We start from the raw sequence: 56909 nt of genomic DNA, 5'->3' as shown, positions 1-56909 counted from the left end.
TGGCCGGCGGCGAAGTCGACGTCGACGCCGTCGAGAGCGCACACGGTGCCTTCGCCCGTGCCGTAGCTCTTCGTCAGGGCCCGGGCGCGCACGGCGGGGCTCGACGAGGCCAGGGGAGCGGGGGACGGGCTCTGGTAGACGGTGGTGTCCATGCGGGATCTCCAAGCGGGTGCTCTGGTGGCCGGCCGTCGCGCGGTGCGCTCGGCTGACCCAGGTCGTGCGCCCGGACGGGGAAGGGTCGTCCTGGGGGCGCAGCATCCACGCTAGAGAGATCGTCGGTGCGTGACGTCGGGCGGGAGGGGGGTCCGGTTCGCGGGGTGTCATCCCCCGGGGGGAGCACGCCCGCGAGGGGTCACTCCCCTGGGCGGACGAGGCCCGTCTCGTACGCGGTGACCACGGCCTGGACACGGTCGCGTGCCCCGAGCTTGGACAGGATGCGGCCGACGTGCGTCTTCACCGTGGCCTCGGCGACGAAGAGGTCGCTCGCGATCTCCTGGTTCGCGCGACCGCGGGCCATGAGGACGAGCACCTCTCGTTCGCGCTCGGTGAGGCTGTCCACCGCGCTCGCCTGCCCGGAGTCCGCGAGCTGCTCGGCGGGCAGGGGTGTGACGAGACGGTCGAGCAGGCGGCGGGTCGTCGACGGTGCGATGACCGCGTCGCCGGAGTGCACGGTGCGGATCGCCCCGAGCATCTCCTCCGGTGGTGCGTCCTTGAGCAGGAATCCGCTCGCGCCCGCCCGGATGGCCTCGAGCGCGTACTCGTCGAGGTCGAACGTCGTGAGCACGATGACGTGCGGGACGACGTCCGACGAGCTGTCCGCCCAGGCGGCCGTGAGCTGTGCGGTGGCCGCCAGCCCGTCGAGGTGGGGCATCCGGATGTCCATGAGCACGACGTCGACGGGGTGGTCGGTGAGCAGCCGGACAGCCTGCGCGCCGTCGCCCGCCTCGAGGACGACCTCGAGGTCCGGCTGGGAGTCGATGACCATCCGGAACCCGGCCCGCAGCAGCTGCTGGTCGTCGACGATCGCCACCCGGATGTGCGGGGACGCACCGTCCTCGGTCGTGGCGAAGGACGTGGGACCGGGCATGGGACAGCTCCTAGGGACGGGGTTCGGGCAGCGGGAGGACAAGCATCACACGGAAGCCGCCACCGGGACGGGGCCCCGCGGTCACGGTCCCGGCGAACATCGCGGCGCGTTCCTGCATCCCCAGCAGCCCCTGTCCGGCGCCGTCGCCGCCCGCCGCGGCGCCGCGGCCGTCGTCGTCGACCTGGAGCGTCACGCTCGTCCGCTCCCACGTGAGCAGGACCGTGACGTGGGGGTCAGGGCCTGCGTGCTTGAGGACGTTCGTCAGTGCTTCCTGGCAGATGCGGTAGAGCGTGAGGCCCGTACCGGGCGGGAGGGTGCGCGCGGTCCCCATGCGGACGAGGGAGACGTTGACGTTCGACGCGCGGACCTGCGCGACGAGGGTCTCGATGTCGGCGGCGGCGGGCTGCGGGGTGAGGTCGGCCACGACAGGCACGGAGCCCGTCGCCGTAGGCTCCGACGAGCCGGCCTCCGGATCGGTCCGCAGCACGCCGAGGAGGCGCCGCATGTCGCCGAGGGCGGCGCGGCCGGTCTCGGCGATCGTTCCCAGGGTCCTCGCGGCCGCCTCCGGCTCGCTCGTCGCGATGTACCGCCCACCGTCGGCCTGGGCGATCATCACCGAGAGCGAGTGCGCGACGATGTCATGCATCTCGCGGGCGATGCGGGCGCGTTCCGCCGCGGTCGCGATCTTCGCCTGCTGGTCACGCTCGACCTCGAGCCGCTGCGCGCGGTCGCGCAGCGCATGGATCGTCTGCCGGCGTGCGCGGAGCACGAGCCCGAACGCCCAGGCCGCCAGCATGACCGGCCCCACGAGGAACAGCGTGAAGACCGACAGGGCGATCGTGTCGATCGCGCTGACGGGGTCGGTCATCGCGATGAAGGCTCCGAGCGTCGCGCACCCGAGGAGTCCGGTGACGACCGCGGTCCGGTGCGCCCAGGCGGGCCCGTGGACGGTGACCGAGAACAGGGCGACGACGACGAGGAGGTCTGCGGGAAGGATGATCGGCACGCCGAGGAGCTGGTGGAGCAGGACGGCGGAGTACACGAGTGCCACGGACAGCACCGGCCGGGACCGGCGGAGCGCGAGGGGGAGCGCGACGAGCAGCGAGGCGCCGAGGACCCACTCCGAGCTGACGCGGGGGAACGAGTAGGACTGAGAGAGGACGTCCTGCACGAACACGGAGATCGGGACGACGACGAGCACGACGAGCGCGGTGCCCACGCGGTCGACGAGCGCCCGGTGGTCGTCGAACCACCGCGCCAGCCTGTCGTACCAGTTCATGGGCCCCAGCGTAGGGACCGCGCGGGTGCGCTCGCGTCAGCCCGGGGAGGGACTCGCGGGGCGGTTCGATGACCCCGTGGGGGGATCCATGACCTAGCATGAGGAAATGACCCACGTACTTCTGGCAGAAGACGACCCGGCGATTGCCGAACCTTTAGCGCGTGCGCTCTCCCGTGAGGGTTACCAGGTCGTCGTGCAAGGAACGGGTCAAGGTGCGATCGACAACGCTCCTGGCGCCGACCTTGTCGTGCTCGACCTCGGCCTCCCCGACATGGACGGGCTCGAGGTGGCGCGCGCCATCCGCGGCCTCGGCCTCACCGTGCCGGTCCTCGTCCTCACTGCGCGGGCCGACGAGGTCGACCTCGTCGTGGGGCTCGACGCCGGCGCGGACGACTACGTGACGAAGCCGTTCAGGCTCGCGGAGCTGCTCGCACGCGTCCGGGCGCTGCTGCGCCGGACGCACGGTGACCCCAACGACGTCGAGGAGCTCCACGCGCAGGACGTCACGGTCGACGTCGCGGCGCACCGCGCATTCCAGGGTGAGCGGGAGCTGCACCTGACGACCAAGGAGTTCGAGCTGCTGCGCGTGCTCGTCCAGGGTGCCGGCACGGTCGTCGTGCGTGACACGCTCATGCGCGAGGTGTGGGGCTCGGAGCCCATCGGCTCGACCAAGACGCTCGACATGCACGTGTCCTGGTTGCGCCGCAAGCTCGGTGACGACGCGAACGCCCCCCGCTACATCTCGACGGTGCGCGGGCTCGGCTTCCGGTTCGAGTCCGGGGAACACTGACGTCCCTGCCGTGCCGGCTGTGCCCCTCGTCGGGAGCACGGCAGGCCTCGGCGTGACCGCTGGGAGCTGAAACCATGCGCCGCAGAGTGCTGCTCGCGACGGTCTCGGCCGTCGCCGTCGCCGTCATCCTCCTGGGCCTCCCCCTCGGCATCCTCGGTGGCCGGTTCGTCCGCGACAACGAGGTCCGCGACCTCGAGGCGCGGACCGCCGAGCTCGGACGCACCGTCGAGTCGAGGATCGCGCGGGACGAGCCCGTCGACACCGAGGTCCTCGAGCGGTTCGTGGGCGGCGGTGGGACGCGGCTGCCCGCCTACGTCTCCGTCATCACGCCCGACGGCGAGCAGATCGTCGCGGGCAAGGAGATCGACGGACGAGCCGTGGAGCGACCGATCCGGACGCAGTCCAACGCGATCATCATCATCGCCATCTCCTACTGGGACCTCGTGATCCGCAGCGCCCAGGTCGTCGTGCTCGTCATCGCAGCAGCGATCGCCGCGTTCGGTGCGGGCATCGCGATGGCCGTGTGGCAGGCGAACCGCCTGTCAGCGCCCCTCGTCTACCTCGCGGCGTCCGCCGAGCAGCTCGGCTCGGGCCAGGTGCGCCCCCGGGTCGAGCCGTCGGGCGTCGAGGAGATCGACCTCGTCGCCGCGGAGCTCGCCCGGAGCTCGGACCGCATGGCCGCGCGGCTCGCTTCCGAGCGACAGTTCGCGTCCGACGCTTCCCACCAGCTCCGCACGCCGCTCACGGCCCTGTCCATGCGCCTCGAGGAGATCGGCCTCATGGCCGGGGACAACGAGGAGGTCCGGGAGGAAGCACGGATCTCGCTCGAGCAGGTCGAGCGGCTCGTGCACGTCGTCGACGACCTGCTGTCCCGGTCGCGGTCGTCCGGTGGGACGACCGAGGCCGTCCACCTCGTCGAGGTCGTCCTGCAGCAGGAGGAGGAGTGGGCACCCACCTTCGCCCAGGCGGAGCGCACGCTCATGATCGACGTCCCGGACGAGATCCACGTGTTCGCGACGCCCGGCGCGCTCGCGCAGGTGCTCGCGACGCTCATCGAGAACTCCCTCAAGCACGGCGACGGCACGACGACGGTGCGCGCACGCGGGTCGGGGTCCAAGGGGGCGGTCGTCGTCCAGGTGAGCGACGAGGGTCCCGGAGTGCCCGACGAGATCGCGCCGCGGATCTTCGAGCGCGAGGTGACGTCCGGCAAGGGCACCGGCCTGGGTCTCGGGCTTGCCCGGGACCTCGCGGCTGCCGACGGTGGCCGGCTCGAGCTCTCGCAACGACACCCCCCGATCTTCTCCCTGTTCCTCGCGGGGGTGCCGGCGACGATGCTGCCCGGCGCCGTCATGCCGCAGGGCACCGCAGCGCCGACCAAGGGGCGCGGCAGGTGAGGGTGGCTGCGCGAGCTCGCGTCGCCTCGGACCGAGGTCAGGCCGGTTCTCGAGGGCCACGGAACACCCACGACCGGTAGGCGACGTAGCGGAACGCCGTGCCGAGCGCGAGCCCCACGACATTGGCGGAGATGTTGTCGGCGAGCGCCGAGCGCAGGTCGAGCACGTAGTGCGAGACGGCAAGGCAGCCGACGGCGATCGCCATGCCACCGACGTTGACGAGCGCGAACCCGAGGAGTTCACGGACGCGCGTGTCGCTGCGGCGCGCGGCGAACGTCCAGTAGCGGTTGCCCAGCCACGCGACGAGGGTCGCCACGGTCACGGAGACGACCTTCGCGGTGAGCGGCTTGTCGGCGAGCAGCTCGCCCGGGCCGATCCGCAAGAGGTTGAACACCCCGGCGTCGACGACGAACGCCACAGCGCCGACCGACCCGAAGCGCAGGAGCTCGCGGACCCGCGACGCGAGGGCGCCGCGTCGGCCCGTCGCCGGTGCCGCGGGCGGGCGGTCCCCGTCGCGCTCGACGCACGTGCTGTCCATGGCACGAGGCTAGCGTGCGCGCACCGGTCGACTAGGCTGACTGACCGTGCCAGGACCCGTACGTGAACCCATCCGAGACGCCGTGCCGTCATCGGCTCCCGAGCCCGCGGCACGCCCGACGGCTGCCCTTTCCACGCCGCCTGTCGTCGCCGTCGTCGGGGGCGGTCAGCTCGCCCGGATGATGGCACCGGCGGCCAGCGCGCTCGGCGTGCGCCTGCAGGTCCTCGTGGAGAGCGCGGACTCCCCGGCGGCGCAGGTGCTCACCGGTGCGCGGGAGGGAGCGGCGTCGGACCATGAGGCGCTGCGCGCGATCAGCGAGGGAGCGGACGTCCTCACCTTCGAGCACGAGCACGTGCCGGGTGACGTCCTCGCAGGTCTCGAGCGGGACGGGCAGTCGGTGCAGCCGGGACCGGACGCCCTGCTGCACGCCCAGGACAAGATCATCATGCGACGTCGGCTCACCGAGCTGGGCGTCCCCTGCCCTCGTTGGGTGGACCTCCCGCGCGAAGGTGCATCCGCCCGGACGGTCCTCGCAGACTTCCTCGCGACGACCTCCGACGGCACTGCCGTCGTGAAGACGGCCCGGGGCGGGTACGACGGCAAGGGCGTCCGGGTCGTGCGCGAGGCCGACGACGTCGGCGACTGGATCACCGGGGCGGAGCAGGACGGCCCGGCGCTGCTCGTCGAGGAGAAGGTGCCGTTCACCCGCGAGCTCGCCGTGCTCGTCGCTCGGCGGCCGAGCGGTGAGACCCGGACGTGGCCCGTCGTCGAGTCGGTGCAGCGGGACGGTGTGTGCTCCGAGGTCGTCGCGCCGGCGCCCGGTCTGGCTCCCGAGGACGCCGCGCGTGCGACGGCGATCGCGACCCGCATCGCCGAAGGCCTTGGCGTCACCGGCGTGCTCGCGGTGGAGATGTTCGAGGTCCGTGTCCCCGGGCAGGGGAGCGTCCTGCTCGTCAACGAGCTCGCGATGCGTCCCCACAACTCAGGCCACTGGACGATCGACGGGGCCGTCACGAGCCAGTTCGAGCAGCACCTGCGTGCGGTGCTCGACCTGCCGCTCGGCGACACGGCCCCCACAGCGGCGTGGACGGTCATGGCGAACGTGCTCGGCAGCTCGCTCGACGACCTCACGGACGCGCTCCCGTCGGTCCTCGCGGCCTTCCCGGACGCGCGGGTCAACCTGTACGGCAAGGCGGTGCGGCCCGGACGCAAGCTCGGGCACGTGAACATCAGCGGGACCGACCTCGACGAGGTGCGCCGCCGCGCCCTCGCCGCGGCGGCGATCCTGCGCGGCGAGAGGGCATGAGATGAGCGAGCACGGCAGCACCACGCAGGACGCGCCCATCGTCGGGATCGTCATGGGGTCCGACTCGGACTGGCCCGTCATGCGCGCCGCGGCCGACGTCCTCGAGGAGCTCGGCGTGAGCATCGAGGTGGACGTCGTCTCGGCGCACCGCATGCCCGTCGAGATGATCGACTACGGTCGCGACGCCTCTGCTCGCGGCCTGCGGGTGATCATCGCGGGCGCGGGCGGCGCCGCTCACCTGCCCGGGATGCTCGCAGCCGTCACACCGTTGCCGGTGGTCGGGGTCCCCGTGCCGCTCGCGTACCTCGACGGGATGGACTCGCTGCTGTCGATCGTCCAGATGCCCGCGGGGGTCCCGGTCGCGACCGTGTCGATCGGCGGAGCCCGCAACGCGGGTCTGCTGGCGGCTCGGATCCTCGGCGCCGGGACGGACCCGGCCTCCCTCGCCCTCCGGGAGCGGATGGCTCGCTTCCAGGAGGGCCTCGCCGACCAGGCACGGGCGAAGGGCGCCGCGCTGCGGGCCGGCCGGGCGGTTCCACCGGTCGCGTGATGCGGTGACCCGCCCCGGACGGCGGGTGACTACTGGGGCATTCCCCCGACCGGCCCGGCGGGCAGGGAGCCGTCGGCGATGTCGGCCCAGAACTGTGGCGCGAGGTCGGGGTCGAGACGCACCGCGGAACCGACGTTGCCCGGGCGGTAGTCGGTGTCGCTGATGGGCGGCGTCCCGGTGATGCCTTCCGGGCCGTTGGCCTTGCGGAAGGCGAGCGCGAGCCTGCCGAGGTCGGTGATCCCCGAACCCTCGTCCACCAGCACCGCTCCGAGACCCGAGTCCACGAGGGCTCGCTGGGTCCCGGGGCTCGTGAGGATCGACGTGTCCTGCAGCTCGGTCGTCAGTGCACCGATGAGCTGGCGCTGCCGGTCCGCCCGGCCGATGTCCCCGGTCGGGTCGGAGTACCGCATCCGCGAGAAGGCCAGGGCGGTCGCGCCGTCTGCCGTGTGGCACCCGGCGGTCCAGGCAAGTCCGCTGCGCTCGTCCTGCACGTCGTAGTCGAGGCACAGCTCGACGCCGCCCACCGCGTCGACGATCTTCTCGACGCCACCGAAGCCGATCTCGACGTAGTGGTCCACGGTGAGGCCGCTCAGCTGCTCCACGGTCTGCACGAGCAGGGGCGCCCCGCCGAGGGTGTACGACGCGTTGAGCTTGTTGGCGGAGCCCCCGGGGATCTCCGTATAGGTGTCACGCGGCAGGCTGATGAGCGCCGTCGGCCCGGACTCCGGTACGTGCAGGAGCATGATCGTGTCCGTGCGCGCGCCCTCGGTCCCGTCGTCGCCCACCGCCCCGTCTGCCCGTGAGTCAGACCCCGCGAGGAGGTAGGTGGTGCCAGGAGTGTCAGCTGCGCCGGAGAGCGCGTCGGTGTGCTGGAGCTTCCCGTTCGCCCACAGCAGGAGCCCGACGGGCCAGGCGATGAGCGCGACGAGGACCAGGCACACCCCGAGCGCCACGTAGAGGCGCCAGCGTGGGCGCTTGCGGCGACCGGCGGGAGGTGGCGGGACCGGTCCGGGGGCCCCGGGGAGAGCGGGTGCGCCAGGACGAACCTGTGCCGGCCGCGCCTGCACGCCGGCACGGCCAGCGGGTGGGACGGCAGGGACGGCGCCCGGCTGGCGGCCCCCGCTGCCCGCGCGGTCGGGACGCCCGGTCCCACGCGGCGGCTGAGCGGGAGGCATCCCGGCGGCCGAACGCGGTGCTGCCGGTGCGATCCGGGTCGCAGGGACGTCGCGGGGCTCGTTCCTCAGGGCGCCGGCGCGCCCAGCGTCGGGCTGGCGCCCGTCGTGCGGGGGCGCAGGCCGGAAGGAGACGGGTCTGCCCGGGTGCACGGCGGGCGGGACCGAGGACGGTCGTACGGGAGGGTCCGATGCCCGACGCTGCTCGCTCCCGGGTCGACGGGGTGACTGCTGGGCCGGGCCGGCCCCGCCACGGACGGGACGGGCTTCGGGCGCCGGTGACCCGTACGGGTCACCGGTTGCGCTCGTGGAGGCCCCGTCGCCCACCTCGAGGGCAGGATCCGTGCGCCGCGGGCGCCCCGGGCGGCCGGACTGGGGCGTGAAGCTCGGCGGCGGGACGTCGGGACGTCGCGGCTGGGTGGGTGGCATGAGCGTCCGATCAGGGGGTGCAGATGGCTGTCGTGTCTGCGGACGTGAAGGCTTCCTGCCCGGCCTTCTTCGTCTCGGTCTCCGTCGGTTCGGCCGGCTCGGCCGTCCCGCCGTCGGCCTCGACCGGGGGCTGCTGTTCGGTCGACGGCGGCGGGTCGACGACCCCCGGGGTGACGAGGGGCCGGTCCGCGCGCATGTTCTCCCACACCTTGTCCGCCTCCGACGTCCACACCACACGGTTGGGGTCGGACGGGGCGTCCATGACCGGGACCGTCATGAAGGTGATGTTCTCACGGGGGATGTTGCGCAGCGAGAACCCGAGGCCGACGATGTTCGAGATGTCGGAGTACTCCGGGCTGGCGGTGAGCGACGAGGTCGCACCGTTGAGGAACTGGAACAGCGCCGGGCTGTCCATGAGGACGTTCTTGTCGAGGACGGTCCGTGCCGTCGCCGCGAGCAGCTCCTGCTGGCGACCGATGCGCGTGAGGTCGGACCCGTTCATGTTGGCGCCCTCGCCCTTGCGGGCCCGGGCGAGCCCCAGCGCCTGCTGGCCGTTGAGCTCCTGCATCCCGGCCTCGAGGTAGAGGTCCGCCTCCTTGGAGACCGTCCGCTCGGGGATGCACATCGGGATCGGTCCGATGGCGTCGATCATCGTCTGGAAACCGGCGAAGTCGATGACCATGAACCCGGAGATCGGCACGTCGGTGAGGGTCTCGACGGTGTGCATGGTGCACGCGGCCGCCGAGTCCACGTTCTGGCCCTTGTCCCACCCGTAGGCGAACGCGCTGTTGAACATCGCGTCGTTCCGGGCGCGGACCGTGCCGTTGGTCGTGTTGCACTCGGGGATGTCCACGAGCGAGTCTCGGGGGATGGAGACGACATCGATCCGTTGCCGGTCGGCCGAGATGTGCATGATGATCGTCGTGTCGGACCGCATGCCGCCGTCCTCGTCCTCGCCCCCGATGCTCGCGTTGGCCCCGCTGCGGTCGTCCGAGCCCATGAGGAGGAGGTTGATCGGCAGGCCGGCGTCGGGATCCTCGGGATCAGGGGTGGGAGGTGCAGGCCGGTCGACGTCCGACAGGAGCGACGCGGCATCCACGGAGTCGATGTTGTTCTGGAGCGTGTAGTACACGGCGCCGGCGCCGGTGGCGACGAAGGCCAGCGCGCCCGTGACGACGAGTGCGAGCGCCCGCAGGACGTGGTGCGAGCGGGAAGGCCGCAGGTGAGCCGGGTGGCGGCGCTCCCGACGGCTCTCTCGGAGCTCGCTGCGGGACTGGGCGTCGGAGGTCGTCACGATCGGCAATCCTAGGCGGCTGCGCCCCTGCAGCGGGGGAAGGCCGGGGTCAGCCCGGTGGAGAGTTTGTGGAGAGGGTTTCCGGCGACCCGCTGGTGGGAGGTGGCGTGCCGTCGAGGGCGGGCCGGGGGACGCCGTACCCCGAACGGGCCTCGGCGAGCGTCAGCTCACGCGTCAGTCGCGTGATCTGGCTCGACATGCGGTTCATCCGCCGATGGTTGGTCGAGAGGTAGCTGAGGAAGCCAATGACCAGGGCGTAGAGGAGCAGGTCCGTGCCCCGGCCGACGCCCAGGGCGTTGGCGACCTTCGTGAGCACCTGCGGGAAGATGATCGACAGCGCGGAGACCGCGACGAACCCTGCGAGCAGCAGACGACGGATCGCCTGGTGCCGAGCTCCAGCGGTCGATCGGGTCAGCAAGAGGGTGACGAGCCCGACCGCCACGAGAAGGATGATCTGGATCAGTAGCGTGCGACTGCTCACGGTCGACCTCCGGTGGGAAAGCGATGTGCGCGACGGATGCGGGCGGCGGACACTATTTGAACAGGAGGTCGACGAGGATGTTGACGGAGTTCCACGCGGATTGCCCCTTCCCCTGGGAGTACTCGGTGTAGAGCACGTGCACGGGGTGCTCCTGCCACGGGAGACCTGTGCGGCCCAGCTGGAGGACGATCTCGCTCGCGTGAGCCATCCCGTCATGCGTCAGGTGGATGTGGCGGGCCGCGTCCGTGCGGATGGCACGAAGTCCGTTGTGTGCGTCGGTGAGCCGCATCCCGGTCGACTGCTTGGTGAACCAGACGGCGAACGTCAGGACAGCCTTCTTGACGAGGCCAGGCGTGGTCCTCTTGTCCAGGAAGCGGGAGCCGAAGACGATCGCCGCCTCACCCCGCGCGACGATATCGGCCATCTCGCAGGCGTCGGAGACCTGGTGCTGGCCGTCTGCGTCGAACGTGACGAGGCACCGGGCGTCGGTCTCCTCGCACACGAAGCGGATACCGGTCTGCAACGCGGCGCCCTGACCGAGGTTCGTCGCGTGCGTCACGACGCGTGCCCCGGCCTCCCGGGCCGTACGGCCCGATCCGTCCGTGCTCCCGTCGTCGACGCACAGGATGTTCGGGAAGACGGGAAGCGCCGCCCGGATGACCTCACTGATCACGGCGCTCTCGTTGTACAGGGGGATGACCAGCCAGTCGCGGCTGTGGTCCGGCGTCGCGTGAGGCTGCGGGAGCGTCGTCGTCTCGTCAGCGGGATCGGCCATGGCGACATTCTCGCACCGCCGGTCGGAGCCGAGCGCCCGGCGTAGATTTGCTCCCATGACGTCACGGCGGAGCCCCCACGTCCTTCTCGTGAGCCGGATCTTCGCGCCTGAGCCAGCGGCAGCCTCGTTCCGCCTCCGCGCGCTGGCAGACGCACTGGACGAGGCGGGGGCGCGGGTCGTGGTCCTCACGACACGTCCTGCCGCGTCGGTCCGGGCGGAGGACACCGGGACACGTCCTGGTGTCCAGGTGCGACGAGCGCCAGTGCTGCGGGACCGGTACGGGTATGTGCGCGGCTATGTCCAGTACCTGTCGTTCGACGTCCCGCTGTTCTTCAGGATCCTCCTCGCGCGACGCGTGGGCATCGTCGTGTGCGAACCCCCGCCGACGACGGGGATCGTCGTCCGGGCAGCCTGTGCACTCAGACGCGTTCCGTACGTCTACTACGCGGCCGACGTCTGGGCAGACGCTGCTGGGACGACGGGTGCCCCTGCGCTCGTCCTGCGTGTGCTGCGTGCGATCGAAGGATGGGCGTGGAGCGGTGCCGAGAGCGTCTTGTCGGTGTCGACGGGCGTGACCCGGCGCCTGGCGCAGCTTGGCGTGACGGATGGTGTGCGCGAGGTCGGCAACGGCATCGACGTCGTCTCCTTCTCCTCGGCGGGCGAGCGTGCGAGCATCGCGGAGGCGGACGAGCCGGATCTCGGCCCGAGCGCGTCCGATGCTGCTGCCCGTGTGCAGCCCGTGCCGTACTTCGTGTACGCGGGTACCGCCTCGGAGTGGCATGGCGCCGGGATCTTTGCGGATGCCATGACCCTTGTGAACCGTGCCCGTCCCGACGCACGCCTGGTGTTCATCGGGCAGGGTGCCGAGAAGAGCGCCATCGAGCACCGGGCTCGCCACCTCCCGGACGACGTGATCACCTTTCTGCCCCAGAAGCCGCCGGCAGAGGTCGCACGTTGGCTCCGTGGGGCCGTTGCGAGCCTTGCGAGCGTCCGGCCCGGGTTCGGATACGACTTCTCCTTCCCGACGAAGGTGTACGCCTCGCTCTCGTGCGGGACCCCCGCGCTCTATGCGGGTGTCGGGCCGGCGGGGGAGCTCCTGAGCGACGACGGGCTGGGGCGGGCCGTCCCGTACGACGTCGATGCCGTGGCAGAGGCGATGCTGTCCATCCTCGAGGCGGACGACGCTGAGGATCAGCGCGCAGAGGGCAGGGCACGACGTTCCCGCTGGGCCGCCGACCATGCCTCCCTCAGCACCGTTGCCCGGTCGGCCGCGTCCGTCGTGCTCACAGCGCACCGATAGGCTCGGGCCATGTCTGCTCTGTGGCGCACGGTGCGTGAGGTCCTGCCGGTCCTCCCGCCAGGTAGTGGCAGGTTCCTCGTGCTGTTCGCTGTTCTCTCCGGGGCCTCGTCCATCCTCGACGTGGCCGCGCTGGGACTGCTGGCCCTGTGTCTCGCGCCGATGATCGCCGGGTCGTCCGTCACTCTTCCTCTGCTCGGGACGCTGTCCGAGCCGGAGGACTTCGCGATCGTCCTCCTCCTGGTCGGCATCCTCATCGTCGGGAAGTCGATCTTCCAGATCACGCTCCAGTGGTTCGCGACCCGCCGGTTCGCGACGTTCGAGCTCGCGATCAGTCGCGAGCTCCTGCGAGGGTTCTTCGCGTCCCCGTGGACGGACCGTTTGCAACGCAACTCCACGGAGCTCGTCCGGTCGACCGACGTCGGGGTCGCCACGACCGTCTCGGGGGTACTGATCCCGTTCGCGATGCTCGCTGGGGAGCTGTGCACCTTCATCGCGGTCCTTGCGGTGCTCCTCGTCGCCGCGCCCGTCATGGCGCTCGCCACCGTCGTGTACTTCGGACTCATCGGTGCCGTCCTGCTGCGCTGGATCCTGCGCAAGTCGGTCGAGGCGGGACGCGTCAACCGCAGCTATTCCACGCGCTCGGCCCGCCTGCTCAGCGAGATGGTCCAGTCCCTCAAGGAGATCACCCTGAGGGGCAAGGCCGAATCGGTCACCGAGCTCGTGCTGGCAGTCCGGCAGCGGAGCTCGCAGGCTCGGGCGAACATGTCGTTCCTCGCGGTTGTTCCGCGATACGTGCTGGAGGCGGGCCTCGTCGGAGGCTTCGTGCTCGCCGGTGGGATCGGCTACCTCACCGGGGGCGCAGCGGGCGCCCTGAGCTCAGTCGCGCTGTTCGGCGTCGCCGGTTTCCGGATCATCCCGTCACTGACGCGGTTCCAAGGAATCATGTCGCAGACGTCCGCCGCCCTGCCCTTCGCTCAGACAGCCATCAAGGACATCAAGCGCGGACGGGAATACCTGGAGGCGCGGACGACGAGGCCAGAGCAGGTCGAGGTGCCTCGCGATGCCACCTACCTCGAGCTCGACGCTGTGACGTTCACCTACCCGTCCGCCCGAGCCGCCGCGATCCGGGACGTCACGTTGCGGATCCCCTTCGGGCGCTCCGTCGCGCTCGTCGGAGCCTCCGGCTCTGGGAAGACCACGTTGGTCGACGTCATCCTCGGACTGCTCGAGCCGTCCGACGGGGAGATCCGCGTAGGAGCGGTGCCCTTGCCGCACGTCCTCGATGCGTGGCGGTCCCGGATCGGCTACGTCCCGCAGGACGTGTCGCTGTTCGACGCCACCGTCGCCCAGAACGTCGCGCTCGAATGGGACGACGCTCTCGTGGACAAGCCGAAGGTCCGCCAGGCGCTGGGGCGCGCCCAGGCGCTCGACGTCGTCGAGGAGCGCAGCAAGGGGATCGACTCGCCCGTCGGCGAACGTGGGATCGGCCTGTCCGGCGGGCAGCGCCAGCGCCTGGGCATAGCGCGGGCGCTCTACAGCGATCCTCACGTGCTGGTGATGGACGAGGCAACCAGTGCTCTCGACACGGCCACAGAGGCGGCGGTCACCCGGGCCATCGCCGAGCTCCGCGGAGAGGTGACGCTCATCGTCGTCGCTCATCGCCTCTCGACGATCCGGCACAGTGACATCGTCTGTTTCATGCGCGAGGGGGAGCTCGTAGCCCACGGCACGTTCGACGAGGTCGTGGCGGCGGTCCCGGACTTTGCGCAGCAGGCTGCGCTGGCGGGCCTCGCGCGGGAGCGGACCGCGTGACCGGGGCAGACGGCTCGACGCAGGTGCGCCTTGCTGCGGACGGAGAGAGACGACCCAGGATCGCGATCCTCGTCTACAACGACTGCCACGCAGACACGCGTGTCCTGAAGACTGCGGCCACGCTCGTCCAGGCTGGCGCGGACGTCCGGATCTTCGCGGTGGCTCGCCCCTCTGCGGGGCGTCCCGCCGAGGTGGTGCGGCTGCCGTCGGGAGCTGTCCGCGAACGCCTGCAGCTGTTCCAGGTGAGCGTCGTGCTCGAACCCGTGGCCCGGATCTACCGTCGGTGGGTCCCCGCGGTGGCCGACGTGCCGCAGCCGGCTCGCCAGGGGAGCGCCGACGGCGGTCCGGTCGGCCGCACGCCGGCGCCCGTCGGATCGCGCTCGCGCATGACGCGGGCGCTCACGTGGCTCCTCCAGCCGCTGCGCGCCGTCGTCCTCGTCTCCTACTGGCAGCGCGCCGGGGCCGCTGCTCGCCGGTGGCGACCGGACGCCGTGCACGCCAACGATGCGAACACCCTGCCACCTGCGGTGTCCGTCGCACGGGCGCTGGGAGTGCCGTTCGTGTACGACTCGCACGAGCTGTGGTTGCACCGCAACGTCGTCGGCCGCAGGCCCGTGGCTGCGGTCGTGGAACGTCTCGTCGAGCGGCACGGGATCCGGCGCGCCCGAGCAGTCATCACCGTCTCTCCCAGCATCGCCGCTCACCTCACGGAGCGGTACCGGCTCACGCAGGAACCGGCGCTCGTCCGGAACATCCCGCCCTCGACCCAGAGCACGAGCGATCCCGTCCGGGGAAGGCTCCGCAGCCTCGCGGGCCTGCCGCCCGACGTGAGAGTCCTTGTCTACGGTGGGCGGATCACCACCAACCGGGGGCTGGAAGAGACGATCGCGGCGCTCGGAGAGCTGGCCGCGGACGTCCATCTCGTGGTGCTCGGATACGGGACGCCCGCGTACGTCGCCGATCTTGTCGATCGCGCCGAGCGGGCAGGGGTAGCAGCGCGCGTGCACTTCGTCGGCAGCGTCCCCTCAGCCGAGGTGACGACGGCCCTCGCAGACGCAGACGCGGCGGTCGTCTTCGTCCGGCCGACGTGCTTGAGTTACCGGTGGTCGCTTCCCAACAAGCTGTTCGAGTCGATCCACGCAGGCCTGCCCGTCGTCGCTGCTGATCTTCCGGACACCCGAGCGATCGTGGAGCAGTACGAGGTCGGTGAGATCTTCTCCTCGGACGAGCCGGTGGTCATGGCTGCGACGATCGTGCAGGTGCTGCGCGACGCGCCGCGCTACCGGGAGGCGTCCCGGCGGGCGGCCTCCGAGCTCACGTGGGAGGTCGAGTCTTCGCGGCTGCTCGGCGTCTATCGCCGTGTGCTCGCAGGAGCCCGGCCAGGTGTCCGTCCCACCAGCGACGGGGATCGGACATGACCGGCCAGGATCCGTCGACCGTCCTGCCCACGGTCGTGGTGCTCTCCTTCTCGCCCATCGCGCGCGACCCCCGGGTGCTGCGCCAGGTCCGGCTCCTCGAGGGGCGCGCGGAGGTCGTGACGTGCGGCTACGGCCCCGCTCCGGGAGGTGTTGCCCGTCATGTGCAGGTGCCGGACGACCTCGGCCCCTGGCGCGTCGGCCGGGCGGGACGGGTGATCGCGGCCGCGCTGCTCGGTCTTCGCCGTCACGACCGGTTGTATTTCCGCTCGCCTCGCGTGCGGTTCGTCCTGGCCGCCCTGCCGCCGGGATCGATGGACGTGATCGTCGCCAACGATGCTCTCGCGGCCCCGCTCGCGGTGACCCTGCAGCCACGGCTGGGTGTCCACAGCGACCTGCACGAGTACGCGCCGCGCCAGGGGGAGGACCGGCTCCTCTGGCGACTCCTCGTGCAACCGCTCATGGTGTGGGCGTGCCGGTTCGTCCGGAGCACCGACTCGGTGACGACGGTCGCCCAAGGCATCGCCGACGAGTACGAGCGGGAGTTCGGCGTCCGCGCTCGCGTGGTCCCGAACGCGGCGCCGCACCACGAGGACATCGAGCCGACCCCCGTGGGGGCGCCGATACGTCTCGTTCATGTGGGTGTCGCCGGTCGGGGCCGTCGTCTGGAGACCATGATCGATGCGGTGGGCCTCGTCCAGCGGCAGCGTCCGGGATCGATCACGCTCGACGTCGTCCTGGCCCCGGGGGACCCCGCATACATCGCGGAGCTCGAGGCTCGCGCAGCCGCCGTGGGCCCCACTGTCCGGGTGCTCCCACCCGTGCCGTTCGAGCACATCATCCCGATGCTGAGCCGGTACGACGTCGGCGTCTTCGTCTGCCCGCCGAGCACGTTCAACCTGCTGCATGCCCTGCCCAACAAGCTGTTCGAGTACGTCCAGGCGCGCCTCGGCGTGCTCATCGGGCCGTCGCCGGAGATGGAGCGGATCGTCCGCGCGAACGGTGTCGGGGCGATCACCGACGGCTTCGAGGTGCACGACGTCGTCCGTGCGCTCGAGGCGCTCACCCCTGCCGCGGTCCGACAGTACAAGGAGGCGAGCCATGCGAGTGCCCGGAGTCTCAGCGCCGAGCAGCTGTCGGCCCCCTGGCTCCAGGCCGTGAACGCTCTGGTGGCGAGCGGACGGGGCTCAGCGGGATGACCGTCGACCCGTCGGTGCGCGCAGGCGCTCGCCGCCCACGCATCCTCGCGATCTCCCTGACTCCGATCTCCTCCGACGCGCGCGTGCTGCGGCAGGTCGGCGTTCTCGCCAGGCACGGCGACGTGACGACGGTGGGCTTCGGTCCCGCCCCGCGGGGGGCCTCCGAGCACCTCCGTGTGCCCGACGGCGCACCGACGCTCCCGCAGACCGTCCGCGGCGTCGCGTTGCTCGCTCTGCGGCGTCACGCCTCGGTCGAGCTGCTCGCGCCCGCGGTGCGCCACGCGCTGGAGGCGCTCGACGGACGCACGTTCGACCTCGTCGTCGCGAACGACGCACGGGTTCTCGGTCTGGCGCACGCGATCGCTGCACGCAACGGGGCGCGGGTGTGGGCCGACATGCACGAGTGGGCCCCCGAGGAGCGCACCCACGTGACCTCCTGGCGGGTGCTCGTCGCCCCCTTCATGACGCACCTGTGCGCCACTTACCTCCCCCGCAGCGGTGCCGTCACGACGGTCTGCGACTCGATCGCCGACCTGTACCGCGAACGGTTCGGGGTGGTGACCCAGGTGATGCGGAACTCCTCGCCCTTCCAGGACCTCGCGCCGAGCGCCGAGGTCCCGGACGTCGTCCGGCTCGTCCACAGCGGCGCCGCCGTCCACGGCCGTAACCTCGAGGCGATGCTCGACGCCGTCATCGGGCTCGGAGACGGGTACACCCTCGATCTCTACCTCATGCCAGGTGGGGACCGGGGCCGTTACCTCGCCGAGCTCCGTGAGCGTGCTGCGGGCTGCCCGAGGATCCGGTTCCGCGACCCCGTCGCGCCCGAGGCCCTGCCCAGGACGCTCAACAGCTACGACGTCGGGGTGTTCTGGGTCCCACCGGTGCACACCAACGCGCGTCTGACACTGCCGAACAAGTTCTTCGACTACGTCCAGGCGCGTCTCGCCGTGGCCGTCGGACCCAGCGTGGAGATGGCGCGGCTCGTCGAGCAGCACCGGCTCGGAGTGGTCAGCGAAGGCTTCACCGTCCCCGAGTGCATGGCGTCCCTGCGGTCGATGGACCGTGCAGCGATCCGATCGGCAAAGGCAGCGGCGGACGCCGCCAGTCCCCTGCTGTCGTTCGAGAAGGACGCCGCCGTCGGCGACGCGATCGTCGCGTCGTTGCTCAGTTGAGGGCGCGCGGGGCGGGGGCTGGGTGGCGATCGGGTGAGGGTATTGTTTCGGGCAAGCAGGCACGTGCACTGCTTCTCACGTGCTAACACGACACCAGCGGTTATCGCCGCCCAGAGAGGTGAGTCTGAATGAGCCAGGACTTCGTTCCCGCTGCCAAGCCCATCGTCGGTGACGACGAGAGGGCTGCGGTCGACCGCGTGCTCCGGAGCGGCATGATCGCCCAGGGGCCGGAGGTTGCGGCGTTCGAGAAGGAGTTCTCCGAGGTGCTGCTCGACGGCCGACTCGCGGTGGCCGTGAACTCGGGCACGGCGGGCCTCCACCTGGGCCTCCTGGCTGCTGGCATCGGCCCCGGGGACGAGGTCATCGTCCCGTCCTTCACGTTCGCGGCGACCGGGAACTCCGTCGCACTGACGGGTGCCACCCCGGTGTTCGCGGACATCGATCCGGTGACCTTCTGCCTCTCGGTCGAGAGCGTACGTGCGTCGATCACGGAGCGGACGCGCGCCATCATGCCTGTCCACCTCTACGGGCACCCTGCGGCCATGGCGGAGCTCGGCGCGCTCGCCGCCGAGCACGGTCTCATGGTCTTCGAGGACGCTGCCCAGGCGCACGGGGCGTCGCTGGACGGCCAGCCCGTAGGAACGTTCGGCACCTTCGGCATGTTCAGTCTCTACCCGACGAAGAACATGACCTCGGGCGAGGGGGGCATGGTCTCCTGCGCTGACGAGACCATCGCGCGCAACGTCCGGCTCCTGCGCAACCAGGGGATGGAGCGGCAGTATGCGAACGAGGTCATCGGCTTCAACGCACGGATGACGGACATCCACGCCGCCATCGGCCGCGTCCAGCTGGAGAAGGTCAAGGGCTGGACGGCGCAGCGCCAGGCGAATGCCGCGTTCCTCGACGAGAACCTGGAGGGAGTCGTGACGCCGTCGGTCGCCCCCGGGGCCGTCCACGTCTACCACCAGTACACGATCCGGGTCGCGGAGGACCGCGACCGCATCGTCACCGCACTCAAGGACGAGCACCAGGTGGGTTCCGGCGTCTACTACCCGATCCCCAACCACCGGCTGGAGAGCCTCGCGCCCTTCGCGCCCGGCCTGGACCTGCCGGAGACGGAGCGCGCGGCCCGCGAGGTCATCTCGCTGCCCGTGCACCCCTCCCTCACCCAGGAGCAGCTGGACCGGATCGTCGTCGGCGTCAACACCCTTGTCGGCGCAGGCGCCTGAGGCCAGACGCGCGTCGGACCTGTCGAGCTTCCCGTACCGCCAGCACGCGGCGGACGGCCCCACCTGTGTCGGAGAGCATGCTATGCGCATCGCAGTCGTAGCCCTGGGAAAGATCGGCCTCCCACTCGCCGTCCAGTTCGCGAGCCGCGGGCACGAGGTCGTGGGCGTCGATGTGAACGCGAGGGTCGTCGCCGAGGTGAACGCGGGTCGTGCGCCGTTCCCTGGTGAGCCGTTCCTGGCCGAGATGATCGGCGAGGCGGTCGGTTCCGGGTCGTTGCGAGCGACGTCGGACTATGGCGACGCGATACCTGGTGCGGACGTCGTCGTCATCGTCGTCCCGTTGTTCGTCGACGAGGCGACCGCGGATCCGGACTTCTCGCTCATGGACTCCGCGACCAGGTCGATGGCGGAGCACCTTTCACCCGACACGCTCGTCTCGTACGAGACGACGCTCCCGGTGGGAGTGACCAGAGGCCGTTGGAAGCCGATGATCGAGTCGGTCTCGGGGCTCGTGGAGGGGACGGACTTCCACGTCGTCTTCTCACCCGAGCGGGTGCTCACGGGTCGGGTCTTCGAGGACCTGCGCCGTTATCCGAAGCTCATCGGTGCCCTCAGCCCGGCGGGGGCCAGCCGCGCGACGACGTTCTACGAGGCCGTCCTCACGTTCGACGAGCGGGCGGATCTCGACCGGCCCAACGGCGTCTGGGACCTGGGGTCGGCCGAGGCCGCCGAGATGGCGAAGCTCGCCGAGACGACCTACCGCGACGTGAACATCGGTCTGGCCAACGAGTTCGGTGCCTTCGCAGAGAAGGTCGGCATCGACATCTACGCCGTCATCGACGCCTGCAACTCGCAGCCGTACAGCCACATCCACCGCCCGGGCATCGCCGTGGGTGGCCACTGCATCCCTGTGTACCCGCGGCTCTACCTCTCGGTGGACCCGGACGCCTCGATCGTCCGGACGGCTCGTGCGGTGAATGCAGCTGCGCCGGAACGCGTGGTGGCGCGCGCCGAGGAGATGCTGGGTTCAATGGACAGCCTCACTGTCGTCGTCCTGGGTGCCGCGTACCGAGGCGGGGTCAAGGAGACGGCCTTCTCCGGCGTGTTCTCCACCGTCGCGGCCCTCGAGGCTCGTGGCGCGAGCGTGCGTGTCCATGACCCCATGTTCTCGGACGAGGAGCTCGCGGGGTTCGGGTTCGTCAGCCACCGGCTCGGAGACCGCGTCGACGTCGTCCTGATCCAGACCGACCACGCGGAGTACCGCGAGCTCGGGCCCGCGGACTTCCCAGACGTCAAGCTGCTCGTCGACGGTCGCCGGCTCAGCGACCGGGCTGCCTGGGCGGGCGTGCCCCGGTATGTCGTCGGTGAGGGGGGTGCCGCGTGAGCCTGGCCCCTGCGCCACGCGTCGCTGCGGTCATCGTCGCCTACAACCGTCGCGACCTCCTCCGCCACGCCCTGGATGCCGTGCAGGCTCAGACCGTGCCGGTCGACCGCGTGCTCGTCGTCGACAACTTCTCGGAGGACGACTCGGCGGAGGTCGCCGCCGACCACCCGGTCGGCGCGCGTGTGGTGCGGCTCCCGCGCAACACGGGTGGAGCAGGTGGCTTCGCCGTGGGGATGGCCGTGGCCCTCGAGAGCGACGGCGAGGCCAGCCGGCCCGCGCCCGACTGGCTCTGGCTCATGGATGACGACACGATCCCGAACCCCACCGCGCTGCAGGAGCTGCTTGCTGCCGCCGAGAGCTACGACGGGCCCGTGGAGATCCTCGGGAGCAAGGTGGTGTGGCACGACGGGCGTGAGCACCCGATGAACACGCCGCGGCGCCGGCCCGGGGCGAGTGCCGAAGCGATCCAGCGAGCCACTCGATCGCGGGCCGTGCCGATCCGTTCCTCCTCGTTCGTCTCGATGCTGGTCTCCGCCGATAGCGTCCGCACGCACGGCCTGCCCATCGCGGACTACTTCATCTGGAACGACGACTTCGAGTACTCGTGCCGGGTCCTTCGCCGAGGGACGGGTCTGCATGTGCCATCGAGCGTCGTGGAGCACCGCACGAAGACCTTCGGAGGCATCGACGCCGACCCGGGGGAGCGCTTCTACTACGAGGTGCGCAACAAGGTATGGATGATCTCCCGCTCGTCGGCGCTCACGCCCTTCGAGCGCGTGCTGTACACGGGAGCGTCCGTGCGCCGGTGGCTGCGGACGATCCGACGCTCGCGTCGCCGCACGGTCCTGTTGCGTGCCGGGGCCCGGGGGCTGCGGGACGGGGTCCTGCGCGCGCCACGGGCGACGGAGCGCGCGCTCACCGGGCTCGGGCCCGCCAGCTCGGCGGTCACGAGCCTCGAGGGTGCCCGGTGACGGAGGAACAGTTCTCGGTGCTCCTGCCCGTGTACAAGGGCGACAGGGCCGATCACCTGCGCCGCGCATTCGAGTCGGTCACGACGGGACAGACCCTCAAGCCTGCGGAGGTGATCATCGTCCGCGACGGGCCGGTCGGCACCGACGTGGCGAACCTCCTCGACCAGCTGGTCGCCCAGAGTTCCGTGCCGACCCGGGTCGTGGCGCTCGCGACGAACGTGGGTCTGGCGCGCGCGTTGGAAGCCGGCATCCGTGAGTGCGCTCATGAGATCGTCGCGCGGATGGATGCCGACGACATCGCGATGCCTGAGAGGTTCGCACGGCAGGTGCCGCTCGTTGCGGGCGGGCTCGACATCGTCGGTGCCGCTATCCGTGAGTTCGCGGACGAGGCCCAGCCCGGGGTGCTCCGATCGCCGCCCGTGGGCGAGGCAGAGATCGCCGCGAGGTCACGCTTCGTCTCGCCCTTCAACCACCCGACGGTCGTGTACCGCAAGCAGGCCGTCGCTGATGCGGGCGGCTACGAGGACCTCCCGCTCATGGAGGACTACTGGTTGTTCGCCCGGATGCTCGCGAGCGGCGCACGCGCCGCGAACGTGCCGGAGTCCCTCCTGCTCTACCGCGTCGGCGCCGGAGCATACAAGAGGCGCGGCGGCGTGATGATCCTTCGTTCGGAGATCGCTCTGCAACGTCGGTTCCGCGCGATCGGCTTCACGACGCGGCGGCAGGCGGCCCGGAACATCGCTCTTCGCGGCTTGTACCGGTTGGTCCCGGAGGGCCTGCGGCGCGCGGCCTACCGTCGCTTCCTCCGCCTCCGCACGGTGACCGGGCACTCGCACCGCGTCTGAGGTCCCCGCCGTAGCAGTTAACCTAGTGTGCTGAGTACCGACAAGAGGAGTGTGCGTGGACGCGGACCTGGTAGTCGTTGGATCTGGATTCTTCGGGTTGACCGTCGCTGAGCGAGTCGCATCGCAGCTCGGGCGCAAGGTGCTGGTCATCGACCGTAGGGACCACATCGGGGGGAACGCCTACTCGGCCAACGAGGTCCAGACGGGCATCGAGGTCCACCGGTATGGGGCACACCTGTTCCACACCTCGAACGAGCGTGTGTGGGCCTATGTCAACCAGTTCACGGCGTTCACGGACTACGTGCACCGCGTGTACACCACCCACAAGGGCGAGGTCTACCCGCTGCCGATCAACCTCGGCACCGTCAACCAGTTCTTCCGGTCCGCCCTCGGTCCCGACGCCGCGCGCGCTCTGCTGCGCGAACAGGCTGCAGAGCTGGGCGACCGCGTCCCGACGAACCTCGACGAGAAGGGGATCTCCCTGATCGGTCGCCCGTTGTACGAGGCGTTCATCCGGGACTACACCGCGAAGCAGTGGCAGACGGACCCGAAGGACCTGCCTGCCAGCATCATCTCCCGGCTCCCGGTGCGGTACACCTATGACAACCGGTACTTCAACGACCGGTACGAGGGACTGCCCGTCGACGGATACACGCGATGGATCGAACGCATGGCTGATCACCCCAACATCGAGGTCCGCCTCGGGGTCGACTTCTTCGACGAGACCCAACCTGTCAACAAGGGCAACGTCGTCGGCAACGTGCCGGTGGTCTACACGGGCCCGGTCGACCGGTACTTCGACTCCAGCGAGGGTGACCTCTCCTGGCGCACCCTCGACTTCGAGGAAGAGGTCCTGCCGATCGGGGACTTCCAGGGAACGTCGGTGATGAACTACGCCGACGCCGAGGTCCCGTACACGCGCATCCACGAGTTCCGGCACTTCCACCCCGAGCGGGACTATCCGTCGGACAAGACCGTGATCATGAGGGAGTTCTCGCGCTTCGCAGAGAAGGCGGACGAGCCCTACTACCCGATCAACACCGCGACGGACCGGCAGCGCATCAAGGCCTACCGCGGCCTCGCCAGCGGGGAGAAGGACGTGCTCTTCGGTGGGCGCCTCGGGACGTACCAGTACCTCGACATGCACATGGCCATCGGGTCGGCCCTGAGCATGGTGGACAACACCCTCGCACCGCACTTCGAGAAGGGTGCTGCGATCGTGGGCGGGAGCGACGAGGCATGAGCACGCTCACGCAGCCGACCGGCTCCACCGTCACACGCGTCCTGCAGCGCGTCGTCCTGCCCATCGAGCCGGACCGGGACATCCTTCCGCTCTACGTGGAGGGGGGCCAAGGCGCGGTCGCCCCCGTCCGCCAGTCCGGCTCGGGGTCGAACGATGCGTCCCGGGAGGGACAGTCGGCACCCGCAGGCAGGGAGACGCTCAGCCAGATCGTCTCGCGTCGCAGCTTCACGATCCCCCCGTCGCGGCAGTCCTCGTTCGGGACGTACTTCAACGCCTTCCCCGCCAGCTACTGGCGACGGTCGACCATCGTCGACCAGGTCACGCTGCGCGTCGTGCTGCAGGGCGAGGCCACGGTGGTCGTCTATCGCTCCAATGCCAAGGGAAACGTCTATCGCGTCGATTCGCAGCGCACGGTCGAACCCCACAGCAGCACCGAGCTGGTGTTCACGCTGCCGCTGGCGAGCTTTGCCGACGGCGGGTGGTACTGGTTCGACATCGTCGCGGGTCAGGACGGAGCGGAGCTCGTGTCCGGGCAGTGGGAGGCTCAGGTGCCGCCCGACCGCGCGACCAGTGGCACCGTGTCGGTCGCCATCACGACGCTCAACCGCCCCGACGACGTCGTCGCGCTGCTCGACCAGCTGGGAGCCGACGACGCCCTGCTGTCGATCCTGGACGAGGTCATACTCGTCGATCAGGGAAATCAGCACCCGGCCGACCGCGACGGCTTCCGTGAGGCGGAGGAGCAGCTCGGCGGGCGTCTGCGCGTGATCGAGCAGGCCAACCTCGGCGGCTCGGGTGGTTTCTCACGTGGCATGAGCGAGACGATCGACGCCGGCCGCAGTACCTATGTCCTCATCTCTGACGACGACGTGCGGACGGAGCCGGAAGGCATCGTGCGTGCGGCGGTGTTCGCAGACCTGTGCCGGAAGCCCACGATCGTGGGCGGTCACATGTTCTCGATGTACGACCGTTCCTACCTGCACTCGATGGGTGAGCGCATCCAGCCGTGGCGTTTCTGGTGGGGTCCGGCCCTGCCAGGATCGGAAGGTCACCATCTCGACCGCACGTCGCTCCGTTCCTCGCGCGAGCTCCATCGTCGGGTCGACGTCGACTACAACGGCTGGTGGATGACCCTCATCCCGACCGCGGTCATCCGCGAGATCGGTCTGTCGCTCCCGCTGTTCATCAAGTGGGACGACGCTGAGTACTCGTTGCGTGCGCGCGAGGTGGGCGTGCCGACAGTGACGCTGCCGGGGGCGGCTGTCTGGCACGTGCCGTGGACCGACAAGGACGACAGCCTCGACTGGCAGGCGTACTACCACGAGCGCAACCGCTTCGTCGCTGCGCTGCTGCATTCGCGGTACGAGCGTGGCGGCCGGCTCGTCCGCGAGTCGTTCATCCACCAGGTGCGACACCTTCTCGCTTCCCAGTACTCCGTGGCGGCGCTACGGATCATGGCGCTGGAGGACCTCCTGACGGGTCCCGAGCACCTCCACCGCGACCTCGCGACCCGTCTGCCCCAGATCCGGGCCGTCCGCGCCGCACATCCGGACTCGGTCGTCGAGAAGGAGCCCGACGCGTTCCCGCCTCCCCGCCTCGCGAAGATGTCGCGACGGGGCGAGGCAGTGCGTGCCCCGGAGAGCCGGATCGGTCTGCTCAAGTTCGCTGCCAAAGGTGCGGTCAAGCAGCTCTTGCCGACCCGGGAGTCCGCATCCGAGCACCCGGAGGCGGAGATCCACGCTGTCGATGCCAAGTGGTGGCTGCTCGCGCAGTTCGACTCGGCGGTCGTGTCGACGTCCGACGGTTCGGGTGCCGCGTGGTACCACCGTGATCCCAAGCGTTTCCGGGAGCTCCTTCAGCGGTCCGTCGTTCTGCACGAGCGAATCCTGCGTGACTGGCCAGAGCTGTCGTCGCGGTACAAGGCGGCGATCGACGAGATGGCCGGCCAGGATGCGTGGAAGCAGACGTTCCGGGGAGAGCGTTAGCCCGTGATCGACGCCGAACTCGCCACTCCCGGCCGGGGGAGAGGTCTCCTCAGCGTGCTCTCGCACCGCTACCTCCTCCGACTGATCGTCCGCAAAGAGCTTCGAGTCCGCTATCGCGGCTCCGTTCTCGGCATGGCCTGGTCGTACGTGAAGCCAGCCGTGCAGTTCGTGGTCTTCTACTTCGCGATGGGCGTGTTCCTCAAGCTCAACGACGGGATGGAGTACTTCGCGATCTACCTCTTCTCGGGGATCGTGGTCATCAACTTCTTCTCCGAGGCGTTCGGCAACGCCACTCGGACGCTCGTGTGGAACGCGCCGCTGATCAAGAAGATCTACCTTCCGCGTGAGCTCTTTCCCGTCAGTGCGATCCTCGTCGCCATACTGCACTTCCTGCCCCAGCTCGTGGTGCTGCTGGTCGGGGCGGTGTTCGTCGGGTGGCGACCCTCGCTCCTGGGCGTGGGTGCTGCACTCCTGGGGTTCCTCATCGTCGCCATCCTCGCGCTCGGACTGGGAATGCTCTTCGGCTCCGTCAACGTGTACCTGAGGGACGCGGAGAACTTCGTCGACCTGCTGCTGCTCATCGCCACGTGGGCGTCGCCCGTCCTGTACCCGGCGAGCCGTGTGCGGGAGGTCCTCGTCGACCAACCGCTCCTCCTCGCCGTCTATCAGGCGAATCCCATCACCGTCGCGGTCGAGCTCTTCCACTACGCGTTCTGGTATCCCGTGGCGGGCGACAGCGCATTCACCATGCACGACCCAGTGACGACGATCGTCAGCGGTGCCACCCTCGCCTTGCTCGTACTGCTCCTGGGACAGATGGTCTTCCGTCGTCTTGAGGGCCGGTTTGCTCAGGAGTTGTGATCTATGAAGTCAGGTAGCCGGCCCGTCAGCATCGAGGTCGCGGGCGTGACGAAGGAGTTCACGCTCCGTCACCAACGCTCGATGAAAGAGCTCCTGGTCGCGTCGATCAAGGGGAAGGACCTGTCCAACTCGTTCAAGGCCCTCGACGGGATCGACCTCGAGGTGTCCGAGGGCGAGACGGTGGGGCTCCTCGGGTTCAACGGATCAGGGAAGTCGACCCTGCTCAAGCTCATCGCGGGCGTGATGCTCGCCGACAGCGGATCCATCCGTACCCGCGGTCGGGTCGCTGGTCTCATCGAGGTGGGTGCCGGCTTCCACCCGGACCTGACCGGTCGCGAGAACGTCCGTATGAACGGAGCGATCCTGGGCATGTCGGAGTCCCAGATCGCCGAGAAGTTCGACGAGATCGTCGCGTTCTCCGAGATCGAACGCTTCATCGACACCGAGGTGAAGTTCTACTCCTCCGGCATGTTCCTGCGCCTTGCCTTCGCGGTCGCCGTCCACTCCGACCCTGAGGTGTTCTTGATCGACGAGATCCTCGCGGTGGGGGACGAGCCCTTCCAGCAGAAGTGCCTGGCGAAGATCCGGTCACTCTCGGCGGAGGGCAGGACCTTGCTGATCGTCAGCCACGACCTCGACATGGTCGCGGAGCTGTGCGAGCGCTCGGTGCTGCTCGAGAAGGGTGTGATCGTGGACGACGGTGGCAGCCGGGAGATCGTCGAAAGGATGCGAGCCAATGGTTAGGGAGACAGGTGTGGCTGCGCCCCGCCCGCACGGCGGGTCGGTGGAGGTCGCTCAGGGCGCACACGACGACGTCGACCCGGCCGAGCGCACCGCGCCCGCGGCGGGGGCGCCTCGGGAGTCGCGGGCGCGACGGAGCCTGCCCGTGGTCTCGATGCTGGGTGTCCTGCTCGTGGCACTCCTGCTGCCGTTGCGCAACGTGCGCAACTTCTACTACTGGGACGACACTGCGGGCGCCGCAGTGGGGGTGTGGCAGCGCGTCGCGGACCAGGTCCTCGCGGGTGAGTTCCCACTCCTCCAGCTGGACATGTGGCGGGGGGGCAACTTCGCGGCCGAGGCCGCGACGGGCATGTGGAACCCCGTGATGCTCTTCCTCATGGTCGTCACCCATCCGCTCGACAACGTCGCGGCGGCGATCACTCTCGCGAAGTTCGCGCTGTTCGTCATCCTCGCGGTGGGGGTGTACCTGCTGGCGCGGGAGTACTCCGCGTCGCGCTGGATCGCAGCCGCCGCCGGTCTGACGCTGTCGTTGACCGGCTACACGCTGTTCATGGACGGGACGTCCTGGATCAACGGGCTCGCCATCTCGGCCTTCACGCCGTGGCTCTGGTGGGCTGTTCGTCGGCACCTCGACGGCCGGGGCTCGATCCTCGTGCCGATCGTCATGGGCTTCCTGCTCGTGTCGACCGGGAACCCGTACGGCATGCTCGCCTTCGGCGCTGTGCTCGCCGCTGAAGCCGTCGAGCTCGTCTTCCGCCGCCACTACGCGCGCCTGTGGGTGATCGGCGCGCAAATGGCGATCGGCCTGCTCAGCGCGGTCGTGATCTACCTTCCCTTCCTGCTGACGTCCTCCGTCGGGATGCGGGCAAACAGCATCACGGCCAACGACGAGTTCATGGCACTCGGGCTGAGCGACCTCCTCGGCATGAGCACTCCCGGCTTCCAGCCGTACGTGACCATGTTCGGTGAGCCGTACATGACGTTCCCCGCTGCGTACATCGGATGGTTCGTCCTTCCGCTTCTCCCGTGGCTCCGGTGGCGGGAATCGGCCTCGAAGTGGCGCGAGTGGTCCGGTATCAGTGCCTTCGGGATCTTCTACCTCTTGCTCGTTCTCGGGCCCTCGCAGATCTGGATGTTCCGCTGGCCCGCCCGTCTGGTGCCGTTCTTCTCGCTCGCTCTCGTCCTGGTCTTCGCGATGCTGCTGAGCTCCGGCCTGGCCCGGGACCGCCGTCCGATGCGGTGGTCGCTGACCGGCGCAGCGATCTTCCTCGGGGCGTGGCAGGGCTACTCCGACCGCCCGGAGCACAGCACGTGGATGATCGTCGGCGCGCTCGGCGTCGCGCTCCTGACAATCGCGTTCGTGCGTCTCGGGTCGACCGGTGCGCGCGGGTTCGGCGTGATCGCCGCAGGAACCGTGGGTGTCGTGCTCGTGCAGACCTACTGGATGCCGTCGAACGCGAACGTCGCCGACTACGACTTCCCGGAGTCGCGGTCCGAGATGATCGAGAACTTCGACGGCCGCTACGAGGGGCTCACCGTCCAGATCAGCAACTATTACCAGCTGCCGCCGGGGACGGCGGACGCTGAGGGTGCATGGCAGGACATGCTGCTGGGTAACACGTACTCGGTGTCGGGGGTGGAGTCCACGACGGCATACACGGGTATCGGCTTCAACAAGCATGACGGAGCCCTGTGCCTGAACTACCAGGGAATGACGTGCCCGCAGGCCTGGGACGCTCTCTGGGAGGAGCCGGTGGGCGAGAACGCGACCCTGGCGGACCTGCTCGGGGTGCAGACCGTCGTCGTCCAGAAGGACTACGTGGACGTGGAGGACACCCCCTCCGGGTGGCATGTGGTCGACGAGACGGAGTTCGTTCGCGTCTTCGGGCGTGACGAGCCGCTGCTGGACGGCACGGGCCGGGTGACGGTCGTCGACGGTGACGTGACGGTGTCCGACGACGCGGAGCACGGGGATCGGCGTGAGACTCTCGCGGTGTCGTCCGGTCCTGATGGCGGGACGATCACCTTCTCGCGTCTCGCGTGGCCGGGCTACACGGCCACGCTTGACGGTGCCGAGCTCGAGACGGCGATCGGGCCCGCGGGACTCCTGCGGGTCGAGGTGCCGCCGAATATGCCCACGGGCGAGATGGAGCTCACGTTCACTCCGCCGGGTCTGAAGGTGGGTCTGTTGGCCCTCGGCCTGGCTGGCACCGGAGCTGTCGGTCTGCTGGTCCACGAGCGGCTGACGTCGCGGAGAAGAATGTCGAAGGAGTCGGAACATGCATGAAGGTGCCCTGACGGACCAGGTCGCAGCGGCGCGCCGACCACTGGTGAGCCTCATCGTCCCTGCGTACGACGAGGCGGACGGTGCGGCGGAGATCGTCTCCTTCTACCGCGAGGTCGTCGCGGCGTACGAGGCATACCGGTTCGAGCTCATCGTTGTCGACGACGGTTCGACCGACGGGACCGCCGAGGCCGTCGCGGCGCACCTCAGAGGTGGTCCGGACGACGCGAAGATCGTGAGGTTGTCGCGAAACTTCGGGTCGCACGCGGGGATCACCGCCGGACTGGAACATGCCGCCGGTGATGCGGCGCTCACGCTCAGTGCCGACCGGCAGGAGCCGCTGGAGGCGGTGGGGCAGTTCCTCGAGACGTGGGCCGACGGCGCAGACCTCGTCTGGGGACTGCGATCTGTGCGGGCGACGCGGAAGGGGCCGAGCGAGACGTTCGCGACGACGTTCTCGAGGGTCTACAACAAGGCCTCGGACGTGCCGACGTACCCCCAGGAGGGCCCGTCACAGATCCTCGTGACGCGTGCTGTGATCGACGTGCTGCTTCGTATGCCCGAGCGCAACAGGAACGTGCTTGCCATGGCTGCGTGGACGGGATTCGACCAGCGCAAGATCTTCTTCGAGCAGCTCCCGCGACCCCACGGGGTGAGCAAGTGGACGTCGTCCAAGAAGATCAAGCTCGTCATCGACTCCTTCGTCGAGTTCTCCGCGGCGCCGATCCGCTGGCTGGCCCTGTGCGGCGTCGGTATGGGCGTGACAGGTGTGCTGCTGCTGCTCATCGGGCTCGTGCTGCTCGTCGTGCCGGGCGCGTCCGCCGAAGCGGCGGTCCTCGTCTCGGGCGTCGTCCTCGGGGTCGGGGGAATGAACATGTTCGCGCTCGGCGTCGTCGGCGAGTACGTCTGGCGCGCCGGTGATGACGCGCGTCGTCGTCCGCTGTACATCGTCCGGTCGGTGGAGAACGTCGGTCCCGCCGCCGCGTGACCTCGGGGTGACCGTGCCGGGCACGGTCACCCGGGGGTCAGAGGATGGCTGCGTGCATGTTCCAGCCCGTTCCGACGTCCCGACCAGGCTGGACCGCCCCGCCCGCCCCGAGTGGGTAGGAGCGCAGCGTTCCCGCCCCTTGCGAGGGCTCGCGGACGAGCAGGGACGTACCGCCGCCGCCCAGGCTCGCTCCGCCGATGATCATGTCGAAACTGCCCCACCCGCTGTTGATCCAGCGGGCCGCGGTGATCCCCCCGCCGGGAGCGACGCTGTACAAGAAGAGGGATCCGGTGGACGCCTCTCGGGCGACGAGGTCCGGAACCGCGTCGCCGGTGAGATCGCCGACACCGACGATCGCGTTGTGTCTCTGCCATCCGGTGTTGACCTTCGTCCGGGTGAGCGACCCGGCAGGAGCGGGCTGGCGCCACGTGTAGAGGTAGAGGTCACCTGTCGCTGTCTCGCGTCCGTAGAGGTCCGGGAGTCCGTCGCCGGTGACGTCCCCGACGGCGACGAGCGTGTCGAGCGTGTGCCATCCTGAGCCCGCCGAGAAGGGGCTCAGGGCTGTGCCCGAACGCGTGAGCGGATAGATCCACAACAGGCCCGTAGCGGCCTCACGAGCCACGATGTCCGGCACCCCGTCTCCCGTGAGGTCGCCGAGGAGCAGGACGTAGTCGTGCATCTGCCACCCGGTCCCGACAACCGTCGAGGCGGCGAGGGAGCCGTCCGGCGTGCCTGGGTACAGCAGGAGTCGGCCGTCGGACCCCACCCGACCGAGGACGTCGGGGAGCCCGTCCCCGGTGATGTCGCTGACCATGCCCGACGACGTCTGGGCAATGACGGGCGGTGCGACATACGTGCCCGAGAACCATTCCGACTTCAGTCCGAGCGCGCTGCGGAAGGCGGCACCTGTGACGACACGGGATCCACCGGTTCCCTCCACGCGGACGGATGTTGCGCGCCCTCCCCACTCCCCGTTGCCGTCCCGTGACAGGACGACGACGGCCGTCGCGGTGCCGATCCCGGGGAACGCGGAAGACATCCGGGCGGAGGAGATGGTGACGCTCCAGCTGTTGGCGTCGTTCGGGATCAGCCCGTCGTACGGATCGGCCTTCGCGGGCATGTAGGAGTACGAGGTCGCGCGCGTCCACCCCCCGTTCGAGGCGCTGAACTGCGTGAAGGCGTAGCTGAACGGACCGCCGGTGATGAGGACCTGGTTGGCGGTCGCGGCGATCGCCGTGCTCGTCGCAGCGTTCTCGTACGACTCCACGAGCCTTCCGTCCATCGTGTACCGCGCGAGTCCGCGGTACACCTGGCACGCGGTCGTGTCGCACGTCTGCTGGATTCCGGACCGCGAGTGCCGCTCGTAGGAGGCGTACGTCCGCGCTGCCACCGCTTGTGCCCCGAGCGCCTGCTGGTGCCACGAGGCGGGCATCTCCGAGGGAACGACGGAGCGAAGGTAGTCCTCCATGGCCACGGTGTTGATCGTCGTCACTGCACTGGCGGTCCGCAGGGCGCCGACGAAGCCGCGGTATGCACGGCGCTCGTACGCAGGTGTGACGAGGCGGACGATGCCCGTGCTCGACTGGAACGACGCGAAGGTCCCGGCGATCGTCGATCCGTACGGCTTCCACGAGCCGCTCGTCGAGTCCGTGTACGAGACAGCGAGGCCGGCCCCCGACGGTGCCAGACGCCAGGAGAGCACGGGCGCCCCACCTCCGACCTGCGTCGGGAGGGCGACGACTCCGGCGTCGGTACGCAGGCTCATCGCGCCACTCGTGTCGACGACGACCTCGCCGGGCCGAGTGGCCGGGGCGGACAGGCTCACGCGGATGTCCGAGTTGGGCTGGCCCGTGAGTACCGTTCCGGGATAGTAGAACGCGAGGATCTGCGCGGTGGTCAGGCCGCTGCGCGCGGCGCCGTAGGCCCCCCACTGCGAGAGCCCGTTCCCGTGCCCGTATCCATGGCCCTTGAGGACGAAGGTCCCGCCCGAGCCCGGCACGATGCGGTCCTCGGCAGACGCGGGCGGGGCGATGATGAGGAGCGTCGCGGCGACGAGCGCTGCGGCGATGCGCCGGACCGTGGTGTGTCTGGGCTTCGGGGGGGATGAGGTCACGCTGCTAGGATCCCATAAGCCAATGAGAGGAAAAGTATGAAGAACGTCGCGCTGGGACAGCCTACTGTCGGGGATGAGGAGCTCGCTGCCGTAGCTGAGGTCTTCGCGTCTGGCTGGCTGTCGGGCGCAGGTCCGGCATGTGTCGCGTTCGAGAAGGATTTCGCATCGGTCGCGGGCGTCGAGAACGTCCTGGCCACGTCGAACTGTGGTTCTGCGCTCCACTTGGCCCTGCTGGCGCTCGGGGCGGGGCCCGGCGACGAGGTGATCGTGGGCGACTACACCTTCCCGGCGACCGGCCACTCGGTTCTGTGGACCGGTGCGAAGGCTGTCTTCGCAGACATCCGGCCGGACATCTGGTCGGTCGACCCGAAGGCGGTGGAAGCTGCTATCACGCCGCGGACCGTGGGGATCCTCGCTGTGGACGTCTTCGGCCAGCCCGCCGACTATGACGAGCTCCGCGCGATCGCCGACCGACACGGTCTCTGGCTCATCGAGGACGCGGCGTGTGCCGCCGGAGCGACGTACAAGGGACGCCCCGCAGGCAGTCTCGCTGACATGGCCGCGTTCAGCTTCCACGGCCGCAAGGGGATCACCGCTGGTGAAGGTGGCGCGCTCGTCTCTGCCAAGCCCGAGCTCGTCGCGCACGCCCGGAAGCTGCACACCTACGGCATCTCGCCCGCGATCGTCCGGGACGCCTCGAAGGAGCTGCCCGTCCCGTCGTTCGACGAGCTGGGGTACAACTACCGGATGTCCGACGTCGCGGCCGCGATCATGCGGGTCCAGATCACCCGGCTCCCCGCACTGCTCGCTGCGAGGACAGCTGCGGCGCGCGGTTACGAGGCTCTGCTGGGCGACCTCGAACAGGTCATCCTTCCCGTCGAGCTCGATGACCGGACGCACCCGTGGCAGTCGTACGTGCTGACCCTCTCGCCGGAGCTCGATCGCGGTGCGGTGGCCCTGGCGCTGCGCGAGCGCGGTGTCGGGTGCAACTTCGGGACGTACGCGAGCCACCTCCAACCGTTGTACGGCGAGACGGCGGACTGCCCGGTGTCAGCCGACCTCTTCGGTCGCCACGTCGCCATCCCGATGCACGCGAACCTCGACCAGGACGACGTCGAGTTCGTCGCGTCCGTCGTGCGCGACGTCGTCTCCGACGCGAGCGTCCGGCTCTAGCCGCTGCCCAGCAACACACGTCCTACCCACGCAACCTTCGAGGAGCCCAGCTTCATGTCTGCCCAAAACACCGCTTTCATCACCGGCGGAGCCGGTTTCATCGGCCTGCACGTCGTGAACCAGCTGTTGGAGAAGGATTACAAGATCCGCATCTTCGACAACATGTTCCGTGGAGACCGCGCGGAGGTGGCCAAGCTTGCTGAGCGGGGCGACGTCGAGCTGATCGACCAGGACATCCGCTACGGCGGAGCGGTGCACGCGGCCATGAAGGGCGCGACCCACGTGGTGCACCTCGCTGCTGTGTCGATCAACAAGAGCCAGGCTGACCCGTACGAGTCGATGGAGATCAACACCATCGGCGCACACAACGTCTTTGCCGCCGCCGCGGACCACGGCGTCAAGCGACTCGTCTTCGCGTCGAGCGCCTCCGTGTACGGCGACCCCGAGAAGCTGCCGATGCACGAGGACGACCGCCTCTCGCCCCTGACGCCGTACTGCATCTCGAAGCGGACCGGAGAGGACCTGCTCGGCTACTACGAGCGTCGGGCGAACCTCTCGTGGATCGCACTGCGGTTCTTCAACGTCTACGGACCGGGCCAGAAGACGACGGCGTACTACACGTCCGTCATCAACCACTTCGTCAACCGCATCAAGAACGGCGAGCCCCCTGTCATCGACGGTAAGGGCGAGCAGTCCATGGACTTCATCCACGTGCACGACATCGCACGGTCGGTCGTCCTGGCGATGGAGTCCGAGAAGGACAACGTCCCGGTGAACATCGGCACGGGTATCGACACGACGATCGCGGACCTCGCGCGCATCCTCATTGACGCTGTCGGTGCCGACGTCGAGCCGATCTTCAACCCGCGCGATGTCCTGGTCAGCCGCCGCGCCGCGGACACGCAGCGCGCGAAGGACGTCCTGGGGTTCGAGCCCACGATCAGTGTCCGGGACGGCATGAGCGAGCTCATCAGGATCGGCGGCTGATGGTCGGTCGCACGCCAGCGGCGCTTCCCACCAACCCGTACCACGAGCTGTCCTGGTTCGTCGGGGAGCCGGAGATCGGCGAGGGCACCTGGATCGGGGCGTTCACGGTGCTCGACGGTTCAGGCGGGCTGACGATCGGTGCCGGGTGCGACATCTCGGCCGGTGCTCAGATCTACACGCACTCCACGGCGCGCAGATGTGTGTCGGGCCGCTCGTACGACGCGATCGACCGCGCCCCCGTCCGGATCGGCGACCGTGTGTTCATCGGCGCAGGAGCCATCATCAACATGGGTGTCACGGTGGGTGACGAGGCTGTCGTCGGTGCAGGTGCCGTGGTTACCGCCGACGTCGCGCCCCGGACCGTCGTCGCCGGTGTCCCGGCCAGGGTCGTGGCAGATGTCGACCTCGAGGTACCCGCGGGGACGTCGCCACGGTTCGTGCGGCGGTCCTCGTCGTAGGTCGGCCCTTGCCGGTGCGGGACCGCAGACAGCGGGGCTGACGATGCGTCGGCCCCGCTGTCTGCGGTCCCGCTGTCGGTGCTGAGCCGCCCGGGTGACCGGGCGGCTCAGGTCCGCTAGCGTGCGGCGAGGACCTGATCGACGATCTGGTGGGCCGGCAGGATCGAGGCACGCTCGGCGTCGGCGTCCACGCGGCCCGCGACAAGGTCGACGAACCGGGTGAGCTGGGTGACGAGCGGCTCGGCTCCCACGATCTCGGGGACCTCCATCTCTGTCGCCTGGCGGTACCCCGAGCCGCCCTCCTGTGGCTCGATCGTGGTGTGCCGGTACGCGGTCACGCCACGCCGCAGCAGGTCAACCTCGATCATCCGGTCCAGCTCCTGGATGAGGAGGGTACGGACCTTTCGCTGGCTCGTGCGGCTCGCCGACACGGTCGCGATGCCGCCGCCCCCGAAGCGCAGGGCCGTCTCGACGACGTCCTCCGCGCCCTCCACCGACTCCGGGTGGAAATAGCCCACATCGACGGACACGCGCTCAGGGAGGCGGCTGCCGAAGAACTGGGCGACGAGGTCGACGTCGTGGACGAGGAGGTCCCAGGCGACGCCTGTCTTGATGCGGCTCACGTACGGGGAGTGGCGCTCAGCCCGCATGAGGATCGGGTTCTCGACCATCTTCAGCGCTGTCATGACGGCGGGGTTGTATCGCTCGAGGAGGCCGCACATGACGGGGATCCCAGCCTTCTCGGTGGCTTCGAGGATCTCGACGGTCTGGCTGAGCGAGGGGCAGACCGGCTTCTCGATGAGGAGGGGCAACCCGGCTGAGATCACGGTCGACGCGATGTCGTAGTGGTACTCCGTCGACGCGGCGACCACGACGGCGTCGACATCCTGCAGGCCGTCCAGGCCGGGGGCCCAGTGTGCGCCGTAGCGGTCCGCCGTCGCTCGTCCGACCGTCTCGTTGGGGTCGATGAGGAGGGCGAGCTCTGCGATCGAGGACGACGCGATGACGCGGGCGTGGTTCTGCCCCATCGAGCCAGCACCGATCAGGGCGATACGCGGATTTGCAGCCATCAGGTAGTTACCTCGCGGGGTCTGGAGTTGCTCCGGGTACCCGGAGCCGGGTGATCTGTTCTGTAGGATGCGGGAGCCGGGTCCCTGCGCGGTACATCGTAGCCGCCGGCAGTGTGCCTTCCGCTGGGACCAAAGTCAGAGCGCGCCGCACGGTGGGCTGCCGAAGACTCGCGCGAGATCGGTCGTGCGTTTCACTACCGCTGGACTACTACGTGACCTTCGAAGCGCTTCCCGCAATCCATCCGACGGCCTTCATCGGCCCCGGTGTCGAGCTCGGTGTCGACGTCGCGGTCGGACCGCACGCCGTGCTCCTCGGTCCTGCACGGATCGGTGACCGGGCATGGATCGGACCAGGCGTCATGATCGGTGGACCTCCTGAGATCGCGTCCCTGCGCCAGAACACGGCGTGGACCGGAGACATCGACCACGCGGGTGTGGTGATCGGTGAGGACTCGGTCATCCGTGAGCGGACCGTCATCCACCAGGGGAGCCACCGGGAGACCGTGGTGGGTCGGCACTGCTGGCTGCTCAACGGTTCGTATCTCGCGCACGACGTCCAGCTCGGCGACCACGTGACCATCTCGGCCGGGGTGAGCATCGGCGGGCACTGCACGGTCGGTGACCGGGTAACGGTCGGGATGAACGCGGTGGTTCACCAGCGGCGAGCGATCGGACCCGGGGCGATGGTCGGCATGGGCACGGCTCTCACCCGCGACGTGCCGCCGTTCGCGAAGGTGTATGGCGTTCCTCCGCGACTGCACGGCGCGAACACCGTGGGGATGTCACGGCTCGGGATCGACGCGGCGACGGTCGATGTGCTCGTCCGGCGTTATGGGGCGAACGACACGGAGTTCCCCGCTGACCTCGTGGGGACGGGGCTCGAGGCTCTCGAGGAGCACGTGGCGTGGTGGCGCGCGAGGGGAGAGGTCGTGCCCGTCCGCGCAGCGGGTACGGGTGGCGCCGCATGAGTGACCCGATGCCTCCGAGCAGGAGCAAGAAGGACCTTCTGATCAACGGGGCCCGGTACCTCCTGGTGGTGCTCGTCATCGCCGCCGCCGTCTTCTACCTGTGGAGCAACTGGGACGAGGTCTACCCCAGCCTCCAGACCATCTCGGTGACGTCTGTCGTGCTGTCCTTCGTCGCCGTCGTGGTGGGCATCGCGTGCTCGACGATGAGCTGGCAGGTTCTCGTCGACGACCTGGGGCACCCGATCGGTGCGGGACGCGGCGCGCAGATCTTCTTGGTCGGACAGCTCGGCAAGTACCTGCCGGGAACCGTCTGGGCGTACCTCCTGCAGCTCGAGCTCGGTCGCAAAGCGGGTCTGGCCCGGGCCCGCGTCTTCGCCGCCACGCTCTTCTCCATCGCCGTGGCGATGGTGGCCGCGCTCGTGTGCGGAGCGCTGGGCCTCTCGGAGGTGGTGGGGGAACGCCCGTCGTTGCGATGGCTGTACTGGCTGTACGTCCTGCTTCCGCTCGCTCTCGTGGCTCTGCACCCGCGCGTCCTCAACCGGCTCGCGCGGTTCGGTTTCACGCTCCTGCGTCGGCCCCAGCCCGATCACGACGTGTCGCTCTCGACGGTGGTGAAGTCTCTCGCGTGGGCTCTCGGGACGTATGCCTCGTACGGCACCCACCTCTGGCTCCTTGCACGGTCCGAGACGGACCTCGGGATCCATGCGTGGCTCTTGTGCGTCGGGGCGATGGCGATGGGGATGATGGCCGGCCTCGTCGCGTTCATCCTCCCTTCGGGTGCGGGTGTGCGCGAGATCGTGCTCATTGCCGCCCTGTCGCCGCTCGTCGGGCTCGGGCCCGCCACGGCGTTCACTGCGGTCTCGCGCCTGGTGTTCACCGCCGCTGATCTGACGACGGCTGGTGGGTCGGCAGCTCTCGCATTCTTCACCCACCGACGTCGGGGCCACTACGCCGGAGATCCCGGATTGCCAGGAGGATCCGCCTAAACTGTGCTGACGCGGGCGAAGTGCCCGACGTTCGCGCCCCCAGATGGAGCTTCTGCATGAGTCCCGCACGTCACACGAAGTCTGCCCGGGTGGCCGTGAGCGTCGCGGTCGCGACCGCGCTCGTCGCGACCGCCGCCCTGACGACGAGCGCGGCTACGGCCACGACGTCGCCAGCCCCGGGGACAGTGATGACGTCGGAGGGATATGCGACGCCCGATGTCACCGTCGACCCCGGAACCGGCGATGCGACGGAGGTCGTGGAGGTCGATCTGGGGCTGGCGGAGGTGGTCGTGCCTCAGGACCCTGCGGCACCCCTCCCGTCGGATGGCACGGCACCTGAGCAGGCCGCCGGGGTCGAACCGGAGCCCGTGCTCGAGGCTGTCTCCTCCCGGGGCGTGGACCTCGCTGACGGAAAGATGCTCGCTGTCACGTGGGAGGGGGAGGGCCCCGATCACGTCGAGCTTCGCTCGCTCGGGATCGACGGGACGTGGACGGAGTGGTCCAGCCTCGTTCCCGAGCAGGACCCCGACGGCGACAGTGGCGGAACCGAGATCTGGTGGACCGGAGGGTCTGCCCGTGCCGAGGTGCGATCGCTTCGCGCTGGTGTGCCGGTCGACGACGAGCTCACCCTCGTCGTGATCAACCCGGAAGTCTCGAGCACAGACACGGCGCTGGCTGCTGCGACAGGAGCGGACCAGGCCACCGGAACCGACTCGGGTCAGACGTCGTCGGGCGCCTCCGGAGGCGGGCGCGGCGGCCTCGGTTCGTTCGCGCGTGTCCCCACTGCCTCGCCAGACATGCAGCCTGCCGACAGCCTGCGAGACCAGGCGGGCACGGCCAGCAGCCTCCCGTCACGTGTACCCGCTGCTGGCGTCGCGCCGGTGCCACCCGTCGTCATCACTCGCGCGCAGTGGTCAGGCGGCGAGTCGATCCCGGGGTCGTCCGATCCGTCGTTCGGCCAGACGACTCTCGCGACCGTCCTGCACCACACCGCGGGCACAAACTCGTACACGGCGGCGCAGGCGCCGGGAATCGTGCGCGGGATCTATCGCTATCACGCGGACAGCCGCGGCTGGGGTGACATCGGGTACAACGTCCTCGTCGACCAGTACGGGCAGATCTTCGAAGGTCGTGCGGGCGGGCTGTCGATGCCTCGAACCGGTGCCCACGCGGGCGGCTTCAACACCAACACGTTCGGCGTGTCCATGATGGGCGACTACTCGAACGTCGCTCCTTCGGCCGCCATGAAAGAGTCTGTCGCTCGGATCATCGCATGGCGGATGGGCGGGGTGTACCGGTTCGACATGTGGGGCATCGAGACGTTGACCGCCAGCAGCGGGTCCCCGAAGTTTGCCCAGGGCACGCCGGTCCAGGTCTACCGCATCATCGGGCACCGCGACGTGGGAAGCACAGCCTGCCCTGGCGCGGCCGGGTACGCAGCGATCCCCGAGATCCGCAACCGCGTGAACCAGCTGACGGGGGCCTCGAAGACGCCGATACACGCCGCGTGGACGGCGCTCGGCGGCATCTCGGGGATGTTCGGCGACGTCTATCAGATCGAGACCGACCAACCCGGTGGTGGGTCAGCCGCCTACTTCACGAAGGGGTACACGGTGGCGTACCACCCGAGCATCGGGTCAGCCTCGATCGGTCCGGTGATGCGACCCACCTGGCTGGCGCAGGGCGGGGTCTCCGGTCTGGGCTACCCGACGACCAACCTGTACCCGGTGGGGGACGAGCGCGGCTCCGCGCAGGAGTACGACCGCGGGTTCTCATCGATCCACTCGCCGAGCACCGGGGTGAGGGTCGTCGGCGGACCCGTGCGTGACCTGTGGTGGCGCCAGGGCGGAGCCACGGGGTGGATCGGTTATCCGACACTGGGTCAGTCACCCGTCGGAGACGGCCGTGGTGTCTTCGCGGAGTTCGAGAACACGGTGAGCATCTTGTCGACACCGACGACGGGCGCGGCGGCGCTCAGCGGTGCGCTGCGCGCGGAGTGGTGGCGCACCGGCGGGGCGACCGGCGCGCTTGGGTATCCGAACCGGACGCAGGCCGACGTGGGTGACGGCCGCGGCCTGTTCGTCGAGTTCGAGCGCGACGCGTCGATCGTGTGGTCCGTCTCGTCGGGTGCGCGCACCCTGTCAGGTCCGATCCGCTCGGCGTGGTGGCGAACGGGCGGTGCGACGGGGTCCCTGGGATACCCGACGCTGAGCGTCTCGCCCGTCGGCGACGGCCGCGGCACCTTCGCGGAGTTCGAGAAGGAGGCCACGATCGTCGCGTCGCCGACGACGGGCGCTCAGGTGATCGGTGGAGAGCTCCGTCGGCGCTGGCACAAGGAGGGCGGGGCGACAGGGTCCTTCGGTTACCCGACGACGAGCGCGACCGCACTCAGCGGAACCGGTGGGTCGTATGTGAGCTTCGAGTCGAACCGGTCCATCGTGTGGTCCCAGGCGACCGGCGCCCACCCGATCTACGGGCCGTTGCGCGACACGTGGTTGGCTCGTGCAGGCACCGGGATCGGTCTGCCGTCCGGCGATCCCGTGAACTTCCCCAGCGGTGGTGGCTATTCACCGCTCTCGACCGGCACCTGGGTCGTGTGGGGTCCGGCGACCGGAGCGTACGTCGTGCCGTCGGCCGTCCGCCAGCGGTGGATCGCGGACGGCGGACCCACAGGGCGGTGGGGCATGCCCGTCGCCGATCCGATCACCGTCCAGGGGAAGACCACGCAGCAGTTCCAGCACGGGACGCTCACCCTGTAGCGCGCGGTCCGGCGTCGGCTCGTGGCGGTCTGGGAGTCCGCTAGTGTCGACGGTGCCGGCTCGCCGGACCGGTGGAGGACGTCGTGATGAGAGGTGGCTGCTGAGATGGCGCGAGTGGTTGTGGTGGGTTCTGGGATCGTCGGGCTGGCGGTGGCGGACCAGCTTGCTCAGCGAGGCGACGAGGTCGTCGTCCTGGAGAAGGACGCCGGGCTGGCGCTCCATCAGACCGGTCGTAACTCTGGCGTCGTCCACTCCGGCTTGTACTACGTGCCGGGCAGCCAGAAGGCCCAGATGTGCGCAGCGGGCGTCCGGAGCATCAGGGCGTTCGCGGAGGAGCACGGCGTCGCGTACGAGAACACGGGCAAGCTCGTGGTCGCTACCCGGCCGTCGCAGGAGGCGCAGCTGCAGAAGCTCGTGGACCGTGCTGTGGCGAACGGCGTACCGTCGCGGGTCGTCTCGGGAGCCGAGGCCCGCGAGTACGAGCCGTATGTCAGGGCATCGAAGGCCATGCGCGTCGAGACCACGGGCATCATCGACTACGTGGCCATCTGTCGTGTCATGGCGAGCCGCATCGAGGCTGCCGGGGGAGAGATCCGCTTCAGCACCGCCTTCGTGTCCGCGCAGACGCGCGGCGAGGGTGTGACGGTGACGACGACGGGCGAGGAGATTCACGCCGACGCACTGGTTGCCTGCGCAGGTCTCTACAGCGACCGTGTGGCGGAAGCATCGGGGCTGGTACCGGAGGCCCGCATCGTCCCGTTCCGTGGCGAGTACTTCGAGCTCGTCGAGGAGCGCGAGTACCTCGTCCGGGGACTCATCTACCCGGTGCCCGACCCGCGCTTCCCTTTCCTCGGGGTGCACCTGACGAAGATGATCAACGGCGGCGTGCACGCCGGGCCGAATGCGGTGTTCGCGTTGGCTCGCGAAGGCTACCGCTGGCGGGACATCAACGTCGCGGAGCTCGCACAGTCGTTGCGCTGGCCCGGTCTGTGGCACCTCGCCGCGAAGAACATGATTCCTGGTGCGAAGGAGATGGCGAGGTCGGCCTCGCGGTCGCTCTTCGCGAAGAGCCTGTCGGAGCTCGTGCCCGGAATTCTCCCCGACGACCTCGTCCCCGCGGACGCCGGGGTCCGTGCGCAGGCCCTGCGGCGAGACGGGTCCATGGTCGATGATTTCCTCATCCAGTCCGCGCCCCGGCAGGTGCACGTGCTCAACGCGCCGTCACCGGCAGCGACGTGCTCGATCGAGATCGCGCGGTCGATCGTCGAGCGGGTCGACGCCCTTCTGGCATGAGCTGACGAGATGACGACCGGGTGGCCGCGACGGGACGCGTTCATGGACCGCGTCGTGCCACGCCGACGGGACTCGGGATCGGCCCGGCTCTCGCGGGTCCTCGTCGGCGAGCTCGACAGCATGGCGCAACGCCGCCTGTACGCAGACAGGTCTCGAACCCGCGTGGAGATCGACCGGGAGGTCACGGCGATGCTCCGCGCGGCGATGCTGCTCTCCGGAGAGCTGCTGGTCACGGACTCCATGGTTCTCGACGGCGAGTACTTCTTGTCTCTGGGGCCGGCGCAGGTGGCGGCACGGTTGGGGCTGACCGGGCAGCCACTGCCCATGGTGGTGCTCATCGACGGTTGCTCGTTGGGTGACGCGCTCGACCGCAAGCGCGCTCGGACGTCGTTCGTCTGGCAGACGCAGCAGGCAGGGGCAGAGCGGGGGGAAGCCCCAGCTGAGTGGGCGCGCAGGACCGAGCCCCTCTGGCGGGCGTGGGTGGACGCGGCGCACGATGGCGTCATCGGTTGCCAGGACGTCCGTGCTCTCCAGGACGGGCCCGGGCTGCGGGTCGCGCCCGGCCCTCCACCGAGCGTGAGCTCCGCCGCGGCGCGCCGTCTCGCGGTTGCCGCCGGGGAACAGCAGTGGTCGAACCGCAGCGACTTCATCGCCGCGTACGCGCGCATCAGGAGCGAGGTGCCGCACGAGGACCCGGACCTCGAACGGGTCGTGCTCTGGTGGAACGACGCCTACCAGGATGCGCTCGCGAGCCAGCACGGAGCGAGCTGGGTCCGCTTCAGGCGTGCCCCGGGCGACAACGCCCCGGGAGCGCCTCCGAGCGATGCGGGCCGTCGTCGCATCGCCCTGTCCGGTGACCTCCTCGACTCTCTGGACGACCTGCCTCCTGGTGCCTACGGCGCGCTGCACCACTCGCTGCGCCGCGAACGGGACGCCTTCGCGCGGAACCCGACCGACGCCCATCTCAAAGCGATCGCGTACGGCGCCCGGGCGGGGCTCGACGTCCCCCCTAGTCGCCGTGAGGTGCTGCGCAGGGCGGTCGCGCGCCTGTCGGGTGCCGCGGTCGCCGTCGTTGCCGGGTCGGTTCTCATGCCTGAGGTCGTCCTCGGTGTCGACACGACGCTGCTTGGCCTCGCACTCCTCGCTGTCGTGAGCGTCCCGTGGTCGGAGCTCCGGACGATCAAGGACACGGGCAGACGAAGGCTGCATGGTGTGATCAGCGTCGCTGCCGATCCGGGGCCGGCGTCGTGAACGGTGATCGGGGCCCCGAGGACGGCGAGGTCGTGTACCACTGGGCGGGTCCGCCAGTCCTCGACCTCCACCGGTATCGCCTGACGACCCAGGACGGGACCCGTACGGCGCACGCGCTCCGGTCGCAGGCAGGCCGGGTGGGCGTCGTCATCGTGGCCGGCGACGACCATGGAGTGGTCTTCGTGGAGCAGTACCGGCCCACCGTCGGCAGCACGATGCTCGAGCTTCCGCGTGGGTTCGGTGAGGTGGTGCCCCGGGAGGACGAGCACTCGGCATGGTGCTCCGACGCCGAGCGTGAGCTGCAGGAGGAGACGGGACTGCTCGCCGGGCCGTCCTTCGTCCTGGGCGACTACGTCCCGGACTCCAGCCTGCTTCCCGGGCGCGTCGCCGCGGTCGAGGTCCGCGTCGTCAGCCGGACACCGGCTACCGTGCCGGACGGCGAGGTGTCCACCACGGTGTGGGTCCCGTGGGACGAGGTGTCCGGGCTCCTCCGGGACGGGGCCGTCCGCGACGGACACACGTTGTCCGCCCTCTCGCTGCTGGCTGTCCGCACACGGCTCTTCTCGGAGCATGTCCGCTCTGTGTTCCCCGACGACTCATGACTCGATGTCGACAGCGGTGATCCGTTCGGTCGTCAGGAGGCGTTCGAGTCGCCCGGGCTCGATGTCGACGGGTCCTTCGAGCTCCGGCCCGAGGATGACGACCGATCCCGCCCCGCTCCAGCAGGAGAGCGCTCGCCGGATCAGCCAAACCGTGCCGGTGCTCGTCGGGGCGGGCCGCAGGAGAACGCGTGCGCCCGGGCTGGCAGCGGCGTCCGAGGCGCTGGTCTGGGGCGAGCCACCGGTCGCAGCAGCCCAGGTCTCGAGGTCGGCGTACGTCACGCCCGTCTCGCCGAGCCGTACGGCTTCGCTGTCCGGCGCGACCGGCGCGACGTACCCCAGCTGGTCCCCGTAGGTCATCACCGCAGACGCGGCGTCGACAGCCCCCGGGGGCAGCGTCCCGTCGTACCGGCGAGCGAGTGCTGGCAGCGAGACGACGACGAGCTCCGGGCGGCCGGCGCGGAACCCGGACGCGTGGGCAGTCTCGGGGTCGCAGGTCACGACGACGTCGGCGGCCTGGTCGGCAGGCGTGCCCTTGCCGTCATCGAGGCGCACGCACCCGCCTGCCTGCCAGACGGCGAGTGCCCACACGAGCGTGCGCCAGTGCGGTGGCAGGTCGAGGTGGACGACCGTGCCGGGGCCGGCGTCGAACTCCTCCACGAGGAGGTTGGTGGTCTTCGTCACCCAGTTGGCCAGCACGGCTCCGGAGAGCTCGATGCGCTCGCCGTCGGGGCCGTACCACGTCAGGCGCGGGCGCCCGGGGTCGGCGGTGAGCACGCGGAGCAGGGAGGTGACGGTGTCTGCCATGCGGGACAGCCTAACGAGCGGCCGGTGTGGGGTGCGCCACCCAAAATTCACCCGCTCAGGTGGCGCTTTTAGCACAGCGCGGCTTGACTGAGGTAGATGACACGCGTGTAATTTCACGTGTCGGTTGTGTACACCCGCTGCTTCGACGAGGTCGTCTCCGCGAGGGGCCGGTGCGCTCGTCAGGGCCGCCGTACGTCGCCACGTCACGCACGATCCGGGACACCCGCGGAGGGGTACAGCATGTGGAACCTGCTCGACGAGGACGGGCCTTTCCCGTCTGACGCCGTACGGCTGGTCGAGGGCTTCACCGGTCCCGGACCGCAGGAGGGCGCGACGGTGCTCCCGCTCTTCGGGAGCGTCGACGACGACCCGGCGATGGGGTGGCAGGAGCGCGCGCTGTGCGCCCAGACCGACCCCGAGGCGTTCTTCCCCGAGAAGGGCGGCTCGACGCGTGAGGCCAAGAAGGTCTGCGTCGGCTGCGAGGTCCGCAGCGAGTGCCTCGAGTACGCGCTGGAGAACGACGAGCGGTTCGGCATCTGGGGTGGGCTGTCCGAGCGGGAGCGGCGCAAGCTCAAGCGGCGCGCCATCTGACGCTGAGCGCACTCCGCCGCCGGCCCCGCCACGCCCGGCGCCGCCCTGCCCGGAGCCAGCACGCTCGTGAGGCACTATGGACGCCGTATGACTTCCCCCGACCACACTCTCCCGGCTGACGCCGCGGCGGGACGCGCCCGAGAGGCAGGCGTCACCGCCGTCCTCGTGACGCACGGCTCGTCCGCCTACCTCCCCCACGCGGTGGGAGCGATCCTTGCGGCGGAGCCCGGCCCGGCCCGGCTCGTGGTCGTCGATGCATCGCCTGCCGGTGCCCCTGGTCTCGACGGGCTCCCGGCGGATGTCGACGTCGTGCGTGCACCTGGCGCCCGGAGCTTCGGCGCGGGCGTCGACGTGGCGCTCCGGGAGGCGCCCGGGGGCATCTCGACACGCTGGTTGTGGCTCTTCCACGATGACTCCGCTCCGGAGCCGGACGCCCTGGCGCATCTCCTGCGGGCCGTCGAGCACGCGTCGTCGGTGGCGATCGCTGGCGTGAAGCAGGTCCAGTGGGACGAGCCGGACGAGCTCGTCGAGGTGGGGCTCACCGTCTCGCGCAGCGGTCGCCGGATGACGGGTGTCGAGCCCGGTGAGCTCAACCAGGGCCAGCACGATGCGCGTGAGGATGTCCTCGCGGTCGGACTCGCGGGAGCGCTCGTGCGGACGAGCGTGTGGTCGGACCTGTGCGGGACGGACGCGACCTACGGCATCTTCGGTGACGGTCTGGACCTGTCGCGTCGTGCGCGTCTCGCCGGGCACCGCGTGATCGTCGTGCCGTCCGCCCTCGTGCTGCACGCGCAGGCGGGCCTGCGCGGGTTGCGCACGGAGCACCCGGTCGACCCCGTGGTTGCGGCCGACGCAACCTTCGGGCCTCGCTTGCGGTCCCAGCTCTACTTCCTTGCCACGAGCCTCCCCGGCTGGGTCCTGCCGCTGTTCCTCGTCGCGGCCGTCGTCGCCGCACCCGTGCGGTCCCTCTACCGGGTGGCGCTCAAGCAGCCCGGTCACGCGGTCCAGGAGCTCTGGGCGCCGGTCTGGCTCCTTGCGCGCATCCGGCGGGTGGTGCGTGCCCGGCGTGCCATCGCGCGCGTGAGCGTCGTGCCCCGATCAGTGCTCACCCCGCTCATGGCGACGACGCGCGACGTGCTGGGCGAGCACCGGGACCGGCGGCTCGCGCGTGCGGCGCGCCGTCGGGCGGCGCACGGCCCGGACGAGCTCGACCGGGCCGAGATCGCGGCATCCGCACGCCGTCGCCGGGCCGCCCTCGCTGTCCTCGTCCTCCTCGTGGCAGGTGCAACGGTTGCGGCGCTCGGGTCTGTCGTCGCGGCCGCTGTCGACGGTGGCCGTGTCGTCGGCGGTGCGCTGCTGCCGGCCCAAGGTGGGTGGGCGGGGCTCACGGACGCGATCTCCAGCGGTTGGGTGCGTGAGGGCCTCGGAGCATCCGCTCCGGCGGACCCGCTGCTCACCGCGCTGCTGCCCGTCGTCGCGGTGGCCCGCGGGGACCTGCAGTCGGCGGTCAACCTCCTCGTCGTGTCGTCGCTCGTCCTGGCTGCCGTCGGCGCCTGGTTCGCCGCGGGTGCGGCCACACGGTCGGTTCCGCTCCGGTTCTGGGCAGCGACGGTGTGGGCCGCTGCCCCTGCCCTCGTCGTGGCCGTGGGTCAGGGCCGCCTGGGTGCGGTGCTCGCGCACGTCGCGCTCCCGTGGCTGGCGCTCGCGGTGGTTCGTGCGGTGGGCATCCAACGGGTCGACGTGTGGGGAACGTTGCGGATGCGTTCCCAGGAGCGCGCGGAGCAGCGTCTGCGGGAGAAGATCCGTGAGCAGGCTGCCGCGCGCTCCTCGGGTGCGACGGCCGCCGGGCGTCCCTCCGACGAGGGCGGACCGGCTGGCCCGGGGGCCGTCGTCGACGGGACGACGAGCACGGAACCCGTGGCGGCCGCGAGCCCCTCGACGACCGCGCAGCGAGGTTCGGTCGCTGCCCTCGGGGCCGCTGGCCTCGCGTTCGCGGTCGTCGTGGCGGGCGCTCCGTCGCTCCTCGTCCCCGGCCTGCTCTCCCTCCTCGTCGTGGCGGCGCAGGTCCCGCGCAACCGCAGATACATCGCGTTCGTGCCGCTGCCTGCGCTCGTGGTCGTGGGCCCGCTCGTCGTGCGGGCGGTCGCGACGTGGTCGTCAGGGGGGTGGCGCATCCTCCTGGGTGACCCGGGCCTGCCGCTCGCGTCCGACCCCGCCCCGGCCTGGCAACAGCTCCTCGCCCTCCCGGTGGTTGTCACGTCCGGTGCCTCGGGGGCCTGGGCGCTCGTCGTCGAGCAGGGCGCCCTTGTCCTGGGAGGCGTCGTCCTGGCGGGAGCGCTCGTCGGGCTCGTGCGGTCGGGCGGGCGCGGCGCGGGAGCCCGGACGTTGTGGTGGATCGCGGCGATCGGGTTGGCAACCGCCCTGCTCTCTGCGGCGACGACAGTCGCCGGGGGAGACGGCGTGCCCGTCACGGGCTGGCCCGGCGCCGGGTCGTCGCTCATGCTCCTTGCGCTGCTCGGGGCCGCCGTCCTCGGGATCGACGGGCTCGGCTCCAAGGCGTTGCAGCACACGTTCGGCTGGCGGCAGGTCGGTATCGGCGCGCTGGCGCTCGTCGTCGGCGCGGTGCCCCTCCTCGTGCTCGGTTCCTGGGTGGTCGGTGCACGCACGGACGGGTCGACGGTGGCGATCGCGCCGCTGGAGCGCGCGATCGTGCCCGCGGTCGGACAACGCATGCAGACCTCAGACCGGCAGGCACGGGTGCTCGTCCTCGAGCAGGAGGCCGACGGGGATCTGCGGTACCAGCTCCTGCACGGGGACGGCCCTCAGCTCGTCGACTCGTCTGCCGTCGTGCGGGTGGGACGTCTGAGCAGCACGTCCGACGACCGCGCCGAGCTCGTCGCTGCGCTCGCGGCAGGGGACGACCGTGGGCAGGCGCGGGCGCTGAGCGACCTCGGCGTCGGTGCGGTCCTCGTGCCCCCGGCGGCAGAGCTCGGCCGCGCCCAGCTCGTCGGGCGCATCGACACGGTGGCGGGGCTCCAGCGGATCACGGAGAACGCGTCGGGCACGATCTGGCGTGTCGCTCCCGGACCGGGCCTCGACGACCAGCCGTCCTGGGCACGCGTGCAGGCACCGGGCGACGACGGCGTGCCGGTCGTCGAGCAGGCGCTCGCGTCCGCCGGGCTCCGGGTGGACGCCGACGTCCCGGCCGGTGCTGAGGACCGCGTCCTCGTTCTCGCCGAGACGCCTGCACCGGGGTGGCACGCAGAGCTGGACGGTGAGCCGCTGCGCACCCTCGAGGACGACGAGCGCCAGTCGTTCCTGCTCGGCGCCGACGGCGGTCACCTCACGGTCGGGTACGACCGTGCCAGCCGGACCCCGTGGGTCATCCTCCAAGGAGCAGTGCTCATCGTGTTCAGCCTCCTTGCCCTCCCGGTCCGCCGTCGTCGGACGGTGACGTCATGAGTGTCCGGTCCACGGAGTCGGTGGAGCGCCGTGCCCGCCGACGCTCCCGCGTCGCGGGGATCGCCTCTGCCGTCCTCGCCGTCGGTGTCATGGCCACCCTCGCTGTGGTCGGTGACGACGTCGTGCGCCCGGGACCCGCGGGTGACGTCGGCACGCCGGTGACGCTCGGTGCGCGGTCGACGACGAGCGTGTGCCCCGCCCCGGTGTCGCTCCCGGACCCGGACTCCACCGACGACGAGGGCTTCAGCCCGACACCCGTCGACACTGTGACGTCCCTGCGCGCGGCAGTGCTGGGCGCAGGGACCACGGTCGACGTCGTGACCTTCGAGGCGCTGCGCGACGAGCAGAGCACCAGCGCGGGCAGCAGCGCGGGAAGCAGCACCGACGACGGTGCGCCAGCGGGTGCCGACGACGAGCCGGCGGAGGCGGTCCGTACCCTCGAGGGCGCGAATCCGAGCGGCCAGGCGTCCGTCGAGCCGGTGGACACGGCACTCGTCCTGCGCGGAGAGGCGGCAGCAGGGCAGCCGGCGCTGCAGGCGGGTGCCGTGGCCTCGGCGACGGCTGCCGGTGACCTGCGTGGGCTCGCGGCCGCGGCCTGCCAGCAGCCGGGGATCGAGCAGTGGCTCGTGGGGGGCAGCACCGAGCTCGGGACGAGCTCCCGGCTGGTGCTGCAGAACCCGAGCCGGACGCCCGCGACCGTCACCGTCTCCGTGTGGGGGGCGGGGGGTCGCCTCGACCTGGCCGGACCCTCGACGTACCTCGTCCCGCCCGGCAGCCAGGTGAGCACCCTCCTCGAGGGGCTGGCTGCCGAGCAGCGACGCATCGCTGTGCACGTGAGCTCCTCGGGAGCGCTCGTCACGTCGTACCTCCAGCACAACGTCCTCGAGGGCGTCACGCCGCACGGCGTGGACCTCGTTGTTCCTGGGTCCGGCCCCGCCACGGCCCAGGTCGTGGCGGGAGTCACGCTGGCCACATCCGAGATCGGGGACGAGGACGTCGCGTCGGTCCGGATGCTGACCCCCGGTGAGGACGCCGGGACGGCCGTCCTCACGATGCTCGGGGCCGACGGCAAGCACGTGCTGCGGGGGGCGGAGAGCGTGTCCCTGGTGCCTGGGGAGGTGATCGACGTGAGCCTCGCGGGGATGCCCGCGGGCCGGTACACGGTCGTCGTGCAGGCGGACGTGCCGGTCGTGGCAGGTGTCGAGTCCGCGCTGACCGGCGAGATCGACGAGGGGCAGCTCGGCACGACAGCCCCGCGGGACCGTGCGTGGATCCCGAGCCAGCACCTGCCGGCCGGTGTCGACTCGTTCGTGGCGGTCCCGGCGAGCACCACCGCTGCCGTCGTCGTCACCGCCCTGCCGGCGGCGCTCGACGGCGCTCACACGTTCGCCGCCCAGGTCCCTGTCGTCTACGACGAGCAGACCGGGGCGGACGGTCAGCCGCTCGTCGACCCGCTCAGCCAGGCGTGGACGCCGGCCACCCGCGGAGAGCTCCGGGCCTACGGAACCGACGGGGAGCTCCTGGGCAGCGCACCCGTCGACCTCGCGCTCGGGCAGACGATGTCGCTCGACCTCTCGGAGCTCGGCGGTGGCGCGCAGGTCACGTCGGTCGCGCTCGTCCCGGCCGAGCCTGCGGCGGAGGCCAGCGAGGATGCGGTCACGCTCGACTGGGTGCTTGCTCTCGCTGCGGACGGCGTCACCGGCTCGACGGCGGTCGTCGTCCCCACGGTCCCACCGTCGACGCAGGACGAGGTGCTCGTCCTGCGGTCTCCCCGCGTCGGGCTGCCCGACGGCTGAGTCGGCCCAGCCCGGTCGACGCGGGGCGAGCGCGCCCTGCTGGGACGGACCTACGAGGCTGCGCGGCTGAGGTCGTCAGCGGGGACCTCTGACGCACGCGCACAGGTCAGCCGGGATCGCGATACTGCGGGTCGATCTCCTCGGGCGGCCGGGAGAGCAGGTGCGCCACCTGCTCGACGACCACGTCACGCACGAGCTCCGCGACGTCGCGTGCGTCGGCAGCGCGGTTCTCGACCGGTCGACGGTAGATGAGGACCCGACCCGGTTGACCCGACTCCGCCGGGAAGTACCGTCCCAGCGGCACGCCGCCGTGCTCCCAGGGCGCCGGGTCGGACGGCGGCACGTCCTCGACGGCGAACTCCGTCCCGGACAGCTCCTTGCCCCAGGCCCTCTCGAGGTGCTGCACGGTCGCGAGCACGCACTCGTCGAAGCGCTCGGCACGCGTGCGGTGACCAGGGACCGACATCGGCAGGACAGGGCCGCGCAGGCCCCGACCCCGTCGGTCGCGGCGGTGACGTGGCACCGTCGGCCCGGAGGACGGTGTGAGGGCATCCATGGGGCCACTCTAGGTGCCAGGAGCCCTGAGGGGCCGCGACGGATGAACTCGCCCGTTCGTGCCGATTGCACCCGGCGTGGGAGTGCCGGGCAGCGCTCCCGGCGAGGTACCGTCGTCTCTTGTGAGTCCAGCCCGCCAATGCACCCGAACCGCCTGCGCGCGCGCCGCAGTGGCGACCCTGACGTACGTGTACTCCGACTCGACGGCGGTCCTCGGGCCCCTCGCGCTCATGGCGGAGCCCCACAGCTACGACCTGTGCGAGGTGCACTCCGACCGCCTCACCGCCCCGCGCGGCTGGGAGGTCCTCCGCCTGACGCCGGCTGGCTCGCAGGATCACCAGGATCCGCGGGACGTCGGCGCGACCGCGCCCGACGTCGCCCCGGACGTCGTCCCGGACGACCTCGTCGCGCTCGCTGACGCGGTCCGGGAGGTCGGGCGGCCCCGCCACCTCGCCGACCCGGAGCCCGTCCAGACCAGCGAGGTGGCCCGGAGAGGTCATCTGCGGGTGCTCAAGGGCGACGGGTGACTCCCGCTCCGGGGACGGGCGGTCGTCGCGGGCGCCGTCCGGCCGCGCTCGAGGTCCCGCTGGGATCCCTCAGCCAGGCGAGCGCGGCCGTGCCCGGACCCCGGCGGTGCCCGGACTGCGGCTCGTCGTCGCTCACGCGGTTGTCGCTGCCCAACGCGGCGGGCGTGGCCGCGACGTTCGTCTCGTGCCACGACTGCGAACGCACCGGCTGGTTCGCCTCCGACGACGGGCGCGAGGTGTCGCGCACGACCGTCCTGGGTGTCGACCCCGACGACGACGTCCGGGCGCTCGCGACCGGCAAGTAGGCTGCAGCCATGGACCAGACCGCCCCGGCAAGCCGCCCCCTCCATGACCTCTCCGGACTCATCAAGTCGTACGACGTGCGCGGGATCGTGCCGGAGCCGTTCAGCACGGACGTGGCGGAAGCGATCGGTGCGGCGTTCGCCACGGCGGTCGTCATCCCTGATGCCGGAGACGCCGCCGACGCGACGCCAGCGGTGCTCGAGACCCCGCCGACCGGGGTCCAGGCCCGGCCGCGGGTCGTCATCGGGCACGACATGCGCGAGTCCGGACCGGCGCTCGTCGAGGCCTTCGCCCGCGGGCTGACCGACGCCGGCATCGACGTCGTGCGGATCGGGCTGTGCTCCACGGACGGGCTCTACTACGCCTCGGGTGTGCTCGGGGTGCCGGGAGCGATGTTCACCGCGAGCCACAACCCTGCCGAGTACAACGGGATCAAGCTGTGCCGGTCAGGGGCACGCCCCGTCGGTCAGGACACCGGGCTCGGCCGCGTGCGGGAGCTCGCCGAGCAGTACCTCGGTCATGGCCTGCCGGGTGCGGCCACCCAGCTCGGCCAGGTGACGGACCGGTCCATGCTCGCTGACTACGCGGCGTTCCTGCGTGGTCTCGTCGACATCTCGGGCATCCGTCCGCTCAAGGTCGTGGTGGACGCGGGCAACGGCATGGGTGGGTACACGGTGCCCGCGGTCCTCGGGTCGGGTGCGGGCCTGCCCGCTCTCCCGCTCGAGATCGTGCCGCTGTACTTCGAGCTCGACGGGACGTTCCCCAACCACGAGGCCAACCCGCTCGAGCCCGAGAACCTGCGGGACCTCCAGGCAGCCGTGGTCGAGCACGGCGCGGACATCGGTCTCGCCTTCGACGGCGACGCCGACCGGTGCTTCGTCGTCGACGAGCTCGGGCAGCCCGTGAGCCCGTCGGCCGTCACCGCGCTCGTGGGGCTGCGCGAGGTCGCCAAGGAGATCGCGGCCGGGCGCCAGCCCACCGTCATCCACAACCTCATCACCTCGCAGGCCGTCCCGGACCTTCTTGTCGCGGCGGGCGCGCAGGTCGTGCGCACCCGGGTGGGCCACTCGTTCATCAAGGCCGAGATGGCAGCGCACGAGGCGATCTTCGGCGGCGAGCACAGCGCGCACTACTACTTCCGTGACTTCTTCTTCGCGGACACCGGGATGCTCGCGGCGCTGCACGTGCTCGCCGCGCTCGGCGAGCAGCTGCACCCGCTGTCCAGCCTCGCGGAGATGTACGAGCCGTACGTCTCCAGCGGTGAGCTCAACTCCCGGGTGGAGGACGTCCCCGCCGCCCGCGCACGAGTCGTCGAGGCGTACGTCACCCAGGAGGGGGCGGGGCCGGTGACGGTCGACGAGCTCGACGGGCTCACCGTGTCCCACTGGGACTCCCACCCGCGGTGGTGGTTCAACCTCCGCGCCTCGAACACCGAGCCGCTGCTGCGTCTCAACGTCGAGGCCGCGGACGAGGACATCATGATCAAGGTGCGCGACGACGTCCTGGCGCTCGTCCGCGAGGCCACGGAGGCAGGCGCATGAGTGCATCGACGGACCAGCCGTTCCCGCTCGACCGATGGGTGCGCGACATCCTGCGGTGCCCGGCGACAGGCGCCGAGCTCGTCGACGGCACGGGACCCCTCGGAGAGCCGGAGCTGCACTCCACGGCCGCGGAGAACCCGTTGGCGTACCCCGTCCGGGAGGGCATCCCCGTGCTCCTCGTCGACGACGCGCGCCCGCTCCTCACGCGTCCGCTCTGAGGTCCCTCCCGCCCTGCGGCTCCTGACGCGTTGCCTGCGGCCTGCCGGTTCGTTCCGGCGCGGGGAGGCCAGGGGCTGCGAGGACCGTCGACGCGCCGCGGGGACGCTCGGGGCATAGGATGCCGCGGGCATCGATGCCCGTCCGGCAGCGCTCGTCCTCGACACATGGAGCACCATGTCAGCACACGGCGGAACGAAGGCCATCGTCGCGGCCCTCTTCGCGAACCTCGGCATCGCGGTGACGAAGTTCGTCGCGTACCTCCTCACCCAGTCGTCGTCCATGCTCGCGGAGGGCGTGCACTCCCTCGCCGACTCGAGCAACCAGGCGCTCCTCCTCCTCGGCGGCAGGCGTGCACGTCGCCAGGCGGACGCCCGGCACCCGTTCGGCTACGGCCGCGAGCGGTACATCTACGCGTTCATCGTCTCGATCGTGCTGTTCAGCGTCGGTGGGCTCTTCGCGCTCTACGAGGCGTACCACAAGTGGTCCGAACCGCACGCGATCGACTCGTGGCACTGGGTCCCCGTGACGGTCCTCGTCGCGGCGATCGCCATGGAGAGCTACTCCTTCCACACCGCGATCGTCGAGTCCAACGCCGTGCGCGGCACGCAGACGTGGCCGCAGTTCGTGCGCACCGCCAAGGCGCCCGAGCTCCCCGTGGTGCTCCTCGAGGACCTCGGCGCCCTCGTCGGGCTCGTCCTCGCGCTGTTCGGCGTGAGCCTCACGCTCGTCACCGGGGACGGACGGTGGGACGCGGCGGGCACCGCGAGCATCGGCGTGCTGCTCGTGCTCATCGCTGTCGTGCTCGCTCTCGAGACCAAGTCGCTGCTCCTCGGCGAGTCGGCGACGCCGGAGCACGTCGACGCCATCGACGCGGCCCTCGTGGGGCCCGGTGTCCCGTCCGTCATCCACCTGCGGACGCTGCACCTCGGACCGGAGGAGCTCCTCGTCGCCGCGAAGATCGAGGTCGACGCCCGGGAGAGCGCCGCGGAGATCGCGGACGCGATCGACGAGGCCGAGGCCCGGGTCCGGGCCGCGGTGCCGATCGCGACCCGCGTCTACCTCGAGCCCGACCTGCGCGACTGACCCGACGCCGACCGGTCGACGAGACGCCGGAGGCCGGGCACCCCGTCACGGGTGCCCGGCCTCCGGCGCACGGACTCACTGCTCGGCGGCAGCCTTGAGGTCGTCGACGAACGTCGGGTTCTCCTCGAGCCACTGCGTGGCGGAGGCATCGTTGTCGTTGCCCTCGTTCTCGTTGAACATGATGTTCTCGAGGCTGAACAGCTGCTCGTCCGTCAGCGTGAACGCCCCGATCCAGGACGCGAGGGTCGGGTAGTCGGCAGCGAAGCCGGTCCGCCCGACGGTGTGGATCTCCTCGGCCTCACCCATCGCGCCCTCGGGGTCCTCGAGGTCGCGGACGGGGTACTCGTCGTAGGCCCAGTGCGGACGCCACAGCGTGACGGCGACGTTCTCTCCGGCGTCGGTCTTGCTCTTGAGCTCGGCGAGCATCGCGGGGGTGGAGGACTTGACGAAGTCCATGCCCTCGAGCCCGTAGGTGGGGATCGCCTCGTCCTCGGTGATGCGGGTGAGGCCAGCGCCCGCCTCGATCCCGACGAGCCGGTTGTCGAAGAGGTCGGCGTTCTCAGCGAGCTCGGCGAGCGACGTGATCGGCGCGTCCTCGTTCACGGCGATCGTGAGCACCGCGTCGTCGTACCAGACGCCCAGCTGCTCCATCTCCTCGCCGTACTGCTCGAGGTAGTCGGCGTGGGTGCTCGGCAGCCACATGTCGAAGTTCACGTCGAAGTCGCCGCCGGTGAGGCCGGTGTAGACGACGCCCGCGTCGGCGGTCTGCGTCGTGACCTCGTAGCCCTCCTCCTCGAGGATGACCTTGAACAGGTGGGAGACGGCGATGCCTTCGTCCCAGCCGGAGTGGATGCCGATCGACAGGTCGGCGAGGTCGCCGTTCTCGACCGTCGCGGCGGAGCCGCCCGTCGTCCCGGCGTCCGACGAGGAGTCCTCGTCGGAGGAGCAGGCGGTGAGGCCGAGCGCGAGAGCGAGGCCGGTCGCGACGAGCGCGGTGCGGGTGGTGCGGTGGGACATGGTTCCTTCCTGCGGGCGGCCGGTCCGGTTGACCAGTGCCCTGGGGTTGGTGGGTGGTGCAGGGGTGCGGCGGGCGGGGCCCGCCGCGGGTCAGGCCCGCGCAGAGGCTGCGCGGGAGGTCGGCGTGCGGGTGCCGAGGGCCGCGGTGACGCGGTCGAGGAACATCGCGAGGATGACGACGGAGAGGCCGGCCTCGAAGCCGAGGGACACGTTGATGCGCGTGAGGGCACCGACGACGTCCTCGCCCAGTCCGCCGCCACCGACGAGGCCGGCGATGACGACCATCGACAGGGAGAGCATGATGACCTGGTTGACGCCGGCCATGATCGTCGGCAGCGCGAGGGGCAGCCGGATCTGGCGCAGCACGCGGCCCTCGGTCGCTCCGAACGCCTGCGCGGCCTCGACGATCTCCGCGTCGACCTGGCGGATGCCCAGCTCGGTGAACCGGACCCCGGGCGCGAGCGCGAAGATCACCGTGGCGACGATCCCCGGGACGGGGCCGGTGAGGAACACGACGACCGTGGGGATGAGGTAGACGAAGGCGGGCATCGTCTGCATGAAGTCGAGGACGGGTCGCACGGTGCGCGAGACGTGCTGGTTGCGGGACGCCCAGATGCCGAGCGGGATGCTGATCGCGAGGGCGATGGTGCTGGCGAGGAGGACGAGCGCGAGCGTGCTCATCGCGTTCTCCCACTGGTCGACGGCCGCGATGACGACGAACCCGACGAGGGATCCCACGCCGAGCCGCCAGCCCTTGACGAGGAGGGCGACGAGCGCGAGGACGCCGGCGACGACCCAGAACGGTGGCGACTGCAGCACGGTCTCGA

At 70.4% G+C, this 56909-nt stretch carries 49 protein-coding genes (1 of these 49 only partly in view); 36 read left to right on the top strand and 13 right to left on the bottom strand.

All coding sequences use genetic code 11. The features are described 5' to 3' along the window. Positions 1–352 precede the first annotated feature (352 nt). Entirely contained in the window at positions 353–1087 is a 735-nt protein-coding gene (locus tag AC54T1_RS12640; protein WP_484345788.1) for a response regulator, read from the bottom strand. Positions 1088–1097: 10 nt separating this feature from the next. Then, positions 1098–2366, bottom strand: coding sequence for a sensor histidine kinase (locus AC54T1_RS12635; RefSeq protein WP_496912159.1), 1269 nt, complete (start codon positions 2364–2366; stop codon positions 1098–1100). Positions 2367–2472: 106 nt separating this feature from the next. Between AC54T1_RS12635 and AC54T1_RS12630 the strand changes: the two genes are divergently transcribed. Continuing rightward, entirely contained in the window at positions 2473–3156 is a 684-nt protein-coding gene (locus tag AC54T1_RS12630) for a response regulator transcription factor (protein WP_484345786.1), read from the top strand. Positions 3157–3230: 74 nt separating this feature from the next. Beyond that, the gene (locus AC54T1_RS12625) at positions 3231–4550 is read left to right on the top strand and encodes a sensor histidine kinase (protein WP_496912158.1); all 1320 of its coding nucleotides are present in this window, start codon (positions 3231–3233) and stop codon (positions 4548–4550) included. 37 nt (positions 4551–4587) lie between these two features. Here the strand turns inward: AC54T1_RS12625 and AC54T1_RS12620 are convergent, their stop codons facing one another. Continuing rightward, entirely contained in the window at positions 4588–5088 is a 501-nt protein-coding gene (locus AC54T1_RS12620) for a GtrA family protein (protein WP_496912157.1), read from the bottom strand. Between the two features lie 82 nt (positions 5089–5170). Here AC54T1_RS12620 and AC54T1_RS12615 point away from each other — a divergent pair, with 82 nt between their 5' ends. Beyond that, positions 5171–6394, top strand: a complete 1224-nt coding sequence (locus AC54T1_RS12615) for a 5-(carboxyamino)imidazole ribonucleotide synthase (RefSeq protein WP_496912156.1) — start codon at positions 5171–5173, stop codon at positions 6392–6394. 1 nt (position 6395) lies between these two features. Next, positions 6396–6944, top strand: a complete 549-nt coding sequence (gene purE, locus AC54T1_RS12610) for a 5-(carboxyamino)imidazole ribonucleotide mutase (protein WP_496912155.1) — start codon at positions 6396–6398, stop codon at positions 6942–6944. A gap of 29 nt (positions 6945–6973) precedes the next feature. Here the strand turns inward: purE and AC54T1_RS12605 are convergent, their stop codons facing one another. The 4 genes from AC54T1_RS12605 to AC54T1_RS12590 form a co-directional block, all read right to left on the bottom strand. Next, positions 6974–7897: an LCP family protein gene (locus AC54T1_RS12605; protein WP_496912154.1), complete on the bottom strand. Its 924-nt coding sequence runs from the start codon at positions 7895–7897 to the stop codon at positions 6974–6976. 658 nt (positions 7898–8555) lie between these two features. Next, positions 8556–9839, bottom strand: a complete 1284-nt coding sequence (locus AC54T1_RS12600; RefSeq protein ID WP_496912153.1) for an LCP family protein — start codon at positions 9837–9839, stop codon at positions 8556–8558. 49 nt (positions 9840–9888) lie between these two features. Continuing rightward, positions 9889–10320: a DUF2304 domain-containing protein gene (locus AC54T1_RS12595; RefSeq protein ID WP_496912152.1), complete on the bottom strand. Its 432-nt coding sequence runs from the start codon at positions 10318–10320 to the stop codon at positions 9889–9891. Between the two features lie 52 nt (positions 10321–10372). After that, entirely contained in the window at positions 10373–11095 is a 723-nt protein-coding gene (locus tag AC54T1_RS12590; protein ID WP_496912151.1) for a glycosyltransferase family 2 protein, read from the bottom strand. Positions 11096–11150: 55 nt separating this feature from the next. On the opposite strand from AC54T1_RS12590, the gene AC54T1_RS12585 reads away from it, so the two are divergent. The 15 genes from AC54T1_RS12585 to AC54T1_RS12515 all read left to right on the top strand — a co-directional run bounded on the left by AC54T1_RS12585 (position 11151) and on the right by AC54T1_RS12515 (position 30524). Then, positions 11151–12395 carry a glycosyltransferase family 4 protein gene (locus tag AC54T1_RS12585; RefSeq protein WP_496912150.1) on the top strand — a complete coding sequence of 415 codons (1245 nt, stop codon included), beginning with the start codon at positions 11151–11153 and terminating at the stop codon, positions 12393–12395. A gap of 9 nt (positions 12396–12404) precedes the next feature. Further along, complete coding sequence (locus AC54T1_RS12580; RefSeq protein ID WP_496912149.1) at positions 12405–14207, top strand: ABC transporter ATP-binding protein; 1803 nt, start codon at positions 12405–12407, stop codon at positions 14205–14207. Further along, a complete protein-coding gene (locus tag AC54T1_RS12575) occupies positions 14204–15625 on the top strand; it encodes a glycosyltransferase (RefSeq protein WP_496912148.1) in 1422 nt (473 codons plus the stop codon). The genes AC54T1_RS12580 and AC54T1_RS12575 overlap by 4 nt, the downstream gene beginning before the upstream one ends. Continuing rightward, a complete protein-coding gene (locus AC54T1_RS12570; RefSeq protein ID WP_496912147.1) occupies positions 15622–16821 on the top strand; it encodes a glycosyltransferase family protein in 1200 nt (399 codons plus the stop codon). The genes AC54T1_RS12575 and AC54T1_RS12570 overlap by 4 nt, the downstream gene beginning before the upstream one ends. After that, positions 16818–17993, top strand: coding sequence for a glycosyltransferase (locus AC54T1_RS12565; protein WP_496912146.1), 1176 nt, complete (start codon positions 16818–16820; stop codon positions 17991–17993). The genes AC54T1_RS12570 and AC54T1_RS12565 overlap by 4 nt, the downstream gene beginning before the upstream one ends. 128 nt (positions 17994–18121) lie before the next feature. Then, on the top strand, positions 18122–19222 hold the full coding sequence (locus tag AC54T1_RS12560; protein WP_496912145.1) for a DegT/DnrJ/EryC1/StrS family aminotransferase: 1101 nt from the start codon (positions 18122–18124) through the stop codon (positions 19220–19222). A gap of 82 nt (positions 19223–19304) precedes the next feature. Beyond that, positions 19305–20606, top strand: a complete 1302-nt coding sequence (locus AC54T1_RS12555; protein WP_496912144.1) for a nucleotide sugar dehydrogenase — start codon at positions 19305–19307, stop codon at positions 20604–20606. Further along, a complete protein-coding gene (locus AC54T1_RS12550; protein ID WP_496912143.1) occupies positions 20603–21577 on the top strand; it encodes a glycosyltransferase family 2 protein in 975 nt (324 codons plus the stop codon). Before AC54T1_RS12555 ends, AC54T1_RS12550 begins: the two co-directional genes overlap by 4 nt. Beyond that, positions 21574–22422 carry a glycosyltransferase gene (locus AC54T1_RS12545; RefSeq protein ID WP_496912142.1) on the top strand — a complete coding sequence of 283 codons (849 nt, stop codon included), beginning with the start codon at positions 21574–21576 and terminating at the stop codon, positions 22420–22422. The genes AC54T1_RS12550 and AC54T1_RS12545 overlap by 4 nt, the downstream gene beginning before the upstream one ends. Before the next feature lie 55 nt (positions 22423–22477). After that, entirely contained in the window at positions 22478–23665 is a 1188-nt protein-coding gene (gene glf, locus AC54T1_RS12540) for a UDP-galactopyranose mutase (protein WP_496912141.1), read from the top strand. After that, complete coding sequence (locus AC54T1_RS12535; protein WP_496912140.1) at positions 23662–25650, top strand: glycosyltransferase; 1989 nt, start codon at positions 23662–23664, stop codon at positions 25648–25650. The genes glf and AC54T1_RS12535 overlap by 4 nt, the downstream gene beginning before the upstream one ends. A gap of 3 nt (positions 25651–25653) precedes the next feature. Further along, entirely contained in the window at positions 25654–26511 is an 858-nt protein-coding gene (locus AC54T1_RS12530) for an ABC transporter permease (RefSeq protein ID WP_496912139.1), read from the top strand. A gap of 3 nt (positions 26512–26514) precedes the next feature. Continuing rightward, entirely contained in the window at positions 26515–27255 is a 741-nt protein-coding gene (locus AC54T1_RS12525) for an ABC transporter ATP-binding protein (protein WP_496912138.1), read from the top strand. A gap of 10 nt (positions 27256–27265) precedes the next feature. Then, the gene (locus tag AC54T1_RS12520) at positions 27266–29539 is read left to right on the top strand and encodes a hypothetical protein (RefSeq protein ID WP_496912137.1); all 2274 of its coding nucleotides are present in this window, start codon (positions 27266–27268) and stop codon (positions 29537–29539) included. Further along, positions 29532–30524: a glycosyltransferase family 2 protein gene (locus AC54T1_RS12515; RefSeq protein WP_496912136.1), complete on the top strand. Its 993-nt coding sequence runs from the start codon at positions 29532–29534 to the stop codon at positions 30522–30524. The genes AC54T1_RS12520 and AC54T1_RS12515 overlap by 8 nt, the downstream gene beginning before the upstream one ends. Before the next feature lie 37 nt (positions 30525–30561). Here the strand turns inward: AC54T1_RS12515 and AC54T1_RS12510 are convergent, their stop codons facing one another. After that, positions 30562–32637, bottom strand: coding sequence for a SpoIID/LytB domain-containing protein (locus AC54T1_RS12510; RefSeq protein WP_496912135.1), 2076 nt, complete (start codon positions 32635–32637; stop codon positions 30562–30564). A 36-nt stretch (positions 32638–32673) separates the two neighbouring features. On the opposite strand from AC54T1_RS12510, the gene AC54T1_RS12505 reads away from it, so the two are divergent. From AC54T1_RS12505 to AC54T1_RS12495, 3 genes are read left to right on the top strand one after another with little or no spacing between them, the layout of a single operon-like run. Beyond that, a complete protein-coding gene (locus tag AC54T1_RS12505) occupies positions 32674–33810 on the top strand; it encodes a DegT/DnrJ/EryC1/StrS family aminotransferase (RefSeq protein ID WP_496912134.1) in 1137 nt (378 codons plus the stop codon). Positions 33811–33864: 54 nt separating this feature from the next. Then, a complete protein-coding gene (locus AC54T1_RS12500) occupies positions 33865–34797 on the top strand; it encodes an NAD-dependent epimerase/dehydratase family protein (protein WP_496912133.1) in 933 nt (310 codons plus the stop codon). Continuing rightward, positions 34797–35255 (top strand): acyltransferase, encoded by a 459-nt coding sequence (locus AC54T1_RS12495; protein WP_496912132.1) that lies wholly within the window; start codon positions 34797–34799, stop codon positions 35253–35255. The genes AC54T1_RS12500 and AC54T1_RS12495 overlap by 1 nt, the downstream gene beginning before the upstream one ends. Positions 35256–35371: 116 nt before the next feature. On the opposite strand, the gene AC54T1_RS12490 is transcribed toward AC54T1_RS12495, so the two are convergent. After that, positions 35372–36325: a Gfo/Idh/MocA family protein gene (locus AC54T1_RS12490; RefSeq protein ID WP_496912131.1), complete on the bottom strand. Its 954-nt coding sequence runs from the start codon at positions 36323–36325 to the stop codon at positions 35372–35374. Between the two features lie 212 nt (positions 36326–36537). Here AC54T1_RS12490 and AC54T1_RS12485 point away from each other — a divergent pair, with 212 nt between their 5' ends. From AC54T1_RS12485 to AC54T1_RS12460, 6 genes are all read left to right on the top strand, one after another. Beyond that, positions 36538–37293 (top strand): acyl-ACP--UDP-N- acetylglucosamine O-acyltransferase, encoded by a 756-nt coding sequence (locus AC54T1_RS12485; protein ID WP_496912130.1) that lies wholly within the window; start codon positions 36538–36540, stop codon positions 37291–37293. Between the two features lie 8 nt (positions 37294–37301). Continuing rightward, positions 37302–38279 (top strand): lysylphosphatidylglycerol synthase domain-containing protein, encoded by a 978-nt coding sequence (locus tag AC54T1_RS12480; RefSeq protein ID WP_496912129.1) that lies wholly within the window; start codon positions 37302–37304, stop codon positions 38277–38279. Between the two features lie 56 nt (positions 38280–38335). Continuing rightward, positions 38336–41038 (top strand): N-acetylmuramoyl-L-alanine amidase, encoded by a 2703-nt coding sequence (locus tag AC54T1_RS12475; RefSeq protein WP_496912128.1) that lies wholly within the window; start codon positions 38336–38338, stop codon positions 41036–41038. 93 nt (positions 41039–41131) lie between these two features. Beyond that, positions 41132–42331, top strand: coding sequence for an L-2-hydroxyglutarate oxidase (lhgO, locus tag AC54T1_RS12470; protein WP_496912127.1), 1200 nt, complete (start codon positions 41132–41134; stop codon positions 42329–42331). Positions 42332–42340: 9 nt separating this feature from the next. Further along, the gene (locus AC54T1_RS12465) at positions 42341–43582 is read left to right on the top strand and encodes a hypothetical protein (RefSeq protein ID WP_496912126.1); all 1242 of its coding nucleotides are present in this window, start codon (positions 42341–42343) and stop codon (positions 43580–43582) included. Beyond that, complete coding sequence (locus AC54T1_RS12460; RefSeq protein WP_496912125.1) at positions 43579–44184, top strand: NUDIX hydrolase; 606 nt, start codon at positions 43579–43581, stop codon at positions 44182–44184. The genes AC54T1_RS12465 and AC54T1_RS12460 overlap by 4 nt, the downstream gene beginning before the upstream one ends. On the opposite strand, the gene AC54T1_RS12455 is transcribed toward AC54T1_RS12460, so the two are convergent. After that, the gene (locus tag AC54T1_RS12455) at positions 44179–44988 is read right to left on the bottom strand and encodes a TIGR03089 family protein (protein ID WP_496912124.1); all 810 of its coding nucleotides are present in this window, start codon (positions 44986–44988) and stop codon (positions 44179–44181) included. The genes AC54T1_RS12460 and AC54T1_RS12455 overlap by 6 nt on opposite strands. Before the next feature lie 375 nt (positions 44989–45363). Here AC54T1_RS12455 and AC54T1_RS12450 point away from each other — a divergent pair, with 375 nt between their 5' ends. The 3 genes from AC54T1_RS12450 (at position 45364) to AC54T1_RS12440 (ending at position 50837) form a co-directional block, all read left to right on the top strand. Next, a complete protein-coding gene (locus tag AC54T1_RS12450) occupies positions 45364–45579 on the top strand; it encodes a WhiB family transcriptional regulator (protein ID WP_484346049.1) in 216 nt (71 codons plus the stop codon). An 87-nt stretch (positions 45580–45666) separates the two neighbouring features. After that, positions 45667–49041, top strand: a complete 3375-nt coding sequence (locus tag AC54T1_RS12445; RefSeq protein WP_496912123.1) for a glycosyltransferase family 2 protein — start codon at positions 45667–45669, stop codon at positions 49039–49041. Then, complete coding sequence (locus AC54T1_RS12440; protein ID WP_496912122.1) at positions 49038–50837, top strand: DUF5719 family protein; 1800 nt, start codon at positions 49038–49040, stop codon at positions 50835–50837. Before AC54T1_RS12445 ends, AC54T1_RS12440 begins: the two co-directional genes overlap by 4 nt. 106 nt (positions 50838–50943) lie before the next feature. Here AC54T1_RS12440 and AC54T1_RS12435 read toward each other — a convergent pair whose 3' ends face one another. Then, positions 50944–51393 (bottom strand): metallopeptidase family protein, encoded by a 450-nt coding sequence (locus AC54T1_RS12435; protein WP_484345949.1) that lies wholly within the window; start codon positions 51391–51393, stop codon positions 50944–50946. Between the two features lie 121 nt (positions 51394–51514). On the opposite strand from AC54T1_RS12435, the gene AC54T1_RS12430 reads away from it, so the two are divergent. The 5 genes from AC54T1_RS12430 (at position 51515) to AC54T1_RS12410 (ending at position 55065) form a co-directional block, all read left to right on the top strand. Then, positions 51515–51919 carry a DUF3499 domain-containing protein gene (locus AC54T1_RS12430; protein ID WP_496912121.1) on the top strand — a complete coding sequence of 135 codons (405 nt, stop codon included), beginning with the start codon at positions 51515–51517 and terminating at the stop codon, positions 51917–51919. Continuing rightward, positions 51916–52224, top strand: coding sequence for a hypothetical protein (locus AC54T1_RS12425; protein ID WP_484345951.1), 309 nt, complete (start codon positions 51916–51918; stop codon positions 52222–52224). The genes AC54T1_RS12430 and AC54T1_RS12425 overlap by 4 nt, the downstream gene beginning before the upstream one ends. A 9-nt stretch (positions 52225–52233) precedes the next feature. Further along, on the top strand, positions 52234–53763 hold the full coding sequence (locus tag AC54T1_RS12420) for a phosphomannomutase/phosphoglucomutase (RefSeq protein ID WP_484345952.1): 1530 nt from the start codon (positions 52234–52236) through the stop codon (positions 53761–53763). Continuing rightward, the gene (locus AC54T1_RS12415) at positions 53760–53981 is read left to right on the top strand and encodes a Trm112 family protein (RefSeq protein WP_484345953.1); all 222 of its coding nucleotides are present in this window, start codon (positions 53760–53762) and stop codon (positions 53979–53981) included. Before AC54T1_RS12420 ends, AC54T1_RS12415 begins: the two co-directional genes overlap by 4 nt. Before the next feature lie 175 nt (positions 53982–54156). Continuing rightward, a complete protein-coding gene (locus tag AC54T1_RS12410) occupies positions 54157–55065 on the top strand; it encodes a cation diffusion facilitator family transporter (protein ID WP_484345954.1) in 909 nt (302 codons plus the stop codon). A gap of 75 nt (positions 55066–55140) precedes the next feature. Here the strand turns inward: AC54T1_RS12410 and AC54T1_RS12405 are convergent, their stop codons facing one another. Together AC54T1_RS12405 and AC54T1_RS12400 are read right to left on the bottom strand one after the other, a co-directional pair. Next, positions 55141–56082 carry a glycine betaine ABC transporter substrate-binding protein gene (locus AC54T1_RS12405; RefSeq protein WP_496912120.1) on the bottom strand — a complete coding sequence of 314 codons (942 nt, stop codon included), beginning with the start codon at positions 56080–56082 and terminating at the stop codon, positions 55141–55143. Between the two features lie 90 nt (positions 56083–56172). Continuing rightward, on the bottom strand, positions 56173–56909 hold the 3' portion of the coding sequence (locus tag AC54T1_RS12400) for an ABC transporter permease (RefSeq protein ID WP_496912119.1). 145 nt of this gene lie beyond the right edge of the window; 737 of the gene's 882 nt are visible here — the last part of the coding sequence; its start codon lies off the right edge, out of view; the stop codon is at positions 56173–56175.

This window comes from Sanguibacter sp. Z41_6 (assembly GCF_059621145.1).
This window is presented reverse-complemented; position numbering and strand designations above follow the sequence as displayed.

Excerpts from the sequence above, each read along its gene's own strand:
- AC54T1_RS12640 (WP_484345788.1), bottom strand. The coding sequence starts at position 1,087 with ATGCCCGGTCCCACGTCCTTCGCCACGACCGAGGACGGTGCGTCCCCG.
- AC54T1_RS12635 (WP_496912159.1), bottom strand. The coding sequence starts at position 2,366 with ATGAACTGGTACGACAGGCTGGCGCGGTGGTTCGACGACCACCGGGCG.
- AC54T1_RS12630 (WP_484345786.1), top strand. The coding sequence starts at position 2,473 with ATGACCCACGTACTTCTGGCAGAAGACGACCCGGCGATTGCCGAACCT.
- AC54T1_RS12625 (WP_496912158.1), top strand. The coding sequence starts at position 3,231 with ATGCGCCGCAGAGTGCTGCTCGCGACGGTCTCGGCCGTCGCCGTCGCC.
- AC54T1_RS12620 (WP_496912157.1), bottom strand. The coding sequence starts at position 5,088 with ATGGACAGCACGTGCGTCGAGCGCGACGGGGACCGCCCGCCCGCGGCA.
- purE (WP_496912155.1), top strand. The coding sequence starts at position 6,396 with ATGAGCGAGCACGGCAGCACCACGCAGGACGCGCCCATCGTCGGGATC.
- AC54T1_RS12590 (WP_496912151.1), bottom strand. The coding sequence starts at position 11,095 with ATGGCCGATCCCGCTGACGAGACGACGACGCTCCCGCAGCCTCACGCG.
- AC54T1_RS12585 (WP_496912150.1), top strand. The coding sequence starts at position 11,151 with ATGACGTCACGGCGGAGCCCCCACGTCCTTCTCGTGAGCCGGATCTTC.
- AC54T1_RS12580 (WP_496912149.1), top strand. The coding sequence starts at position 12,405 with ATGTCTGCTCTGTGGCGCACGGTGCGTGAGGTCCTGCCGGTCCTCCCG.
- AC54T1_RS12570 (WP_496912147.1), top strand. The coding sequence starts at position 15,622 with ATGACCGGCCAGGATCCGTCGACCGTCCTGCCCACGGTCGTGGTGCTC.
- AC54T1_RS12565 (WP_496912146.1), top strand. The coding sequence starts at position 16,818 with ATGACCGTCGACCCGTCGGTGCGCGCAGGCGCTCGCCGCCCACGCATC.
- AC54T1_RS12560 (WP_496912145.1), top strand. The coding sequence starts at position 18,122 with ATGAGCCAGGACTTCGTTCCCGCTGCCAAGCCCATCGTCGGTGACGAC.
- AC54T1_RS12555 (WP_496912144.1), top strand. The coding sequence starts at position 19,305 with ATGCGCATCGCAGTCGTAGCCCTGGGAAAGATCGGCCTCCCACTCGCC.
- AC54T1_RS12535 (WP_496912140.1), top strand. The coding sequence starts at position 23,662 with ATGAGCACGCTCACGCAGCCGACCGGCTCCACCGTCACACGCGTCCTG.
- AC54T1_RS12525 (WP_496912138.1), top strand. The coding sequence starts at position 26,515 with ATGAAGTCAGGTAGCCGGCCCGTCAGCATCGAGGTCGCGGGCGTGACG.
- AC54T1_RS12515 (WP_496912136.1), top strand. The coding sequence starts at position 29,532 with ATGCATGAAGGTGCCCTGACGGACCAGGTCGCAGCGGCGCGCCGACCA.
- AC54T1_RS12505 (WP_496912134.1), top strand. The coding sequence starts at position 32,674 with ATGAAGAACGTCGCGCTGGGACAGCCTACTGTCGGGGATGAGGAGCTC.
- AC54T1_RS12500 (WP_496912133.1), top strand. The coding sequence starts at position 33,865 with ATGTCTGCCCAAAACACCGCTTTCATCACCGGCGGAGCCGGTTTCATC.
- AC54T1_RS12495 (WP_496912132.1), top strand. The coding sequence starts at position 34,797 with ATGGTCGGTCGCACGCCAGCGGCGCTTCCCACCAACCCGTACCACGAG.
- AC54T1_RS12490 (WP_496912131.1), bottom strand. The coding sequence starts at position 36,325 with ATGGCTGCAAATCCGCGTATCGCCCTGATCGGTGCTGGCTCGATGGGG.
- AC54T1_RS12480 (WP_496912129.1), top strand. The coding sequence starts at position 37,302 with ATGCCTCCGAGCAGGAGCAAGAAGGACCTTCTGATCAACGGGGCCCGG.
- AC54T1_RS12475 (WP_496912128.1), top strand. The coding sequence starts at position 38,336 with ATGAGTCCCGCACGTCACACGAAGTCTGCCCGGGTGGCCGTGAGCGTC.
- AC54T1_RS12465 (WP_496912126.1), top strand. The coding sequence starts at position 42,341 with ATGACGACCGGGTGGCCGCGACGGGACGCGTTCATGGACCGCGTCGTG.
- AC54T1_RS12455 (WP_496912124.1), bottom strand. The coding sequence starts at position 44,988 with ATGGCAGACACCGTCACCTCCCTGCTCCGCGTGCTCACCGCCGACCCC.
- AC54T1_RS12450 (WP_484346049.1), top strand. The coding sequence starts at position 45,364 with ATGGGGTGGCAGGAGCGCGCGCTGTGCGCCCAGACCGACCCCGAGGCG.
- AC54T1_RS12445 (WP_496912123.1), top strand. The coding sequence starts at position 45,667 with ATGACTTCCCCCGACCACACTCTCCCGGCTGACGCCGCGGCGGGACGC.
- AC54T1_RS12440 (WP_496912122.1), top strand. The coding sequence starts at position 49,038 with ATGAGTGTCCGGTCCACGGAGTCGGTGGAGCGCCGTGCCCGCCGACGC.
- AC54T1_RS12435 (WP_484345949.1), bottom strand. The coding sequence starts at position 51,393 with ATGGATGCCCTCACACCGTCCTCCGGGCCGACGGTGCCACGTCACCGC.
- AC54T1_RS12420 (WP_484345952.1), top strand. The coding sequence starts at position 52,234 with ATGGACCAGACCGCCCCGGCAAGCCGCCCCCTCCATGACCTCTCCGGA.
- AC54T1_RS12415 (WP_484345953.1), top strand. The coding sequence starts at position 53,760 with ATGAGTGCATCGACGGACCAGCCGTTCCCGCTCGACCGATGGGTGCGC.
- AC54T1_RS12410 (WP_484345954.1), top strand. The coding sequence starts at position 54,157 with ATGTCAGCACACGGCGGAACGAAGGCCATCGTCGCGGCCCTCTTCGCG.
- AC54T1_RS12405 (WP_496912120.1), bottom strand. The coding sequence starts at position 56,082 with ATGTCCCACCGCACCACCCGCACCGCGCTCGTCGCGACCGGCCTCGCT.